At 67.4% G+C, this 55343-nt stretch carries 55 protein-coding genes and 1 pseudogene (1 of these 56 running past the window's edge); 32 read left to right on the forward strand and 24 right to left on the reverse strand.

Annotated elements, in window-relative coordinates:
• Nucleotides 1-176: 176 nt before the first annotated feature.
• From APQ99_RS09700 to APQ99_RS09720, 5 genes and pseudogenes are all read left to right on the forward strand, one after another.
• Nucleotides 177-818 (forward strand): annotated as a pseudogene (locus APQ99_RS09700) (molybdopterin dinucleotide binding domain-containing protein); the annotation flags it as partial.
• A gap of 2 nt (nucleotides 819-820) precedes the next feature.
• Entirely contained in the window at nucleotides 821-1609 is a 789-nt protein-coding gene (dsrO, locus tag APQ99_RS09705; RefSeq protein WP_136361249.1) for a sulfate reduction electron transfer complex DsrMKJOP subunit DsrO, read from the forward strand.
• The gene (gene nrfD / locus APQ99_RS09710; protein WP_136361250.1) at nucleotides 1609-2916 is read left to right on the forward strand and encodes an NrfD/PsrC family molybdoenzyme membrane anchor subunit; all 1308 of its coding nucleotides are present in this window, start codon (nucleotides 1609-1611) and stop codon (nucleotides 2914-2916) included. Before dsrO ends, nrfD begins: the two co-directional genes overlap by 1 nt.
• The gene (locus APQ99_RS09715) at nucleotides 2913-3491 is read left to right on the forward strand and encodes a TorD/DmsD family molecular chaperone (RefSeq protein ID WP_136361251.1); all 579 of its coding nucleotides are present in this window, start codon (nucleotides 2913-2915) and stop codon (nucleotides 3489-3491) included. The genes nrfD and APQ99_RS09715 overlap by 4 nt, the downstream gene beginning before the upstream one ends.
• Nucleotides 3492-3563: 72 nt before the next feature.
• Complete coding sequence (locus APQ99_RS09720; RefSeq protein ID WP_136361252.1) at nucleotides 3564-4454, forward strand: DUF106 domain-containing protein; 891 nt, start codon at nucleotides 3564-3566, stop codon at nucleotides 4452-4454.
• Nucleotides 4455-4465: 11 nt separating this feature from the next.
• On the opposite strand, the gene APQ99_RS09725 is transcribed toward APQ99_RS09720, so the two are convergent.
• A complete protein-coding gene (locus APQ99_RS09725) occupies nucleotides 4466-4828 on the reverse strand; it encodes a metal-dependent transcriptional regulator (RefSeq protein ID WP_010902585.1) in 363 nt (120 codons plus the stop codon).
• Nucleotides 4829-5173: 345 nt separating this feature from the next.
• Between APQ99_RS09725 and APQ99_RS09730 the strand changes: the two genes are divergently transcribed.
• The 3 genes from APQ99_RS09730 (at nucleotide 5174) to APQ99_RS09750 (ending at nucleotide 9131) form a co-directional block, all read left to right on the forward strand.
• Nucleotides 5174-5938, forward strand: a complete 765-nt coding sequence (locus APQ99_RS09730) for a halocin C8-like domain-containing protein (protein ID WP_136361253.1) — start codon at nucleotides 5174-5176, stop codon at nucleotides 5936-5938.
• A gap of 1749 nt (nucleotides 5939-7687) precedes the next feature.
• Entirely contained in the window at nucleotides 7688-8065 is a 378-nt protein-coding gene (locus APQ99_RS09745; RefSeq protein ID WP_012289235.1) for a DUF5805 domain-containing protein, read from the forward strand.
• Nucleotides 8058-9131 (forward strand): tyrosine-type recombinase/integrase, encoded by a 1074-nt coding sequence (locus APQ99_RS09750; protein WP_010902588.1) that lies wholly within the window; start codon nucleotides 8058-8060, stop codon nucleotides 9129-9131. Before APQ99_RS09745 ends, APQ99_RS09750 begins: the two co-directional genes overlap by 8 nt.
• 263 nt (nucleotides 9132-9394) lie before the next feature.
• On the opposite strand, the gene APQ99_RS09755 is transcribed toward APQ99_RS09750, so the two are convergent.
• The 3 genes from APQ99_RS09755 to APQ99_RS09765 all read right to left on the reverse strand — a co-directional run bounded on the left by APQ99_RS09755 (nucleotide 9395) and on the right by APQ99_RS09765 (nucleotide 11347).
• Nucleotides 9395-9715, reverse strand: a complete 321-nt coding sequence (locus APQ99_RS09755) for a hypothetical protein (protein ID WP_227970921.1) — start codon at nucleotides 9713-9715, stop codon at nucleotides 9395-9397.
• A 58-nt stretch (nucleotides 9716-9773) separates the two neighbouring features.
• Complete coding sequence (locus APQ99_RS09760; protein WP_049892495.1) at nucleotides 9774-10457, reverse strand: carbonic anhydrase; 684 nt, start codon at nucleotides 10455-10457, stop codon at nucleotides 9774-9776.
• 80 nt (nucleotides 10458-10537) lie between these two features.
• A complete protein-coding gene (locus tag APQ99_RS09765) occupies nucleotides 10538-11347 on the reverse strand; it encodes a class I SAM-dependent methyltransferase (RefSeq protein WP_010902591.1) in 810 nt (269 codons plus the stop codon).
• 135 nt (nucleotides 11348-11482) lie between these two features.
• Here APQ99_RS09765 and APQ99_RS09770 point away from each other — a divergent pair, with 135 nt between their 5' ends.
• Entirely contained in the window at nucleotides 11483-12958 is a 1476-nt protein-coding gene (locus APQ99_RS09770; protein WP_010902592.1) for an HTTM domain-containing protein, read from the forward strand.
• A 24-nt stretch (nucleotides 12959-12982) separates the two neighbouring features.
• Here the strand turns inward: APQ99_RS09770 and APQ99_RS09775 are convergent, their stop codons facing one another.
• The 3 genes from APQ99_RS09775 to APQ99_RS09785 form a co-directional block, all read right to left on the reverse strand.
• Complete coding sequence (locus tag APQ99_RS09775) at nucleotides 12983-13888, reverse strand: hypothetical protein (RefSeq protein WP_010902593.1); 906 nt, start codon at nucleotides 13886-13888, stop codon at nucleotides 12983-12985.
• Between the two features lie 48 nt (nucleotides 13889-13936).
• Complete coding sequence (locus APQ99_RS09780) at nucleotides 13937-15286, reverse strand: hypothetical protein (RefSeq protein ID WP_010902594.1); 1350 nt, start codon at nucleotides 15284-15286, stop codon at nucleotides 13937-13939.
• Nucleotides 15287-15372: 86 nt separating this feature from the next.
• Nucleotides 15373-16209: an MBL fold metallo-hydrolase gene (locus APQ99_RS09785; RefSeq protein WP_049892496.1), complete on the reverse strand. Its 837-nt coding sequence runs from the start codon at nucleotides 16207-16209 to the stop codon at nucleotides 15373-15375.
• 82 nt (nucleotides 16210-16291) lie between these two features.
• On the opposite strand from APQ99_RS09785, the gene APQ99_RS09790 reads away from it, so the two are divergent.
• Nucleotides 16292-16942: a helix-turn-helix domain-containing protein gene (locus APQ99_RS09790; protein WP_010902596.1), complete on the forward strand. Its 651-nt coding sequence runs from the start codon at nucleotides 16292-16294 to the stop codon at nucleotides 16940-16942.
• 8 nt (nucleotides 16943-16950) lie between these two features.
• Here APQ99_RS09790 and APQ99_RS09795 read toward each other — a convergent pair whose 3' ends face one another.
• On the reverse strand, nucleotides 16951-17349 hold the full coding sequence (locus APQ99_RS09795) for a YlbF family regulator (protein ID WP_010902597.1): 399 nt from the start codon (nucleotides 17347-17349) through the stop codon (nucleotides 16951-16953).
• Nucleotides 17350-17456: 107 nt separating this feature from the next.
• Here APQ99_RS09795 and dph2 point away from each other — a divergent pair, with 107 nt between their 5' ends.
• Both dph2 and APQ99_RS09805 read left to right on the forward strand, forming a co-directional pair.
• On the forward strand, nucleotides 17457-18491 hold the full coding sequence (gene dph2, locus APQ99_RS09800) for a diphthamide biosynthesis enzyme Dph2 (RefSeq protein ID WP_010902598.1): 1035 nt from the start codon (nucleotides 17457-17459) through the stop codon (nucleotides 18489-18491).
• A 48-nt stretch (nucleotides 18492-18539) separates the two neighbouring features.
• A complete protein-coding gene (locus tag APQ99_RS09805; RefSeq protein WP_010902599.1) occupies nucleotides 18540-19160 on the forward strand; it encodes an METTL5 family protein in 621 nt (206 codons plus the stop codon).
• Here APQ99_RS09805 and APQ99_RS09810 read toward each other — a convergent pair.
• On the reverse strand, nucleotides 19151-20947 hold the full coding sequence (locus APQ99_RS09810) for a rhomboid family intramembrane serine protease (RefSeq protein ID WP_010902600.1): 1797 nt from the start codon (nucleotides 20945-20947) through the stop codon (nucleotides 19151-19153). The two genes, APQ99_RS09805 and APQ99_RS09810, sit on opposite strands and share 10 nt — an antisense overlap.
• A gap of 99 nt (nucleotides 20948-21046) precedes the next feature.
• Between APQ99_RS09810 and APQ99_RS09815 the strand changes: the two genes are divergently transcribed.
• On the forward strand, nucleotides 21047-21331 hold the full coding sequence (locus APQ99_RS09815; RefSeq protein ID WP_010902601.1) for a DNA-directed RNA polymerase subunit L: 285 nt from the start codon (nucleotides 21047-21049) through the stop codon (nucleotides 21329-21331).
• Nucleotides 21332-21337: 6 nt separating this feature from the next.
• Here APQ99_RS09815 and hisF read toward each other — a convergent pair whose 3' ends face one another.
• Nucleotides 21338-22159: an imidazole glycerol phosphate synthase subunit HisF gene (gene hisF, locus APQ99_RS09820; RefSeq protein WP_010902602.1), complete on the reverse strand. Its 822-nt coding sequence runs from the start codon at nucleotides 22157-22159 to the stop codon at nucleotides 21338-21340.
• Between the two features lie 39 nt (nucleotides 22160-22198).
• Here hisF and APQ99_RS09825 point away from each other — a divergent pair, with 39 nt between their 5' ends.
• On the forward strand, nucleotides 22199-22702 hold the full coding sequence (locus APQ99_RS09825) for a universal stress protein (RefSeq protein WP_157849921.1): 504 nt from the start codon (nucleotides 22199-22201) through the stop codon (nucleotides 22700-22702).
• A gap of 52 nt (nucleotides 22703-22754) precedes the next feature.
• On the forward strand, nucleotides 22755-22892 hold the full coding sequence (locus APQ99_RS12600; protein WP_010902604.1) for a DUF7550 family protein: 138 nt from the start codon (nucleotides 22755-22757) through the stop codon (nucleotides 22890-22892).
• A gap of 7 nt (nucleotides 22893-22899) precedes the next feature.
• Here APQ99_RS12600 and purL read toward each other — a convergent pair whose 3' ends face one another.
• Nucleotides 22900-25002, reverse strand: a complete 2103-nt coding sequence (gene purL, locus APQ99_RS09830; RefSeq protein ID WP_136361255.1) for a phosphoribosylformylglycinamidine synthase subunit PurL — start codon at nucleotides 25000-25002, stop codon at nucleotides 22900-22902.
• Between the two features lie 115 nt (nucleotides 25003-25117).
• Here purL and APQ99_RS09835 point away from each other — a divergent pair, with 115 nt between their 5' ends.
• Both APQ99_RS09835 and APQ99_RS09840 read left to right on the forward strand, forming a co-directional pair.
• On the forward strand, nucleotides 25118-25801 hold the full coding sequence (locus APQ99_RS09835) for a PHP domain-containing protein (protein ID WP_012289241.1): 684 nt from the start codon (nucleotides 25118-25120) through the stop codon (nucleotides 25799-25801).
• Nucleotides 25801-26883 (forward strand): asparagine synthase C-terminal domain-containing protein, encoded by a 1083-nt coding sequence (locus APQ99_RS09840; protein WP_010902607.1) that lies wholly within the window; start codon nucleotides 25801-25803, stop codon nucleotides 26881-26883. The genes APQ99_RS09835 and APQ99_RS09840 overlap by 1 nt, the downstream gene beginning before the upstream one ends.
• 15 nt (nucleotides 26884-26898) lie before the next feature.
• Here the strand turns inward: APQ99_RS09840 and APQ99_RS09845 are convergent, their stop codons facing one another.
• Both APQ99_RS09845 and APQ99_RS09850 read right to left on the reverse strand, forming a co-directional pair.
• Nucleotides 26899-27372 (reverse strand): NUDIX hydrolase, encoded by a 474-nt coding sequence (locus tag APQ99_RS09845; protein ID WP_010902608.1) that lies wholly within the window; start codon nucleotides 27370-27372, stop codon nucleotides 26899-26901.
• A 32-nt stretch (nucleotides 27373-27404) separates the two neighbouring features.
• Nucleotides 27405-28391, reverse strand: coding sequence for a transcription initiation factor IIB (locus APQ99_RS09850; RefSeq protein ID WP_010902609.1), 987 nt, complete (start codon nucleotides 28389-28391; stop codon nucleotides 27405-27407).
• Between the two features lie 160 nt (nucleotides 28392-28551).
• On the opposite strand from APQ99_RS09850, the gene gatC reads away from it, so the two are divergent.
• A complete protein-coding gene (gene gatC, locus APQ99_RS09855) occupies nucleotides 28552-28827 on the forward strand; it encodes an Asp-tRNA(Asn)/Glu-tRNA(Gln) amidotransferase subunit GatC (protein WP_012289242.1) in 276 nt (91 codons plus the stop codon).
• On the forward strand, nucleotides 28827-30098 hold the full coding sequence (gene gatA, locus APQ99_RS09860; RefSeq protein WP_010902611.1) for an Asp-tRNA(Asn)/Glu-tRNA(Gln) amidotransferase subunit GatA: 1272 nt from the start codon (nucleotides 28827-28829) through the stop codon (nucleotides 30096-30098). Before gatC ends, gatA begins: the two co-directional genes overlap by 1 nt.
• Before the next feature lie 7 nt (nucleotides 30099-30105).
• On the opposite strand, the gene APQ99_RS09865 is transcribed toward gatA, so the two are convergent.
• On the reverse strand, nucleotides 30106-30573 hold the full coding sequence (locus APQ99_RS09865; protein ID WP_010902612.1) for an acyl-CoA thioesterase: 468 nt from the start codon (nucleotides 30571-30573) through the stop codon (nucleotides 30106-30108).
• 102 nt (nucleotides 30574-30675) lie between these two features.
• Here APQ99_RS09865 and APQ99_RS09870 point away from each other — a divergent pair, with 102 nt between their 5' ends.
• Genes APQ99_RS09870 through purM form a run of 3 tightly spaced genes read left to right on the forward strand, consistent with a single transcriptional unit; the run spans nucleotide 30676 to nucleotide 33848 of the window.
• Nucleotides 30676-32190 (forward strand): TraB/GumN family protein, encoded by a 1515-nt coding sequence (locus tag APQ99_RS09870; protein ID WP_010902613.1) that lies wholly within the window; start codon nucleotides 30676-30678, stop codon nucleotides 32188-32190.
• Nucleotides 32187-32795 carry a zinc metalloprotease gene (locus tag APQ99_RS09875; RefSeq protein ID WP_012289243.1) on the forward strand — a complete coding sequence of 203 codons (609 nt, stop codon included), beginning with the start codon at nucleotides 32187-32189 and terminating at the stop codon, nucleotides 32793-32795. The genes APQ99_RS09870 and APQ99_RS09875 overlap by 4 nt, the downstream gene beginning before the upstream one ends.
• A gap of 57 nt (nucleotides 32796-32852) precedes the next feature.
• Nucleotides 32853-33848 carry a phosphoribosylformylglycinamidine cyclo-ligase gene (gene purM / locus APQ99_RS09880; RefSeq protein WP_010902615.1) on the forward strand — a complete coding sequence of 332 codons (996 nt, stop codon included), beginning with the start codon at nucleotides 32853-32855 and terminating at the stop codon, nucleotides 33846-33848.
• 85 nt (nucleotides 33849-33933) lie between these two features.
• Here the strand turns inward: purM and APQ99_RS09885 are convergent, their stop codons facing one another.
• Both APQ99_RS09885 and APQ99_RS09890 read right to left on the reverse strand, forming a co-directional pair.
• Nucleotides 33934-34473 carry a helix-turn-helix domain-containing protein gene (locus APQ99_RS09885; protein WP_010902616.1) on the reverse strand — a complete coding sequence of 180 codons (540 nt, stop codon included), beginning with the start codon at nucleotides 34471-34473 and terminating at the stop codon, nucleotides 33934-33936.
• Nucleotides 34474-34513: 40 nt separating this feature from the next.
• Nucleotides 34514-34879 carry a DUF555 domain-containing protein gene (locus APQ99_RS09890; RefSeq protein ID WP_010902617.1) on the reverse strand — a complete coding sequence of 122 codons (366 nt, stop codon included), beginning with the start codon at nucleotides 34877-34879 and terminating at the stop codon, nucleotides 34514-34516.
• 234 nt (nucleotides 34880-35113) lie between these two features.
• On the opposite strand from APQ99_RS09890, the gene psmB reads away from it, so the two are divergent.
• From psmB to APQ99_RS09910, 4 genes are all read left to right on the forward strand, one after another.
• A complete protein-coding gene (gene psmB / locus APQ99_RS09895) occupies nucleotides 35114-35845 on the forward strand; it encodes an archaeal proteasome endopeptidase complex subunit beta (protein ID WP_012289244.1) in 732 nt (243 codons plus the stop codon).
• 141 nt (nucleotides 35846-35986) lie between these two features.
• Nucleotides 35987-37672, forward strand: coding sequence for an ATP-dependent DNA ligase LigA (gene ligA, locus APQ99_RS09900; RefSeq protein ID WP_010902619.1), 1686 nt, complete (start codon nucleotides 35987-35989; stop codon nucleotides 37670-37672).
• A 54-nt stretch (nucleotides 37673-37726) separates the two neighbouring features.
• Nucleotides 37727-38500, forward strand: coding sequence for an HAD-IIA family hydrolase (locus APQ99_RS09905; RefSeq protein ID WP_010902620.1), 774 nt, complete (start codon nucleotides 37727-37729; stop codon nucleotides 38498-38500).
• A gap of 65 nt (nucleotides 38501-38565) precedes the next feature.
• On the forward strand, nucleotides 38566-39360 hold the full coding sequence (locus tag APQ99_RS09910; RefSeq protein ID WP_136361256.1) for an MBL fold metallo-hydrolase: 795 nt from the start codon (nucleotides 38566-38568) through the stop codon (nucleotides 39358-39360).
• Here APQ99_RS09910 and APQ99_RS09915 read toward each other — a convergent pair.
• Complete coding sequence (locus APQ99_RS09915) at nucleotides 39311-40411, reverse strand: DNA topoisomerase IV subunit A (protein WP_136361257.1); 1101 nt, start codon at nucleotides 40409-40411, stop codon at nucleotides 39311-39313. The two genes, APQ99_RS09910 and APQ99_RS09915, sit on opposite strands and share 50 nt — an antisense overlap.
• Nucleotides 40408-42822: a DNA topoisomerase VI subunit B gene (locus APQ99_RS09920; protein WP_136361258.1), complete on the reverse strand. Its 2415-nt coding sequence runs from the start codon at nucleotides 42820-42822 to the stop codon at nucleotides 40408-40410. Before APQ99_RS09920 ends, APQ99_RS09915 begins: the two co-directional genes overlap by 4 nt.
• Nucleotides 42823-42962: 140 nt before the next feature.
• Here APQ99_RS09920 and gyrB point away from each other — a divergent pair, with 140 nt between their 5' ends.
• From gyrB to APQ99_RS09945, 6 genes are all read left to right on the forward strand, one after another.
• Nucleotides 42963-44876, forward strand: coding sequence for a DNA topoisomerase (ATP-hydrolyzing) subunit B (gene gyrB / locus APQ99_RS09925; protein WP_049928262.1), 1914 nt, complete (start codon nucleotides 42963-42965; stop codon nucleotides 44874-44876).
• A 1-nt stretch (nucleotide 44877) separates the two neighbouring features.
• Nucleotides 44878-47352: a DNA gyrase subunit A gene (gene gyrA / locus APQ99_RS09930; RefSeq protein WP_136361259.1), complete on the forward strand. Its 2475-nt coding sequence runs from the start codon at nucleotides 44878-44880 to the stop codon at nucleotides 47350-47352.
• Between the two features lie 133 nt (nucleotides 47353-47485).
• Nucleotides 47486-48019: an Rrf2 family transcriptional regulator gene (locus tag APQ99_RS09935; RefSeq protein ID WP_010902626.1), complete on the forward strand. Its 534-nt coding sequence runs from the start codon at nucleotides 47486-47488 to the stop codon at nucleotides 48017-48019.
• Nucleotides 48020-48064: 45 nt separating this feature from the next.
• Nucleotides 48065-49234, forward strand: a complete 1170-nt coding sequence (locus tag APQ99_RS09940; protein ID WP_136361260.1) for an NAD(P)/FAD-dependent oxidoreductase — start codon at nucleotides 48065-48067, stop codon at nucleotides 49232-49234.
• 42 nt (nucleotides 49235-49276) lie between these two features.
• Entirely contained in the window at nucleotides 49277-49432 is a 156-nt protein-coding gene (locus APQ99_RS12605) for a hypothetical protein (protein ID WP_168731185.1), read from the forward strand.
• Entirely contained in the window at nucleotides 49432-49953 is a 522-nt protein-coding gene (locus tag APQ99_RS09945; RefSeq protein ID WP_209000318.1) for a GrpB family protein, read from the forward strand. The genes APQ99_RS12605 and APQ99_RS09945 overlap by 1 nt, the downstream gene beginning before the upstream one ends.
• Here the strand turns inward: APQ99_RS09945 and APQ99_RS09950 are convergent.
• The 6 genes in view from APQ99_RS09950 to APQ99_RS09975 are tightly spaced (at most 53 nt apart) and all read right to left on the reverse strand, a layout consistent with a single transcriptional unit that may run on beyond the window.
• The gene (locus APQ99_RS09950) at nucleotides 49950-50771 is read right to left on the reverse strand and encodes a nucleoside phosphorylase (RefSeq protein ID WP_010902630.1); all 822 of its coding nucleotides are present in this window, start codon (nucleotides 50769-50771) and stop codon (nucleotides 49950-49952) included. The two genes, APQ99_RS09945 and APQ99_RS09950, sit on opposite strands and share 4 nt — an antisense overlap.
• Before the next feature lie 53 nt (nucleotides 50772-50824).
• Nucleotides 50825-51229: a cytidine deaminase gene (gene cdd / locus APQ99_RS09955; protein ID WP_010902631.1), complete on the reverse strand. Its 405-nt coding sequence runs from the start codon at nucleotides 51227-51229 to the stop codon at nucleotides 50825-50827.
• Between the two features lie 50 nt (nucleotides 51230-51279).
• Nucleotides 51280-52365 carry an ABC transporter permease gene (locus APQ99_RS09960; protein WP_136361262.1) on the reverse strand — a complete coding sequence of 362 codons (1086 nt, stop codon included), beginning with the start codon at nucleotides 52363-52365 and terminating at the stop codon, nucleotides 51280-51282.
• The gene (locus tag APQ99_RS09965) at nucleotides 52358-53581 is read right to left on the reverse strand and encodes an ABC transporter permease (RefSeq protein WP_010902633.1); all 1224 of its coding nucleotides are present in this window, start codon (nucleotides 53579-53581) and stop codon (nucleotides 52358-52360) included. Before APQ99_RS09965 ends, APQ99_RS09960 begins: the two co-directional genes overlap by 8 nt.
• Nucleotides 53578-55098: an ABC transporter ATP-binding protein gene (locus tag APQ99_RS09970; protein WP_136361263.1), complete on the reverse strand. Its 1521-nt coding sequence runs from the start codon at nucleotides 55096-55098 to the stop codon at nucleotides 53578-53580. The genes APQ99_RS09965 and APQ99_RS09970 overlap by 4 nt, the downstream gene beginning before the upstream one ends.
• 24 nt (nucleotides 55099-55122) lie before the next feature.
• Nucleotides 55123-55343 carry the 3' portion of a BMP family lipoprotein gene (locus tag APQ99_RS09975; protein ID WP_136361264.1) on the reverse strand. The gene runs 829 nt beyond the window's last position, so 221 of the gene's 1050 nt are visible here — the last part of the coding sequence; the start codon falls outside the window, past its right edge; the stop codon is at nucleotides 55123-55125.

Consider the following 55343-nt stretch of genomic DNA (forward strand, 5'->3'; position numbering starts at 1 on the left):
TCACTACTTCAATCCAGTTGTCGGGCTCACGGTTTTCGCGTCCGGATTCCTCGGAACTATTGGTGTATTCATGGATACTGAGTAGGCGAATTCGCTCAATCCGCAATCCCACTTAGCGGGTGATTCGATACATATGGCCTGAAACTAACCCTTGTGAATCGTTCTATGACACCCTATATGACAGGTTAGTCGAACAGGGGACTGTCCATATTGACGACGACCCGGTGCTGTACAAGGGGGAATTCGATACTCCTACTGGACGGCTCGAAATATACGACGAAGACGCTCCAACCGAAGACGGCGACGACATCGATGGAGAAGTCTCACTTGAAGTACCGGACCCAATTGAGAGCCGAACGGACGACGATGGGGACTACCGGGATGAATACCCACTCATGTTCATGCAAAAACACTCGAAGTGGCGGATCCACTCACAGTATGAGTACCAACCCTGGGTTCGAGAAATAAACGAGCAGCCACAACTGGACATCAATCCAAAAACGGCCAAGCGGCGGGGAATCGAGGACGGTGATTACGTTCGGGTGTTCAACGATCGTGGCCAAATGATCGTGAGGGCGAAATACAACGACGCGATCCGACCAGAGATTGTCAACACTGATCAAGGTTGGTGGGAACGAGACTACATCAAGGGCCATCACAACAACCTCACCCATATGGATATTTGCAACGCAACCGGGAATTTCGCCTTCTACGACACGGCCGTTGAAGTCGAACCGGCCCCGGAAGACCTTGACACCAGCAAATACACCGAATCTAATCCGCGTGGATCGACGCCGGACTCAGCGGGAGGTGAGTGATTATGACGAACTATGGTCTCGTGATCGATCAAGAACGGTGTATCGGCTGCCAGACCTGTGCCATGACGTGCAAACAGGAGAACAACGTCCCGATGGGGCAGTTCTGGAACCGCGTGCTGACGGTTGGTGGAGAGCACGTCGATACACCGTCGGGGACCTATCCGGAGGACGGCGAAAGTGGCGACCTGGACATGAATTACCAGCCGACGGCGTGCCAACACTGCGAGAACGCGCCCTGTGTGAAGGTCTGCCCGGTGAACGCCACGTACACCCGGGACGACGGCATCGTGGAGATCGATTACGACAAATGCATGGGGTGTCGGTACTGCATGGCGGCCTGCCCGTACAACGCCCGTGTGTTCAACTGGGACGAGCCCGAGCACCGCCCCGAAGACGGCACGGGAGACGTGGCCGAACGACCACAGGGCGTCGTCGAGAAATGCACGTTCTGCAGCCACCGCGTCGAGGACGGCCTTGACCCCGCCTGCGTCGTGAACTGTCCGGCGGACGCCCGCATCTTCGGTGATCTGGACGACGACGACAGCACCGTCTCGAAGTACATCTCGGAATACAATACCGAACAGCTGCTCAATGAGAAAGGCACCGACCCAAGTACGTATTACGTACAGGGGAAGATGACACCAGGCCGGCCATGGACAAGCGATAAGCTTGAAACCGAGCTTGGGGACGATGAAGCGGCACAGGCGACGCGGCGGCGGAACGGTGCCCCAACATCAGAGCATGGGCCAACGCCGCACGTGCCGGCGGAGACCGCGGGAGGTGACGACTGATGGCGGACGCCGACACGACCGCACGCCGCCCCGTGCTGTCGTCGTTCGGGACACTCGGGCGCGGCTGGCTCGGCGTGCTCGCGCTCCTCCTGGTGATTGGCCTCGGCGCGTGGGCGTACCAACTCCAGCACGGCCTCATCGAAACCGGGATGCGCAACGTGTTCTCGTGGGGACTGTATATCATGCTGTTCGTGCTGTTCGTGGGGCTGTCGGCCGGCGGGCTGATCCTGTCCAGTGCGCCGAAGTTCTTCCACTCCCAGCGCTACGAGGGGTTCGCTCGGCTGGGCGTGCTCGTGAGCCTGGGCTGCATCATCGTCGCGGGGCTGTTGATCCTGCCCGATATCGGGCGTCCGGACCGCATCTACCAGTTCGTCACCTCCCCGGACTTCCGGTCGCCGATGGTCTGGGACTTCGGCATCGTGATGCTGTACGGCGCACTCAACGTCTGGTACCTGTGGCTGTTGACGCGCCGCGATCTCGCCGCCCGAGGGTCGCGGCTGTCGCTGTGGGTGTCCGACTCGGCCGCCGGCCGCGACCGCGACCGCACGCTCATGTTCTGGACCGCGGTCTGTGCGCTGCCCGCGGCAGTCGCGTTGCACTCCGTGACCGGCTGGATCTTCGCCACACAGGTCGGCCGCGGCGACTGGTTCAGCCCGCTCGTCGCGCCCGTGTTCATCGCGAAAGCGCTGGTCTCGGGGCTTGGACTACTGCTCGTGGTGTCGATCCTCGCGGACCGATTCACGGCGTTCACCGCCGACCGCGGGGAGCTCACCAGCCTGGGCAAACTGCTGGGGATCTTCCTGGCGTTCCACGTGGTGTACCTGCTCGCCGCCGAGCGCCTCCCGCACGCGTGGGCGCACCACTTCGGGTTCTGGGCGATCACCAGCAACTTCCTCATCGGGGACACCGTCTACTTCTGGCTGTGGACCGGTCTCGGCGGCGCGGTGCCACTGCTGTTGTTGGCCACGCCGTCGCTTCGCAGGCGCACGTCGGTCATCTTCACTGCGAGCGTGCTGGCGGTGTTCGGCACGCTCTTCGAGGGGATCCGCCTGGTGTTCACCGGCTACCAGCGCGTGAACATCAACGCCGCCCCGGGGATCGCAACCGGCGGCGAGTACGCCGGCCTCACGACCGACGCCTGGGCGACCGCCGGCACGTACACGCCGACCGCGGTCGAGATCGCGGTCACAGTCGGCGTGATCTCGATCGGCGCGTTGATCGTGATGGCGGGTCTCCGCTATCTCCCCCTGCAGCGCGCGGCACCCGATGCAGCGTACGCTACTGACGGCGGTGATCGAACACAATGACACCAGCCACCCGGAACAACGACAGCGCAGTCGCAGTTGCCGACGCGTTCGATGACACGGGCGACGGTCCGCCGACCGCAGCCCGCTTCGCGGCGCTTGCGGCCTGCTGGCGACAGCCCGATGACGACCTGCAGGCGGCGCTTGCCGCCGAAACCGACACGACAGTCGACGCACAGTCGCTTCGGGCCGAGTACACGCGACTGTTCGTCGGGCCCGGCCCGTCCCAATCACCGCCGTACGAAAGCGTCTACCGTGACGGCGAACGCGACGCGGACCTCGGCCCGGTGTACGGGCCGTCGACGCAGGCGGTCGCCCGCTGGTACAGCGAGTACGGCCTCCAGCCCGCCGCCTCGGAGTCAGCACCCCCGGATCACATCGCAACCGAACTCGAGTTCGCGGCCTACCTGCGCGAGCACGAGGGCGCCGAAACACTCGAACAGTTCCTCACCGAGCACCCACGGAACTGGGTCGAGTCGTTCGCCCGACGCGTCCGGGACGCCGACCCGAAGCCGTTCTACCGAACTCTCCTCAACGTGACCGTGGACACGCTGGCCCGTGCTGACACGCCCCCGTGACTCCCCGCTGGGGCCCGGATCTCCGGCAAGCAGAAGGGTCATAATGACCGACCGAAATCGTGAGACATCAGTATGCCTGACACCCAGCTAGCATCACTCCTTCAAACAGCAGCGATGCGAGAGGCAGCGAGCGCCGTCCTCGAAGAAAGCGACGCCCGAACCGGGGACCTCCAGTGGGACGACGTCAGCGACGCCGTCTCCAGCAGTCAGTGGGGGCGACTGATCTCCGCGGGCGTGCTCACGAGCACCGACACGGGGTTCGTGGTTGCGGACCCCGACGAACTGGCGGCCGAGCTGGCGGCACACACTGACGCCGAGTCGACCGAACACACCGACGCGCCGGCGATCGAATCCGCGTCCTGGACGATCTACGACAAGGCGGCAGCCGTCGGCGCGATCGGGCTGTTCGCGGGATACTGGAACAGCTCCATCCAGACCACGATCGCATCGGTCGACAACCAGCTCCTGGCCCCGGTGATGAACCTGTTGCCGTTCCACATCGTCGTGTTGGTGTTGGCTGTCACCACCGGCGTCTACTCCACGTACCTCCAGTCCCGGCTCATGGACCACGAGACGCTCCAGGCGTACAAAGACCGGATGGCGGCCCTGAAAGAACGCCGGGAGGCAGCCAAAGAGCGCGGCGACGACGAAGCACTCGAACGCATCCAAAGCGAGCAGATGGACGCCGCTGGCGATCAGCTCGGGCTGTTCAAGCTGCAGTTCCGGCCGATGGTGTGGATCATGCTGTTGACGATCCCGGTGTTCCTGTGGCTCCGCTGGGAGGTCCGTGGCGGACACCTCGGCGCGAGCGAGCACGGAATGGTGGTCCCGCTCGCCGGACACGTTGCCTGGCAGCACGCACTGCTCGGACCGATGGCGACGTGGATCGTATGGTATTTCGTGTGCTCGATGGCGTCACGCCAGTTCCTCCAGAAGACGTTCAACATCCAGGCCTCGACGTAGCGAGCGCGGCTCTAGCGGTCGTCGTCGGGCAGCGTTGCGGCCAGCCGATCGGTTACCGTTGGGTCGATGATGCTCGCCAACTCCATTGCCTCGGATTCGTGGGTCTCCAAGTCGAGCACGCTTCGGAAGAACCACGACAGCGTCACGTAGGATTCGTGGAGCTCCGTGGCGCGCTCACGACCCGCATCAGTGAGGCGTGCACCCTTATACGGCGTGTAGGTGACGAGCCCGTTCTCGTCGAGTTGCTTGAGCATCTCCGTCACCGACGGTGCGGCCTTCTCTAGGCGGTCGGCCAGCTGTCCCGTCGGCACGGGGCTGTCGTCGCGATGGGATTCGATGTAGATCGCCAGTAGGTACTGGTCCGCGCCACTCATTGGTCGGTCCACCGGGAGCCGGGTGTGGATGATTGGGTCTGTGCCACTCGTATGTGAACGTTGGGCTGCAGCGGGATAAGACTGCTACCGCATCGGTGCGCGCGCGACCGTGGTTTGACTACATCACTCGCCGCTGGACGGTATGACTCGCTCGTGCAGCCGAGTGTGTACATAGCACATATCATTCTGAGAGTGGATTCCGGGGTCGTGGTGCCGGGTTCGACCGGTGCTCCGCCAGCCGCTCAGTCGGTGGTTATCAACGAGTGCGAATCTAGCAGGCAAAACACTTCCGGATTCTAGGCTAGCCTACATTTCTGGGGTGCGTACAAACCACCACCTCACAACGTGCCACGTGCGTTCACGCAGCTCCGCGAAAAGGCCGTGGACCTCGGCTACTCATTCGCCTGGAGTGATACTACCCTCACCGTGGCTGTTACTGAGACAGAAGACTTCAAACGCGAAGTTGCCTCGTATGAGCTTCAGGACGCGGCAGAAAACAGTCGTGCGGGGATCATTCTCGGACGCCACCCCGAATCCCAGGAGATCGCCATTGCACAGCTCGACGTCGAGCGTTCCCACGACGATGGCGCATTCAAAAAGCTCGAACGAGACGACCTGCTGGGCGACGATTCATCCGAGACCGACCCAGCCATTGCGACTGACCGTTCCGGCGGAATCGATGGCTCGTTCACGAAGACAACCGAGGAACCGAGCAAACAGGCTGTCGAGGCGTTGATCGATGACCTCAGCCACGTACAGGATGCAAAAGGCCCGAGCGCGCAACTCGACCTGCCATCCCTAGATGACCTCCCGGACCTTCCGGATGAGCTAGACGTCAGTGGCTGCGATGGCTGCTATTTCGCCTCAGGAATTATCTGCAAAAAGCTCTGTGGGGCCTTCGGCGGGGTAGTTTGTGGGGTTCTCGGCAGAAGCGTTGTCGGAGGTGTTGGGTATGGTACGCTCGTCACGGCTGTCTGTAAGGTCGCCGAGGCCGCAACCGATGGATGCGGCGACAGCATCGGTGCGACAATCTGTAAGTCCTCTGGGATTGGTGTGTGTGGACCGGATAAGCCAGGTGAAATAATTGAAGTACCGCTCCCGAATATATAACGTAAATAATGGGAGACGTTACTATTGGATTCGGACTAGGCAGCGTTTCCACGCGGGCAGCCGCTGCTGCCGTCGCTGTCGGCTCATCGCTGCTGATGCTAGTGGCCTACATCGCCCTTGGTCGGAACCCGATCGCCGCCCTCTCTGAGGCTACATTGAGTGGGATCGTTATTGGCGTCGCCTACTACATCGGTCTGTCAGTCCGGTCCGTGGCGAACTAAACCGTCTCGTCCCGAGGAACAATCGTTACCGTAACTTGGGGGCGCTGGCTGGTAGATCGGATCCAATCACTACGCCGCTGGCACCACCACCATCAAGTGACAGGTACAGCAGCCAGTTATCGCGGCTTAGCCATTTGATTGCACTCAATCCTGCACGCTTACCGGTGGTTGAATCCACCTAATACGCTCAAACCCTCGAATCCAGTACAGGCCGTGCTTTTCGTATATCACTCTCAGATTTACGACTGTCTTCATTCCAATACCAGGAATCGTGTGTTCCAAGCAGCTCGCTTCCGCAGACAGACGCCACACACCGGATTTGGTGATCGTCGGTTCACCACCTCGCACGGATCACAGTGGAAACTACGCGATGAGGAACTTACCATGCGCAGATTTGGACGTGAACACCGGTTGGCGGAACATAGCCACCGCTTGGCAATCGTTGTCTTGCTGTTGCAGGGGTGTACAACAGTTCTACAGGACTGCGTGATCCGCGTTTTCCCCACTCAAAGGGATAGAACCAAAGAGTGCCGTGGTGATGACTGTCCCGGAAATTCTCTGGCTAACTCCGACAGTATTCTGCGTTGACCTGAGTAACGTCGTCAAACGGAAGATCTTGATACGCTGTGTTGATTCCCCACGTGAGCGTCACGGTAAGTTCCACCCGTGTACTATGAGGAACGCCGCCAAGATAATCAACCAGCTGTGTGCGTAACGCAATCACTCCGGCCACCGACCAGTGAGACAGGGTGATGCATTGGTCCACCATGGTCGATACCAAAAGTTAACGCGATTATACATATAGTTTGGCCGATGTAACTGTGGCCACGAGCCGCGGACTCCACAGGGCATCCAGACAGTAGTACGGTACTCACTGACCCACCGCCTGCCGAGCTTGGGCAAACACATTCTGAGCCGAGCTGTGGCGGCCTTGCTGGTCGGCGCAAAGCGGCGCACCACCGGCTCTTCGATACCTGCGTTCAGATGCCATCGGATCGTCAATACTCTGTGGCGAAGCCTTCGGCACCGGGAATTGGTCCAACATTGCATCACGAGGAACTCACGATTTGAACATCGCTGATGTTACGCCGGGCTCCGTTCGGATAGAACGTGGTGTCCCCTTCAGGTTGGCTGTTTTGTGGGCTGGTCTGAGGGCGCGACACGTATACGGCTGCGCTAGACCACGCAGCTATCGACGGTCGCCTACCGAGTGTGCCGGGGTCGCCACTGTGCCGGCGTCAGTGAGTTGATCGCCGAGTGCCAGGTTTCCGGCTGTGTACGAGTTCAAGACCGCCCACTCGATACACGGTTATACACCGGCGTGCAACCTCCCCTCATCCGGTGGCATCTATTTATCTTTTTGTGTGGTACTCCACGTTCCAGCGGGAATCCTCTTCTATGGAATCAAATCGAAAGAAATCCTCTTGTCTAGACCTTCTTTGGCGACCTGAACCAGGCCCGGAGAACCGATAAAAACACTTATCTCTGTATGGGGAACATTGAAGTGAGCCGTGGCTGTTGGCCCTGTATGGGAGACACTGATCGCGCCGTCGTGAAGACGTACGTGCCAGCGGACCAGAAAGCCACGTGGCAGGATCACGCCGAGCGATTAGATATGACGCAAAGCGAGTTCCTCCGAACGATGGTGCAGGCCGGACGACGGGGGTTCCTGGACGACAGTCCAGACGGTGGTTCTAGCGACGCAACCCCTAGGGGTGATGCCCTCGAAGACCGGGTTCAATCGATGGTCGACGAAGGGGATGCGGTGTCCTGGGATGAGTTAGTCGCTCAACTGGCGGGGGACTTCGAGGACCGGATCGACACCGCGGTGCAGTCCCTCGCAGACGATGGTGTGATTCGGTTCGACCCGCGACGCGGTGGCTACGTTTCCCAGGCTGATGAGTGAGCCACGTGATTCCTTGGCGAGGGAGACCGATGCTGATGCGCGTGACGATCCTATCGGCTACTTCCTCGAGGACATGCAGTATCACGGCAAAGCAAAGCGAACCCGGGACGCGTACGCACGCGTCCTCCGGTCGTTCGAAGCGTTCCTTTCGAACGCCGGCGCGCAGCCGGTCGACGCCGGCCGCCGGGATTGCTTGACCTGGGTGCATCACCTCCGCGAGCAGTACGCCGAAAGCACGGTCGCGACGTACGCGTCGTACGTGAACCGGTTCTACAGTTACATGCAGCAGGTCGGCGTCGTTGACGGGAATCCGATGGCGTTGGTCAGCCAGGAGATGGACGAGGCCATCGACACGAACCCCACTCGGAGGGACATCTCGGTTGCGGCGATGCGGGAGTTCATCGCGGACATCACCCACCCGTTGGAGCGCGCCGTGATCGTTGGACTGCTGAAAACCGGGCTTCGAGTCGGCGAGCTCTGCAACCTCGACCTCCGGGATGTCAACCTGGACGCGCCGGCTGTCTCCTCCGCCTACGAGGTGGGGGTACGCGGCCAGCTCGGCAGCCACCCCGACACGCTGTACGTTGATCCGGCGATGAGCCGTGGCGAAACGGTCAACGGCGAGCAGCGCTCGGCGTCGAACAAGCGCAAGCGTGCCACGCTCGTCCCCCTTGACCGGGAGTTGAAAACCGAACTCGTCCGGTGGTTGGCGATTCGACCGGACACCACATCGCCTGCCGACCCGGTGTTCGTGAGCACGCAGGACGCATGGGGCAAGCGTCTGACGCCGGAGATGGTCCGAGGGATGGTGCGGCGACACGCCGAACCCCGCGGGTGGTATCACAAAGGTGGGGACGCCGCCGAGAACGTAACGCCACATTACTTCCGGCATTTCTTCACGACGCATCTCCGGAACCGGACTGGTGATCGCGGCGTCGTGAAATACCTCCGCGGCGACGTGGCCGACGACATCATCGACACGTACACGCACAACTGGGGGGATCGAGTACGGGAGGTGTACCTCAATCACATCTATTCGCTGACTACCACCCATGGAGGAGGTTGATAAACCGCATTCAACGATAGAGAGACGTTGGAGGTCGGCGTTGTGGCCACAACAGGCTTAATCGGCTATTGATGCGTCTTTTTGCCCGATCCAGTGAATGGACCCCCCTCAGACGGCTCTCCAAACGCCCACTCTCAGATCCGACGTCACGGATGTGGGAGCATTCAGTTGTCGGGTTCTATATTCATCCGTTCGTTAACTATCGGGGGCGTAGCATCGAGTTCCTGATGTCTGTCTTCGGCGCCGATATACGGTTCGGAGGGTCAGATGAAAGAATCCAGTTTCTTGCGTAGGGTCTTTCGTAGCTCCGCCGAGCCACCCAGCCCGTAGTAATCACTGTTCCCGAGGATGTCCGCAGCTTTGACCATCACCGCACCACGTCCCACCTCGAAACATCGTTCATAGATATCGAGATCATCGTCGATGGTCTCGTCGAAGCTAGTGGCGTCCGCGATGTTCGCAACGTCGTCTCCGAACTCCGAGCGAGTCTCAGCAGACGTCACGTGTGTATCTACCACAGATCGTGGAGGAACCCAGATGACGACAGACGTGTCATACTCCCTGTTGTAGAGGTCCGTTCCCACCGTACTGTGGCGGATCACCGGTTTCGGATTCTCGCCCGAAGAGCGCAGTCCGCCGCGGTTAGTAACTCCAGAGCCGAGTGATCCGTGACGCGATTTCGGGCGCTTGCTCGCGGAGCGCCGATGGGTCGGTTTCGCCGTCGACGTTGATCACGTGTGCTTCGCCACGGGAGCCCGGGTACACGTCCTGGAAGTCGTACACCGCGCCGACGACCGAGACGTCGTCGTCGACGCGGTCGCTTTCCAGAAGGAACTGGACCTGCTGGTCGACGTTGTATTCGACGAGTCGGTTGATCGCTGCGGACTCTGAGAGGTCCGCCGGGAGCAGATCCACCCCGGCCGCTAGTCGCGTGCGGATGGGAGTCAGCGAGTGCGCGATCCCCGGCGGCTCCGCCCCAGTGTCGCCGGTGAGATCCCGGTACGCTGCTGTGACCGCGCCACAGCCGGTGTGACCCACCACGACGGCTGTCTCCGTTCCAGTGTGCTCGATGGGGTAGAGCACGTCGCCGGAGACGACGTCTCCGTCGGGGGTTTGTTGGATCACTCGGTTGCCGATGTTCGCGCAGGTGAAGATACTTCCGGGGTCCGTGTTCGCCCACAGTTCGTCCTGAAGCACCCGTGAGTCGGCACAGCAGACAGTGACTGCGTCGGGGTGTTGTGCGTTCTGGACGTCGTCGAACCGGGACTGGAACTCGGCGGCATGGCGCTGGTTGCCCGCCAGCATGTCGACGATCACGTTGTCCATGCACACACCGACGGGGTGCCCCATGATATATGCGGGGGCCAAGCAGCCCGTTGCCTCCAACGGTGGCCGCCGTGGGTGGGTCAGGCGGCGCCGTCGACGACGCCGCGGGCGAGGAGGTACTCGACGCGAACCGTGTTGTCCGCGAACCACTCATCCAGCGTGGCAAGCGCGTCTTCGCGGAGGGCGCTCCGCGCGCCGGGGTCGTCGAGCGCGCGCAGCGCCGGTGAGAGCGGGCCGGCCTCCTCGGCGAAGTTCCGCCAGAAGTGCTCGGGGGAGACGTACCGGAAGCGCGCGATGCGGCGCTCGAAGGTGAGCTCGCAGGCGTCACCCAGGTGGTCGCGGACGAACTCCGGGTTCCCCCACCGGAGGTGCGCCCAGGGGTCGTGGTCGTCGTGTCCGACGTAGTCATCGAGCACGTCGGTGAGCGCTCCCACCAGGCCGTCGGGGGACCACGCGGTGAACGCGACGCGGCCGCCGGGCTGGGCGACGCGCAGCATCTCGCGGCCGGCCTCGGCTGCGGCCGGGGAGAACACGTGGCCGAAACTGGAGAGCACGACGTCGAAGGCGTCGTCGGGGAACGGGAGCGTGCTGGCGTCCCCGGCGACCCAGGAGATGTCGTTGTAATCCGTGAGCTGTGTGGTGTCACGGGCGAGTTCGAGCATCGACCGCGTGACGTCAAGCCCGGTGACGGTTGCGCCGGCGCGGCGGGCGGTGAGGGCGGCGTTCCCGGTGCCACAGCCGACGTCCAGGACCGTGTTCCCGGGGTCGACGCCGCAGGCGCTCACGAGGCGTGCGATCGCGGGCAGCAGGTTCGGGGCCAGTGAGGGGTACCGGCCCGCCGACCACGTGTACGTCGCGCGTTCGGTCCCGGTGTCGGGAGCGGTGTTCATCAGCGTGAGAAGGGCGTGCGTGCTCAAGAATACCACGGAAGGCGAGGATGTGGTGGGAGTCGTGGCGGCGCCCTGCCGTGGTCGTGGGGACACGTGCCAGGCAACGTTTATCAGCGTCGGGGGCCAGTCGGGTGTATGCGTTTCCGAGCAGCGGTCGCGTCGCGTCTCGGCGTCGACACGCGATCGTTGGCCGCGTTCCGTGTCGGACTCGCGGTGGTCGTGCTGGTTGACCTGGCGTTGCGGCTGCAGTCGTTGACGGCGTTCTACACCGACAGTGGCGTGCTCCCGCGGGCGGTCATGCGCGCACAGTATCCGGTCGTCAGCCGCGCGTCCTTGCATATGCTTTCGGGGGCGGCGTGGGCACAGGCGGCGCTGTTCGCGGTGACGGCGGTGGCCGCGGTCGCGTTGCTCGTTGGGTATCGGAGCACAGCCGCGACGTTCGCAACGGGAGTGCTCGTGGTGTCGATGCACGCCCGAAACCCGCTGGTGTTGAACGGCGGTGATCTCGTCCTGCAGATGCTGTTCGTGTGGGCGCTCGGGCTTCCCCTGGGGGAGCGCTGGAGCGTGGACGCCGTGGATCGGGGGGCGTGGCGGGACCGCGTCGTCTCGGTGGCGACCGTGGGGGTGCTGTGCCAGCTCGTGATCATCTACACGTCGAACGCCGTGTTGAAGCTTCGCGGGGACGCGTGGGTGTCCGGGACGGCCGTACGGACGGTGTTCAGTCTGGAGATGTTCGTCGTCGGGCTCGGCCACGTGCTGTCGGAAACCCCGCGGTTGTTGGTGGCGTTCGACCGAGTGTGGCTGGTGTTGCTCGCGGGGTCGGTGTGTCTGATCGTGTTGACCGGGTGGTGGCGGGCGGCGGCGGCGGCGGTGTTCGCGGGGATGCACCTGGGGATGGCGGCGACGATGCAGCTGGGCGTGTTCCCGCTCGTCGCAGTCGTCGGACTGGTGCCGTTCGTTCCCGGTTGTGTCTGGGAGGCGGCGGCTGCAGCCCGCCCACAGCGCACCGTGCATCCCGTTCGATGGATTGCCGACCAGCGTGAGAGGGCGCCGTCGGTTCCAGTGCCGTCACTGCCTCGATCCGTTCGAGCGCGCGCTCGAACCGCCGTAACGGGCGTGTTCGTGGTGTTGCTGGTCGGACAGGCGGCGTACACGGTCGTCTCAGTCGGGGGTGTGGAAACGCCGGTCAGCGTCGGGCCACTCGACGCCGGCGACGCGCCACCACCGCGGTGGTACATGTTCGCCCCGGAGCCACTCAGCGTCGATCACTGGGTGAAAGCGCCGGCCACCACGCCCGGCGGCGGGCGCATCGGGGCGTTCGCTGGCGGCGCGTTCTCCTGGGGGAAGCCCCCCGACGTGTCAGCCCAGTATCCGAGCGCGCGGTGGCGCAAGTACGTCGTGAACATCGCCGACAGCGACAGCCGCGCGGTCCGGGCGGGGTTGGTGGCCTATCTGTGTCGGCGGTCGGCGGCCGGAACGCCGCACCGGAGGGTGACGAACGTGACCGTCTATGACGTCCGGCAGCCGACGCGGCTCGGCGGGTCGGAGCCGACACACCGGCGTCGAATCGGGGCAGCGGACTGTCCCGTGAACGCTGCCGAACGGGTGTAGCAAGCGAGCAGCGGCGGGTCGGCGTTACTGTGGTGGGATCGCGGTCTCCGTCGGTGCGGTGGTGAGCGCCTGTCGCACACTGGCAACACGCTCCCCAGTGGCCTCGTGTTGGTTCTCCATGAGCACGGTCTCGCTCGGGAACAGTTGCTCGCCGACGGTGAGGCCGTGGTCGCGGGCGGTCGATCCCGTGACCGTGAGGTAGACACCGACGCCGGCGTCCGCGATCGCGGCTTCTTCCTCGTCGTGGTCGGCATCGGGGTAGGTGAACGTCAGGCCCTCGGTCACGGCGGTGCCGAGCACGGCTTCGACGAGGCGCTCGTAGCGGGGGCTGATGCAGACGGGGCCGCTGTAGGCGTCCAGAAACGCCCGGTCGACGCCCGCCGAACCGTGGGCGTCCGGCGTCGCCAACAGCGTGTGATAGACCGTGTCGCCGAGCCCAGAGGCGACGCGCACGTCCGTGTCGACGGGATCGATGCGCTCGTTCACGTCCGCGATCGAGGTCAGTGGCTCGGGACGGAGCCCCACCACCTCCTCGAGCACGAGGTCCGCGCTGTCGAACCCCAGGGCGAACTCGTGCGTGCGGAGCGCGCGAAACGGCTCCTCGCGCCCGATGAGTTCGACGCGCGTCCCCGCCACGGTCACGGTGAGCGAGTCGAACACGATCCGGCGTGGTTTCCCCACACGGGAGTCCCGCAACAGCGTGTAGTCGGGGGCCGTCGGCTCGTCGGGAGTGCTGTACGCAGCGAGCCGCTCGTAGACACCACGAGCGTCGTGGTGGTCGCCTTTCGTGAGCCCCTTCTCGTAGCGCAGCGTCGTGGCGATGTCGTCGGCGACCGACGCCGCGTCGGCGAGCTCGCCGACGCGGTCGAGAACCGCCTCCAATGGCCGTCCTTTCCGCGGGACGGCGATGCGAACCGGCGGGGGTGTCATTGTTGGGTGCAGCCAGTGCGCGCCGAAAACCGTTGTGATCCCGAGCGCTCAGGCGCTGAACACGTCCGACAGCTGGTCGCGCCAGTCGTCGATGGCGTCGACGTGCTCGGAGAGCTCGGCGACGTCGGCTTCGAGGGCGTCCACGTCGCCGGAGACGTCGGCCAGCGCCAGCACGTCGTCCTCGGTGTCCGCGAGGCGCTCGTCGAGGGCGTCCACGTCGCCGCGCAGCCGGTCCAGCGACGATTCGAGGTCGTCGACAGCCCCGACCGTGGCTTCGACGTCGTCGACGCGCTCGTGCAGCGCCGCCCGGTCGTCGGCGGCAGCGTCGACGGACTGCTCGACGCCAGCCACGTCGTCGCGCACCGTCGATAGCTCGGTTTCCAGGTCGGCCACGTCGTCTTCGAGGTCGTTGAGCACGTCCTGTGCCGTGCCGTTGTCGTCGATGAACGACTCCAGGGCGTCGGTGTACGCTTCGATCTCGGAGACCCGGGACTGCAGGTGTGTGAGCTCCACGCGCGTCGATTCGGGTACCCCACCCATCGCGTCCTGGATGGTTGCGAGGTCCTCGTCGGCGACGGCGTCGTTGCGGATCGCGTCCGCGAGCGCGGCCACGATCTCCGAGCCGTCACGGGGCGCAGCGTCCACACCCGCAGCGTCGTCGGCGGCGCTGGTGTCGGCGGCCACCGTGTCGGTTGGCGGGTCGGCGTCGGCGGTGTCGTCGCCGTCGGTGGTCGCCGTCGCTTCGAGTGCGGCGCCCGTCCCTGTGGTGTTGTCCGCGGGCTGGCCGTCGGTGTCGGGGCTCGTGTCGTCGGTGTCCTCGGGCTCGGTCCCACCGATGTCGGTGAGCCCGGCGTCGTCGCCGAGGATTTCGGCGTCGTCGGTGACCGGCGTGTCGACATCGGCGTCGCCGACGTCCGCTTCGACGGATCCGAACTCGTGGTCGGTGGTGTCCTCGTCTTCGAGCCCGGGGACCGTGTCGCGGTCGCCGCCCGCCAGCTCCCGCACCACGTCGCTGGACTCCGGCGGGATGGCGTCCTCGATGTCGGGGCCGTCGACGTCGATCTCCGGGGCCGAAAGGAACGGCGTCTCGTCTTGGTCGTCCTCCATGCGGACGCCGTAGACGGTGGTGAACGATTCGCCGGCGTCGATCTCGCGCTCGAAGCGCACGACGCCGTCGCCCGTCGCCGTCCAGTGTTCGCTGCCGTATTCGGGGTGGAACCCGATCTGGTCGATGCCGAACTCCTCGGGGATCTCGTCGGTGATCGTCAGCGTCACCCCGCCGTCACGGGTCGAAGACACGTCGAAGGCGACGGCCGGCACCGGGAAGTCCTCGGCGTTGAAGAACTTGCTGACGGTCACACCGTTCGTTTCGACGACTGTTTCGTCACTCACGGGCATCACCCTGGAGTGCGTCGTTCATACAGCAATCTACGCGGAGAGGCCCTTAAATTGCCGGGGGGTAGGTGTATGCGCGAGGTGGGGGCCTACGAGACGTCGATGCGGTCGCCGATTTCGACGACGTCGAGGCGCTGTGGTGACGCCATGCTGCGGGTGTGTGCGTGCAGCGCCGTCGGGTCCGCGGTCAGTCCTTTCCACATGTCCCAGTGCGTGGGGACCAGCCGGTCGAGTTGGAGGGCGTTCGCGCACGCGACGACCTCCGTCTCCGTGTTGTACCACGTCGTGACCGACGGTTCGCGGGTCTGTTTGTCGGGGATCTCGCCCGTCGATCCGAACGCCAGGATCCCCACGTCGATGTCGTGGGCCGCCCCGATTTCCGCGAGGGCGTCGGCGGGTTTGGTGTCGCCGCCGTGGAACACCGTGCCGGCGTCGTGCTCGAAGACGTACGACACCGGCTGGACCGCGTCGGGGTCGTGTGCGGGTGTGACGTGGACGGTGAACGAGCCGATGTCGTAGGTGTCACCGACGGCGACGCGCCGGTACTGATCGGTGGTGACGGCGTAGTCGTCCTGCCAGCGTTCGTCGTCGCGGGCGACCGCGATCGAGGCCTCGGGGGCGTACAGCGAGCAGCCCGTGTCGGCGAGCAGCGGGGCCTGGCTCGGGCCGTGGACGTGGTCGGTGTGCTCGTGGGTGGCGAGCACTGCGTCGGCGTCGGAGACGTCACGGGGATCGAACGGCACGGGGATCATGCGCACCGTTCGCGGCGGGTCGCCGGTCCCCAGGTAGGGGTCGACGAACAGCGTCGTGCCGTCGCTGGCCTTCAGGATCACGCCGTTGCAGCCGAGATACCAGACCGCGATGCCGTCGGGATCGGCGGCGGCGACGGCTGCGGGCAGCCAGTCGCCCCAGTCGGAGTGCACCATACCGGCCGTTGGTGGCCCGCGTCCTAAGCGTTCGGTGGTTCGGCCAGGGCACTTAACAGCACGTGGACACGTGTACGATGTGATGAGCGTCATCGCTGAACTGTCGATGTCGTCGCCCCGCATGATCCTCTACGAGGCGACCACCAGCGTCCCCAACGTGACGTTTGATGTCGAATCCGTCGACGTGGCTGATGGCGGGGACACGGTCAAAACGGTCGCGTGGGCGATCGGCGATGACCTGTCCGCGTTCGACGACGCGATGCGGGCTGACTCGACCACGACCTCGGTAACGCTGCTGGATCAGCTGGCCGATCGGCGACTGTACAGCTACCAGAACGCCGACGCGTCGGAGGTCCAGATGTACACCGAGTGGCTGGATCTCGGTGCCGCACAGCTGCACGTCGAGTCACAGAACGGCGTGTGGTTCGTTCGCGTTCGGTTCCCCGACCGGGACGCACTGGCGTCGTTTCGCGAGATCTGCACCAGCCAGGGGGTGGCGTTCACGCTGCACTGCATCTACAGCGGCGTCCCCGAGGCCGACGCCACCCATCAAGACCCGCTGACCGACGCCCAGCGCGAGGCCGTCCGGGTCGCCTTGGACGTGGGCTACCTCGACGTGCCGCGGTCGGCGTCGCTGTCGGCGGTCTCCGAGCAGCTCGGCGTCACCGAGCAGTCAGCGAGCGAGCGGTTGCGCCGCGCGACGCGGAACCTCGCCGCCAACGCCGTTGACTGACGGCGCCGTCAGTCCTGACAACAGGCACCGGACTCCCCGACGAAATCCACGTCCAGGGGGTCGCTGATGAGGTCGTTGAGTCCCTCAAACCGTGCTTCCAGGGCGTCCTGGGCGTCGAGGTAGTCCGCCATCACGGGGTGGTCGTGGAGGTGCTGTTGGGCCTCCTGGACGCGGTTGAGGGCGGCCTCGTCGGCGTCCCCGGACTGGCGGGCGAGCATGAACTCCTGGCGGAGTTGCTCGAACTCCTCGATCCGAGACTGCACTTCATCGGTGGTCTCGACGGCGCGCTTGGTCTCCATGAGGCGGCGGTACTCGGGGAGGTCGGCGATCGCGTCGCCGAGCTGGCGCGCGAGGTCGTCCGCAGCGTGGTCCGCGCTGGGGCCGGCGGCGTCGGTCTCAACACTCATGTTCCGGGGTTGGTGCTGGCGTCGTTTCAAACTGCCGGAACCCCCGAACGCCGCCCCCGTACCGCGAACCACGGGGGTTAAACGAGCAAGCCCCCATACCGCAGCTAATGAGCAACGAGGAGGCACGGTCGGCGGGCGATCTCCGGAACACTGGACTCTCGCTGCGCCACGACCGGACGTGGGATTACGAGCTCGACCGCATCGTCGACGAGGTCGAGCGGAAAGACGCCGAGAAAGTCGGCCTGCAGTTCCCCGAGGGGTTGAAGCGCCGCGGGCCAGCGGTCGCCGACGACCTGCGGGCGCGCCTGGACGACACCCGCATCATGCTGTCCGGCCAGCCCTGTTATGGGGCCTGCGACCTCGACACGTATCTGATGCGGCGCACCGACGTGTTCGTGCACTTCGGGCACTCCCCGATGAAGGAGTCGGATTCGATCATCTACGTGCCGCTGTTCTCGAACGTCGATGTCGAGCCCATCATGCAGGAGGCCCGCGACGAACTCCACGACGGCGACGTTGGGCTGGTGACCACCGCCCAACACATGAACCAGTTCGAGGAGATGCGCACGTGGCTGGAGGAGCGCGGGTACACGGTGCACACGCGCCGCGGCGACGACCGCCTCACCAACGAGGGCCAGGTGCTTGGCTGCAACTACGCCAGCGCGGACATCGACGCCGACCAGGTGTTGTACGTCGGCGGCGGGAAGTTCCATCCGCTCGGCCTGGCGATGGAACACCCCGAGAAAAACGTCGTCATCGCGGACCCGGTCAACAACGCGGTGTCGATCGCGGACGCCGAGCAGTTCCTCAAGGAGCGCTACGCGTCCGTTCACAAGGCGATGGACGCCGAGCAGTGGGGCGTGATCTTCTGCACGAAGATCGGCCAAGGCCGGTTCGATCAGGCCGAGGAGATCGTGGAGAACAACGACAACGCCTACCTCATCACGATGGACGAGGTGACCCCCGACCGGCTGATGAACTTCGACATGGACGCGTTCGTGAACACGGGCTGCCCGCGAATCACCACCGACGACGGCCCGCAGTTCCACAAGCCGATGTTGACCCCCGGCGAGTACGAGATCGCCGTCGGGAACAAGCCACTGGAGGACCTCTCGTTCGACACCTTCCACGGCACCTGGTAGCGCCGTGCGGGCGCAGGGTTCTTCGCCGCCGCCCACCACGGGTGGAGCGTGAAGCGCGCGCTCGCCAGGCGGCTCGGCGCAGTCGAGGGGTTCCGGGATCCGGACCCGGGGCTCGAACAGTACGCCACACCGACCGAGCTGGCCGCCCAGCTCATCGCGCTCGCCGACCTCCACGACGACCTCGCCGGTCGCACGGTCGCCGATCTCGGAGCCGGCACGGGGATGCTCGGGATCGCGGCGGCAACCCGCAACCCCCACCGCGTTCTGGCGGTCGAGCGTGACCCCGACGCGGTGGCCGTCGGCCGGGCCAACGAACCCCGCGTTGAGCCGGGTGTGGGCGTCGAGTGGACGGTGGCTGACGCCACGCGGCCGCCGCTGGCAGCCGTCGACACCGTCGTGATGAACCCGCCGTTCGGCGCGCAGGACGGTGCCGAGCACGCCGACCGGGCGTTCCTGGCGGCCGCCTCGGAGGTCGCGGCGGTGTCGTATTCCGTGCACAACGCCGGCAGCAAGGCGTTCGTGGAGTCGTTCGCCGGCGACCGGGGTGGAACCGTCACCCACGCGTTCGCCGCCGAGTTTGCGGTGCCCGCTCAGTTCTCCTTCCACACCCAGGACCGCGCCGTCCTCGACGTGGAACTGTTCCGCGTGGACTGGGGTCGTCAGTCGTAGGATTCGCTGTGCGCGACCGTGACGGTCGTGTTGCCGGTGTGCGCGAGCAGCCGGCCGGCCGTATGTTCGAACGTCAGGCCGCCCGCCGTGGCGGTGGCGTTGGCCGCCGGCACGCCGGTGGTGGCAAGCGCCGTTTCGTTTCGCAGCACCGTCAGCGAGAACTGCCCGGCGTCGGCGTTCAGCCGGACGTGGCGGCCGTCCAACACGGGGGCTGCGGTGCGGTTCGCCGACGCGAACACCGGCCGCAACGATCCGCCGTCCGGCGGTCGCAGGTAGACGTTGTAGACCGGCTGGCCGCCGGTGGCGACCCACCCCTCGCGGTGCACGCCGACGGTCTCCCGCCAGTTCAGCCCGCCGACAGTGATGGCCGCGTCACCACGGAACGCGAGCTCGTCGGTGCCAACGCGTTCGGTCCACATGCCGCGGTCCGGGTTGGCGACGATGACGCCGCTGGCGGAGACGTTCGTCGCGGCCCCCGAGTACGGGATGTCGACCGCCGCAACCCGCTTGTTGGTCGCGTTCTCGGCGTACGTAACCTCGTAGCCGTTGACCGAAACCGCCGACTGTGCGACGTTCGCGTCCTGGACGGTGGTGAGGTTCACGGGCACCGCGACGAACGCCATCGTCACCACGGGGATGATCAGCGCCGCCGCCGCGAGTTTGCGCGCCGTCGCGGTGGTCTCGCCGCCCCGTCCGGGGAGCGTAACGCCGCCGTGCGTGCCCGCGACGACCGCAAACACGACCGCAAGCACCACCACGAGCAACAGCCCGCCGGCGCGGAACAGCACGTACTCGGCGCTCCGGCCGTACCACCACACCGCCCACAGCGACAGCGACGTGGCGATCACGACCGCGCCCAGCCAGACGCGGGCCGGGTTGGGGTGGTCATCGCGGTGCACGAGCACCGCGACCGCCGCCAGCGCGCCCAGAAGGAACCCGAAGAGGTGGCCTTGGACCGCGACGCCCGCCCACCACGGCGGCCCGAACGACTGGGACGCCGACGCGAACGTCACGGGCTCCAACAGCGTCCGCCAGAACACCGAGATGGCGTCCCGGGCGGCGACGGCCACCACCGTCGCCAGGGGGTATTTGAGGAGCGCGAACCCCGCGAACGCGAACACGACCCCGGAGAACCCGACGGCCGCGCCCCAGGAGAACACGCTGGTGAGAAGCGCCACCGCGAGCACGCCGGCGGGGAACACCACGCCGGCACGGACGTAGGGGTTCGTTCGCCACGACCCGAACGCGGCGGTGCCGCGGGCAGTCGGGTAATGCGAGAACGCGTACTCGGCGACCGGCGCGAGCGCCAGCGTGCCGATGAGGTTGCCGGTGACGTGGCCGAGGTTGGCGTGGGCGATCGGCGACGTGAGCACGCCCAGCGGGTAGGCGTACGACCAGGAGATGAACGGCACCACAAGCAGTGTGCCGTCCGGGCCGCGCTGGACGAGCGTGTAGAACCCGGCCACGATCCCGGCAACCAGCAGCGTCCCCCAGGGCACGCCGAACAGGAGCCGCGACCGAACCGCCTGGACGGCGTCTTGGCCCGGTCCACGGGTGAAAACGGCGGTGCCGGTCGCAAGCAACACCACGACGGCGGCGTATCCGACGGCCCGCCACAGGTCCAGGAGGCCGCTGCTCCCCGCCACGACGAGCCCGGCGAGCACCCCGCTGACGGCAGCCCCGGCGAGCCACCGCGCGCGGCGAAAGCGCGGGACGACACTGACAGCGAGCACACCACCGACCGCCGTCAGGGCGACGACCGCGGCGGCGTCCGACGGCACGTGCATACATCACGTCTCCGTGTTGGGACGTAATAAACCAGCGGGCGCACCCCGACGGGTCGGCCGTTCGAAACGTTGAAACGCCGGACGGGCGAAACCGGAGCCATGGATCTGCGGGTTATTGAGAAGGACGACGCGGAGCTGACCATCGAAGTCGCCGGGGAGAACCACACGTTCATGAACGTGCTGAAGGGCACGCTGCTGGAGACCGACGGCGTCACCGCGGCGTCCTACGACATGAACCCCGAGCAGTCCGGCGGCCAGACGGAGCCGCTGCTCACGATCAAAACCGACGGCGACGTGGACCCAGTCGACGCCCTGCAGGCGGCGGCCGGCCACACCAGCCAGAAACTCCAGTCGTTCGCGGACACCTTCGAAGCCGCGGTCTGAGCCGGCTCACGCGTCCGGGGCGCGGATCGGATAGCCGGCGTCAGCGAGCGTCTCTTTCGTCTCCGCGATGCTGTACTCGTCGAAGTGGAAGATCGACGCCGCCAGCGCCGCGTCAGCGCCGGCGTCGTAGGCGTCGGCCATGTCGCCGGGCGCGCCACACCCCGAGGACGCGATCACGGGCGTCGAAACGGCGTCACAGACCGCCGCCGTGAGCGGAACGTCGTAGCCGTCCTGTGTGCCGTCGGCGTCGATGGAGTTCACGAACAGCTCGCCCGCGCCGCGTCGCTGTGCCTCCTGGACCCACTCGATGGCGTCCATGCCGGTGCCTTCGCGGCCGCCGTGGACCGTGCACTCGAACCAGCACGACTCGCCGTCGACCTGCGTGTAGTGTTGGCCCTGTTCGTCGAAGCGCCGCCGGGCGTCGACGCTGATGACGATGCACTGGCTGCCGAAGGCTTTCGCGCCGCGGTCCACCAGCGACGGGTCGGCGATCGCGCCCGAGTTGATCGAGACCTTGTCGGCGCCCGCGCGCAGCGTCTCCCGGATGTCGTCGGTGTCCCGGATGCCGCCGCCGACGGTCAGCGGGATGAACACCTCGTCGGCGACCGCCGAAACGGTGTCGAGCATCGTCTCCCGGCCCTCGGCGCTGGCCGTGATGTCGAGGAACACGAACTCGTCGGCGCCCGCTTCGTTGTACCGCTTCGCCATCTCGACGGGGTCGCCCGTGTACGCCAGCTCCTCGAAGTTGACGCCGGTGTACACTGCGGGCTCCCCGTCGTCGTCGAGGTCCACGTCGATGCAGGGGATGACGCGCTTGGTGAGTGTCATCGGTCGGGTACGACGGCGTACATCCGAGACCCGGATAAGGTGTCCGATCCGCGCGCTCCCCTGGCGTGGCGTGTGGATCTCGAAACGCTGACGGGGCCCGAACGCCCAGGCGAACCCATAACATACGTCGTCGCGTTCGACAGCTCGCCGCTCGCGGAGGCGGCGCTCCGGCGTGCCGTCACGTTCGCCGACGCCGCCGACGCGGCCGTGGTGGCTGTCACCGCCGTGCAACGCGATCCCGCGATGGCCCGCGACCGGGGCTGGCTGGGCGCTGACGAGTCGTTCGATGTCGGGACGGTTGCGGCCGCGATCGCGGCGGACGTCCACGAGATCGCGCCGGGCGTGCCGGTGGAGTACGAGGTATTGGACGCATACGCGCCCCGGGGGCGTGTCAGTCGCACTGTCCGCGAGCTCGCGGTTGATGCCGGCGCGACGGTCGTGTTCGTCGGCAGCGACAACGCCGGCCACGTGGTCGGCGGCCTCACCTCCGTGGGGCAAGGCGTCTCCGCGGACGACCGCTACGACGTGCACATCGTCCGGTAGGCAGTCACTGCGCTTCGATACTGCCAAGTGCGGGCGCCGAGAACCGCCGCGTATGTCCGACGATCACGGCGACGACGGGGGCCGCGTCACCGCGCCCATGCAGGAGTTCTCGATTGGACAGGTCACGAACGGGCTCATCGTGCTTTTGGTTGGGCTGGCGGTCGCGTACGCCGTCCCCGTCGTCGTGTAATCGCCGGTCAGTCCAGCTCGCGGGCGATGACGCCGCGGTGATCCCGGATCGTGGCGGCGTCCCGCGTCACAGTCTCGTCGTCGACGGTCACCGACAGCGTGCCGTCCGTGGTCGCCGACCCGAGGCGCACGACGGGCACATCAAGGGCCGCTTGGAGCGCGTCGGCGTCGCGTGTTTCGACGACCGCACGACCAGGGCATTCCGAGAACAGCGCCGCCAACCCGGGCACGGTGACGGTCGCGCCGGCGTCCGCGGTCACCATCTCGGCGAGCGTGACCGCCAGCCCACCGTCGCTGATGTCGTGGACGGCCAGCGTGTCCGCTCGCGTGGCGGCCTCGCGGACGGCGTCCACGCCGGCTGCGTCGGCGGCCGGGAACTGGTCGGTGCCACCCAGCGCCTGGAGGTAGACCGACCCGCCGAGGCCGTCGGCGTGCCCGCCGACGAGCACGAGATCGCCGTCGCCGGCGAGGCCACTGCCGGGGACGGGGTGCTGGTCGCGGTAGCCGACCACGGCGAGCGTCGGCGTCGGCGCGATGGGGCCGGTCGCGGAGTCGTTGTACAGGCTGACGTTGCCGCCGACGACCGGCGTGTCGATCGCACGACAGCCGTCCGCCAGCCCCGCAACCATCGCCTCGAAGCCGCCGTACACGTCGGGGTCCTCGGGGTTGCCGCCGTTGAGGCAGTCGACGGCCGCCAGCGGCTCGGCACCGGCCGCCGCGAGGTTCGTGGCGTTCTCGACGGCGGTGGCGTACGCGCCGGCGTACGGCTGGCAAGCCGTCCACCCCGGATTCGCGCCCGCGGACAGCGCGACCGTCGTCCCGTCGTCGGCCTCGTGCAGCGCCAGCCCGGCGGCGTCCTCCCCGGGGCGCTGGACGGTTCGCGCGCCGACCTCGTGGTCGTACTGGCGATACACCCACTCGTTGCTCGCGGTGTTGGGGGCCGAGAGCACGGCGTCGATGGCCGTCCCGAGCGCCGGATCCGGCCGGTCCGTGGCTGGCGCTTGGGGTGCCGTCGACGGCTGGTCGGTTGCCGGCGCTCCGTCCGCGAGAACCGTCGCGGGCGCGTCGACGACGGTCTCGCCGTCGAACTCGCAGACGTAGTTGCCCGTGGTGACCTCGCCGATGACCGAGCAGCCCAGGTCGTATCGCGTGGCGACCTCGCGGACGGCGTCGACGTCGGCTGGGGCGACCTCGTAGCACATGCGCTCCTGGGACTCCGCCAGCAGGATCTCCATGGCGTTCATCTCCGGTTCGCGCTGGTGGACCGCGTCGAGGGTGATGCGCGCGCCGAGTTCGCCCTGCGCGACCATCTCCGAGGACGCCCCGCCGAGCCCGGCGGCCCCGAGGTCGCGGGCGGCGACCACGAGGTCGCGGTCGAGCAGCGTCTCGTTGGCCTCGATGAGGAGTTTCTCCGTGTAGGGGTCGCCCACCTGGACGGCCGGGCGGTCGGCGGTTTCGGCGTCCTCGGCGAGGTCCTCGCTGGCGAAGCTCGCGCCCCCGAGGCCGTCCCGGCCGGTGGCGTTCCCCACGAGCACGAGCTTGTTCCCGGGCGATTTCGCCGCCGCCGTGACGAGTCGGTCCTCGGTCACCAGGCCGACGCACGCGACGTTCACCAGCGGGTTGCCGGTGTAGCCGTCGTGGAACTGCGTGGCCCCGGCGACCGTCGGGACGCCGATGGCGTTGCCGTAGTCGCTGATCCCCTCGACCACGCCGTCCAGGAGGTATCGGGCGTGCTCGTCGTCGAAGTCACCGAAGTACAGCGCGTCGGCGAGCGCGATGGGATAGGCCCCCATCGAGAGGGTGTCCCGGACGATGCCGCCGACGCCGGTGGCGGCACCATCGTAGGGGTCGACGTAGCTGGGGTGGTTGTGGCTCTCCACGCCGACGGTCACGAGTTGGTCGGTGCCGGGGACGCGCACGACGGCGGCGTCGTCACCCGGGCCGACGACCACGGCTTCGCTGTCGCTGTCGAACGCGGACAGCAGCGACCGTGAGGAGCGGTACGCGCAGTGTTCGCTCCAGAGGTTCTCGAACAGCGCGGCTTCCGCGGGTGTGGGGTCGCGGCCGAGGGCTGCCACGACGCGCTCCCGATCCGAGTCACCAAGAGACATTCACTTTCGTGGTCTGACTCGGGTGGTTTAGTCGTTTCCATATGCATAGTCGTGGTGTGTTCGGCGGCGCACCGGTACCGAGTCGTTTTTCTTCCCACCACGGCAAGCGTTGACTGTGCTGTCTGTCGAACTCCACGCGCACTCCGAGCGCTCCTACGACGGCCGTGACCCCGTCGAGATGCTGCTGGAGCAGGCCCAGGCCGTGGGGCTCGACGCGCTTGCGGTGACAGATCACGACGAAATAGACGCAAGTCTCCGGGCCGCGGAGTTGGCCGCCGACTACGATCTCGTCGGCATTCCCGGGATGGAGGTGACGAGCGCGGACGGTCACGTGCTCGCCATCGGTGTCGAGCGCGCCGTGCCCGCCGGGCTGCCGTTCGCCGAGACGCTGGCCGAGATCAGGGACCGCGGTGGCATCGCCATCGTCCCCCACCCCTTCCAGTCCTCGCGCAGCGGCGTTGCGCCCCACATCTCGCGGCGCGAACTGGCGTCCGCGGACGCCATCGAGGTGTACAACTCCCGGCTGCTGACCGGGCTCGCGAACCGGAAAGCCGAGACGTTCGCGGAGCACAACGACTGCCCCATGACCGCCGGCAGCGACGCGCACATCGCCGAGATGGTGGGGCAGGCGGTCACGCGGATCGACGCCGACGGCCACACGGTCGAGGCCATCCTGGACGCCATCCGGGCGGGCGAAACCACGGTCAACGGGAAACGAACCCCGTGGCATATCAGCTTCCGGCAGGCGGCCGGCGGCGCGAAGCGCCGGATCACGAACCGCCTCGCGGAGTTCTTCTGATGCGGGGCGCTGCCCCCGACGCAGTGCTGGACGCCGTCCAGTCGGGCGACCCGCTGCCCGGAACCGGCGGGTTCGCGGGCGAGCTGCCGGACGGCCGGCTCGCACGGGACGTGTTGGGCCGCCGGCTGTGTTACGTCGACGGCGACGAGTGGAGCCACGACCCACGGGATCTCGCTGCGCCGACGCTCCTGCCGGCCGGCCACGTTCGCGCTCCGGGCGCGACCGGCAGCGGACGGCCGGTGTGGTCGCTCCCGGAGCCGGCGCCGACCGGCGACGAGCCGGTCGAGCGCGTCCGGGACGCCGTTGCGGGCGCGCTCGGGGGCGTTCCTGCGGGCGACGACCTGGCGGTGGCGTTCTCCGGCGGCGTCGACTCCGCGCTCGCCGCGGCCGCGCTGGACGCGCCGCTGTACGTCGTCGGCTACGCGGACAGCAGCGACATCGCGGCGGCCCGCGAGTCGGCGGCCGCCATGGGGCGTGCCGACGACCTGCGCGTGCACGAAGTGACGCTGGCGGACATCGAGGCGGCCGTGCCGACGGTGGCGCGGGCGATCGGCCGCACGAACGCCATGGCCGTCCAGATCGCGTTGCCGTTGTTCCTGGTCGCCGCCCGGGCGGCCGCCGACGGCTACAGCCGCCTCGTGGTCGGGCAGGGGGCCGACGAGCTGTTCGGTGGGTACGCGAAGGTCGCGAAAGCGCCGACCGACCCGCGCACCGACGCCGACACTGTGCGCGGTGCGCGCCGGGAGACGGTGCAGTCGCTGCCGGCCCAACTGGAGCGGGATCTGCGCGCGCTGCGGGCGGCCGGCGTGGAGCCGGTGACGCCGCTGCTGCACGACGACGTGGTGCGCGCGGCGCTCGCGCTGCCGGGGGAGTGGCTCGTGTCGGGCGACACCCGGAAACGCGCGCTCCGGGAGGCGGCCCGATCGTGGCTGCCCGACGCGGTAGCCGACCGCGACAAGAAAGCCGTGCAGTACGGCAGCCTGGTCGCCCGCGAGGTCGACCGGCTCGCCCGCCAGGCGGGGTTCAAGCGCCGCATGGACGACCACGTCACACAGTACGTCGAGGCCCGCATCGAGGAGTGACCGGGCAGCCGGGGGTTACTCCCCGGCGGCCGCTTCGATGGCTTCGATACCGATCCGCGCCGTGTCCGGGTCGACGGCGGCGTCCGCGCGCAGGGCGGCCGGCGAATACCACTCCCAGGCGTCCGGCGGTGCCTCGCCGTCGTCGGGCGCGACCGTGCGGGTCGGCACCGTCCCGAAGTAGACGTGGTCGATGTGTTGGTGGCCGACCGAGCCGTCCTCGTGGACGTTGATGTCGTAACAGAGCTGGTAGCGCGGCGTCGGCAACGCGACCCCGGCGGGAGCCGGGATCTCGGGGCGATCCCCCAGCAGGGTCGGTTCCTGGCCGAGTTCCTCGCTGACTTCCCGCAGGCCGGCCTCGTGGGGGAGCTCGTCGCGGTCGACGTGGCCCCCCGGCGGGATCGTGAGGCCGAGGCGGGCGTGCTCGTGGAGCGCCGTCGCGCCGTCGTTGACGACGTAGACGGTGGCGGTGAAATGCCGCGTGGTTTCCATACCCAGCGGTGGCGCGACGCCCCGAATATGGGTTACGCTTCCACGCCGGGTTCACCGCCCGCGTCCAGGATCTCGTGGTAGCGGTTGCGGATGGTGACCTCGCTGACGTTCGCGACGGTGCTGACCTCGTTTTGCGTGACGCGCTCGTTCGTGAGCAGCGCCGCCGCGTACACGGACGCCGCGGCGAGGCCGACGGGCGACTTCCCGGACGTGATGCCGGCGTCGGCGGCGGCGGCCAGCAGGTCTCGGGCGCGCCGTTCGACGTCGCCGGACAGCTCCAGGTCAGAGCAAAACCGGGGAACGTAACTCGCGGGATCCGTCGGCGCGACTTCGAGGCTGAGCTCGCGGGCCACGTAGCGGTACGTGCGCGCGATTTCGCCGCGGTCGACGCGGCTGACGCTTGCGACCTCGTCGAGGCTGCGGGGCGTGTTTGCCTGCCTCGCGGCGGCGTACAGTGCGCTGGTGGCGACGCCCTCGATGGAGCGCCCGGGCAGCAGGTCCTCGCCGAGCGCGCGGCGGTAGATCACCGACGCGGTCTCCCGGACGCTGTCCGGCAGCCCGAACGCGGAGGCCATGCGCTCGATCTCACCCAGCGCCTGCTTGAGGTTGCGTTCCTTGCTGTTGCGGGTGCGGAAGCGCTCGTTCCACTTGCGCAGGCGCTGCATTTTCCGCCGCTGGCGCCCCGACAGGGTGTTGCCGTAGGCGTCTTTGTCCTGCCAGCCGATGTTCGTGGACAACCCCTTGTCGTGCATCATGTTCGTGGTCGGAGCGCCCACGCGGGATTTCTCGTCCTGTTCTTGGGCGTTGAACGCGCGCCACTCGGGGCCGTGGTCGATGCCGTCCTCCTCGACCACGAGGCCGCACTCGCCGCAGGTGGTCTCCCCGCGATCCTCGTCGGTCACCAGGTCGCCGTTGCACTCCGGGCACCCGTGGTCTTCGTCGGTGGACTCACGGCTGCGCTGCGTGGGTACTGATTCCGTGCCGTGGCTCCCGTCTCGTGTTGTGCGCTGGTTTGTCATTGTGGGGCTGGCTGCGGGGGGCCGGTGTGGTTGTCCGCTCGTGTGGATAATGCACATGCACGGGCAAAAGTACTTTGATAACTGTTACCACATATCATTAATTTGCGTGCTCGGTCCCGCCATCGAAACGCTTACCGCCGGCACGCGCGACCACTCGCGTATGACTGACGCCGTCGACGCCGAGGAGATCCGGCACGTCGCGGACCTCGCGCGCCTCCGACTGGACGACGAGGACGTCGACACCGTCGTCGACCACTGTGGGGACATCCTCGAACACTTCGAGCGCCTCGAAGAGGTCCCTGAAGTCGACGCCGAGCCGGAGCTGGTGAACGTGATGCGGGCCGACGAGATCGCGGACTCCCTCGACCAGGACGACGCGCTCGCAAACGCCCCCGAAACCGAAGACGGCCGGTTCAAAGGCCCCAACGTCTCGTAATGAGCCTGAACGCATTCATCACCGAGACGACCATCCAGGGAGCGGCCGACGGCCCCCTCGACGGCACGACGGTGGCCGTCAAGGACAACATCTCCACGAAAGGCGTGCCCACCACGTGTGGCTCGAAGATGCTGGCCGACTACGAGCCGCCGTACAACGCCACCGTCGTCGAGGACCTCCTCGCGGCCGGCGGGACCATCGTCGGCAAGACCAACATGGACGAGTTCGGCATGGGGACGACGACCGAGACCTCGTACTTCGGTCCCACGAAGAACCCGGTCGACGAAACCCGGGTGCCCGGCGGCTCCTCCGGCGGCTCCGCGGCCGCCGTCGCGAACGGCGACGCCGACCTCGCGCTCGGCTCCGACACCGGCGGCTCGGTTCGCGCGCCCGCCGCGTACTGTGGCGTCGTCGGCCTCAAACCGACGTACGGCCTGGTCTCCCGGTACGGACTGGTGGCGTACGCAAACAGCCTCGAACAGATCGGGCCGATCGCGCCCACCGTCGAGGGCGCGGCCGAACTCCTGGACGTGATCGCCGGCCCCGACGAACACGACGGCACCACCCGCGACGCGGGCGCAGACGCTGACTACGCCAGCGCCGCGACCGGCGACGTCGATGGGTTGACCATCGGCGTCCCGCAGGAACTCACCGACGGCGCTGACGACCGCGTCGTCGAGCGCTTCGAAGCGGCGCTTGCGGACCTCCGCGCGGAGGGCGCGACAACCGTCGACGTGGCGTTGCCGTCCTGTGAGTACGCCGTCGCCGCCTACTACGTCATCGCCATGTCCGAAGCCTCCTCGAACCTCGCGCGCTTCGACGGCGTCCGGTACGGCACCGGCGGCGGCTTCGACGGCAACTGGAACGAGACGTTCGCGGACGCGCGCGCCGACGGGTTCGGCGACGAGGTCACGCGCCGCATCCTCCTGGGTACGTACGCGCTGTCGGCGGGCTACCACGACAAATACTACAAGCAAGCCCAGGAAGCCCGGGCGTGGGTGAAACAGGACTTCGACGAGACGTTCGCCGACGTCGACGTGGTGGCGTCCCCGACGATGCCGGTGCTCCCGCCGAAGCTCGGCGAGAGCCTCGACGACCCCGTCCAGATGTATCTCGCGGACGCCAACACCACGCCGGCGAACCTCGCGAACCTCCCCGCCATCTCGGTGCCCGCCGGCGACGCCGACGGCCTCCCGGTCGGCGTTCAGCTTGTCGGCCCGAAGTTCGGCGAGGAAACGATCATCAACGCCGCCGCCGCCGTCGAACAGTAGCCGCCGCTCACAGCTCCTGGTGTGCCTGCTCTTCGTGAGCCTCCATCGCCGCCGCCCGCAGGCCGGTTTCGGCGTCTGACTCACACGCCAGATCCGGGACCGGGATCGGGGAGCCGTCGTCGTCGACCGCGACGAACGTGAAAAACGACGATGTCGTCTTTCGGGTTGCACCCTCACGGGGGTCCTCGGCGTGCACGTCGACTTTCACGTCGATGCTGGTCGAGCCGGTGTCGAAGACGTACGCCTCGACCACCGCCACCTCGCCCATCTCGATGGCGGTGATGAAATCCACGTGATCCATCGACGCGGTCACGCACTGCGAGCCGGCGAACCGCATCGACGCGATGGCGGCGCAGATGTCCATCCAGTGCAGGACTGTCCCCCCGAGCGCCCGCCCGAGGTTGTTCGTGTCGTTCGGCAGCAGCATCTCGGTCATCTCCGTGTACGACTCCATCAGCCGGACCGTGTCGGTCATGCGCCGTCGTTTTCACCGGAGCGGTTGAAAGCTTGCGGGAGCGGCCGGCCAAGCATCGGGCCATCGACAGGTGTAAGGCTGGGCCCCCGTATCCGCTAGGTAATGAGTGAGGACGCCGCGTCGGCCGACCGCGAGGGGTCGGTGCGGGTCGTCGGCACGGCGCACGTCTCCTCGGACAGCGTCGAGGAGGTCGAGCGCGTTATCGACGACGAACACCCTGACACAGTCGCCGTAGAGCTCGACGAAGGCCGGTTCCGGCAGATGCAGGGCGACGCCCCCGATGACTTGGACGCCACGGACCTCCTGAAAGGCAGCATGGCGTTCCAGTTCCTGGCGTACTGGCTGTTGTCGTACGCCCAACGGCGCCTCGGCGAGAAGTTCGGCATCGAGCCCGGGGCCGACATGCAGGCGGCCGTGGACGCCGCGAACACCGCGGGGGCCGACGTGGCGCTCGTCGACCGCGACATCCAGGTGACCATCCAGCGCTTCTGGGCGCGGATGTCGCTGCCGGAGAAGCTCCGAATGGGCGGCGAGTTGGCGCTCGGCGTCACCGACAGCCTGACACTCGGCCTGACCGTCGGCGGGCTGATCGGGGCGTTCGTGGGTGTGATCGCCGAGCTGCTCGGCGGCCTCTACGTGCTGCCCAGCGTGCCACCCGGACTCGGTGTGTTGGCAGGTGTGGTTGGCGTGATCGCCGCGATCACCGAAGTCGGACTGTTCGCCATCGCGGGCGGTGCCGTGTTCGGCATCGCGTTCACGGCGGTGTTGGCTTGGACCGCGCCGGACACGGAGACGGATGTCGCGGAGTTCTCCATGGACGAACTCACTGACGCCGACGTGGTGTCGGCGATGATGGCCGAGTTCCGACGGTTCAGTCCGGGCGGCGCGCAAGCGCTCATCGACGAGCGCGACGCGTTCATCGCGCACAACCTGCTCGCGCTTCGCGCCCAGGGCAAAGACGTCGTCGCCGTCGTCGGTGCGGGCCACCGTGACGGCATCATGAACTACCTCGAAAACCCCGATTCGCTGCCCCCGATGGAGTCGCTGACGGGGAAAGAGACCGGGGGGTCGTGGCTGCTGAAAGGCGTCGGGCTGGCGTTCACTGTGGGGTTTCTGGTGTTTTTCGCGCTGCTCGTGATGGCCGGCGTGGGCAACGACGTGCTGTTGCAGGTGTTCGGCGGCTGGTTTCTGTTCAACGGCGTGTTCTCGTTGACCACCGCGAAGCTCGCGGGTGCCCACTGGACGTCGGCCGGCGTCGGCGGCGCAGTGGCGTGGCTCACGTCCGTGAACCCGCTGCTCGCGCCGGGCTGGTTCGCCGGATACATCGAACTGCGCTATCTCTCCGTGCACGTCACCGACATCGAGACGCTGAACACGCTGTTGGACGACGAAACGCGTCCGGTCCGGGAGATCGTCTCGGAGATGCTCGACGTGCCGTTGTTCCGGCTGATCGCCGTCGTCGCGATGACCAACGTCGGCAGCATCGTGGCGTCGGTGCTGTTCCCGCTGGTGGTGTTGCCGGCCATCGGCGGGCCGTTCGACTCGCTGCACGCGGTTTCAGACGCGATGGTGCAGGGCGCTGAGAACAGCGCCCGGGCGTTGTGGGGGCTGCTGTGACACGGTCGTGGGTGTCCTGGCACGAGGCGCGGGATCTCGGCGCGGCGTGGCTGCTGCTGGGGCTGGCGTTCGCGTTCTACCGGGTGCCGGTGTCGCCGACGACGCTGACGGACGTGCTCGCCAGTCAGGTGTTCGCCCGCGCGTTCGCGTTGAGCCTGGCGACCGTGGGCGTGGCGTTCCTGCTGCACGAGCTCGCACACAAGGCGGTGGCACTGCGGTTCGGACAGGAGGCGGAGTTCCGCGCCGACTACGGAATGCTGGGGCTTGCGGTCGCCGGCGGGCTCGCGGGGTTCCTGTTCGCCGCGCCGGGCGCGGTCCACCACCGCGGCTACATCACGCCACGCGAGAACGGCCTCATCGCACTGGCCGGCCCGCTGATGAACGTCGTGCTCGGTGCGGTCTCACTGGTGGTGTTGGTGACGGTCGCCCCCAGAGTCGGCTACTGGGGGGTGTTCATCAACGTCCTGCTGGCGGGGTTCAACATGATCCCGTTTGGCCCTCTGGACGGCGCGACGGTGCTGGAGTGGAGCACGACGGCGTACGCGCTGTCGGCGGTGGTCACGATCGGGCCGGCGGTGTTGTTCTTCGCGGGCGTCCTCGTGTAGTTGGGTGGACGCGCATATACCAGTACGCTTAACGCCACGAGTTGCGCACGTGCGTGTATGACTGCTGGCGAGAACGCCGATGGCGACCCGGACGGACTGACCTACGCCGACGCAGGCGTCGACATCGCCGACAGCGAGGCCGCGACGGCGGCGCTCGTCGACGCGGCGTCGACGGGAACCGACGACACCGCGTACGCCGGCCTGGTGGACCTCGGCGACCAGTATCTCGCGCTCGCCACCGACGGTGTGGGCACGAAACTGCTGGTCGCCGAGGCTGTTGGGGACTACTCCACGGTGGGCATCGACTGCATCGCGATGAACGTCAACGACCTCCTTGCGGCGGGCGTCGAACCGGCCGCATTCGTGGATTATCTCGCTGTTGACGAACCCAACGAGCGGCGGGCGGCCGAGCTCGGCGACGGCCTGGCCGCCGGGGCGGACGCGGCCGGCGTCGCACTCGTGGGCGGCGAGACGGCGGTGATGCCCGACGTCGTGCGGGGGTTCGACATCGCGGGCACCGCGGCGGGCGTGGCCACCGACGCGGAGCTGTTCCCCGGTCGGGCCGAGGCCGGAGACGCGCTCGTTGGGTTCCCGTCCGCGGGCATCCACTCCAACGGGCTCACGCTCGCCCGCGAGGCGGCGACCCGGGACGGCGGCTACGACGAGCCGTATCCGTACGAGGGCTACGAGACAGTGGGGGACGCGCTGTTGGAGCCGACGCGCATCTACACCCATTTGCTCGATGCGTTCCGCGAGCACGGCGTCCACGCCGCCGCACACATCACCGGTGGCGGGTGGACGAACCTCGACCGCATGGGCGGGTTCCGCTACGAGGTGTCGGACCCGCTGCCCGCCCAGCCGGTGTTCGACTACGTGCAGGACGCCGGCGGCGTCAGTGACGCGGAGATGCACCGGACGTTCAACATGGGCACCGGGTTCGTGGTCGCGCTCCCAGAGGACGCGGCGGCGGCGCTCGCGAGCCAGACGGACGGCGAGGTCGTCGGCCGCGTCGCCGACGGCGATGGCGTCTCGATCCGCGGGCTGTCGCTGTAGCCGGCGGTAACGGCCAGCGCTGGCGGGGCCACACGGCGCGTTCAGCCGGCACCGCCCGGTCGAGACCCCCGGGTTGGCGGGCGGGTCAACTGATCCGGGCGGCGATGTCCGCCTGGGTGATGATGCCGACGGTTTCGCCGTCTTCGGTCACCATCACCGCCTTGTAGTGGTCGAGGAGGCTGGAGATCTCGTCGAGGGTCGCGTCCGCCGACACGGTGGGGAAGCTCTCGCTCATCACCTCGCGGACGGCATGGTCGCCGACGTCCTCGCCGGCGTGGACGATGTCGTTGTCGCTGATCGAGCCCACCGGGACCCCGCTGGAGATGACGGGCAACTGGGAGTAGCCGGCGTTCTGCATGCGCGCAACGGCGTCGCTGACGGCGTCGTCGGGGGCGACGCTCACGAGGTCGGCGTGCATGAGTGTTGCCGCCCGCACCACGTCGCCTTCGGCTTCTTCGAGGGCTTCGACGATGCGCCGAAGCGTCGAGAGCCGTGGGTCGACGTCACCGCCTTCGATGCGCGCGATCAGCGGCTGGGAGACGTCCGCGCGGTCGGCAAGCTCGCTTTGGGTCAGATCGAGGGAGGTCCGCCGCTCGCGGAGATCTTGGGGCGTCGGTAGATGCACACGCCCAGATAACTAGGAGTTATTAATAAGTCTTCGGGGGTTACGCCTCCTCGGCCGGCGCGTCGCCGTCCTCGATGACGTCGATCACTTCCAGGGGAACGTCACGCAGCGCGCCCCCGACCTCGCTTTTCGCGATGCGCTGGGCGTGCTCGTCGCTGTCCGCGTTGAACACGGTGAGTTCGAGCACCAGCCCGACGAGGGCGGTGTTGGCCGCCAGGAACGCAGCGTCGAGGCCCTCGCCACACGCAGGGCAGCCGGTCACGCCGGCCTCGACCTCGACGTAATCGAGGTCCTGGTCGTTCAGTCGTTTGCCGGCTTCGCTCACGGCGACGCCGATGGCGTCGTCGGAGTTCTCGACGTCACGGACCAGCCACGCAGCTTCCATCGCAACGACGTAGTTGCTCATACCACAGTGGACGTGACGGGGGAAGTCGTGCTTTGTGGTTCCGAACGCTCACGAGACCGCCGCCAGACTGTGTCTCCCGCCCGCCAGTCGTCATCTCACCGCTCACCGCGCTGCATCCAACTCACCCGGACGGTGTAACCCACAGGTAGACGGCGTATCAGCCGGTGTTTCGGACTCCCCGCGGAATCCCCGGAAGAGATGCTTTTATCAGTCCCGGGCTGGTATCAAGTGGTAATGTTCAACCCGAACAACGGCTCTGAGTTCGCCCGCAATCGGGCGCGACTCGACGACACGCCCAACCCCTACGAGCCGGAGGTCGGCTCGCTCCCCGAGGGCGACCGCTCGCAGGCCGGCTCGGACACCGTCAACAAGACCGGCACCACGATCGTCGGTCTGACCACCCAGGACGGCGTGCTGATGGCGTCGGACATGCGCGCGAGCCTCGGCGGCCGCGTCATCTCCAACAAGAACGTCCAGAAAGTCGAGGAGATCCAGCCCAACGCCGCCCTCTCGATCTCGGGATCGGTCGGTGGCGCCCAGAGCTTCATTCGGTCGCTGCGCGCTGAAGCCAACCTCTACGAGGCGCGGCGCGGCGAGTACATGTCCATCGACGCGCTCTCCACGATGGCGTCGAACCTCCTGCGCGGCGGGCCGTTCTTCCGCGTCGTCCCGATCCTGGGCGGCGTCGACGACGACGGCGGTCACGTCTTCAGCCTCGACCCCGCCGGCAGTTCGATGTCCGACACGTACACCGCACAGGGCTCGGGGATGCCGTACGCCCTGGGTGTGCTCGAACAGGAGTACAGCGAGGATCTGACGATGGCGGACGCCGAACAGGTCGCCGCCCACGCCGTGAAGTCCGCGAGCGAACGCGACACCGCCTCGGGCAACGGCATCCACATCACGAAGATCACCCACGACGGCCTCACGACCGTCGGCCACAAGGAATTCGACGCGCTCCTGTAACGCGCCGACCCAGAGCCGGTGTGACGGCCCCCGCGCGGGCTCGCCGCGGCAGCCCGCGTCGCGGCGGCTCACCGCCGTCTGTTTCTCCACTGCCGCTGCGGTTCGCGCCGCTTATCCGCGACTAGTCGCTACGTTATCGCAATGAAGTTCGGCTCGTTCGCCACGTTCGCTGCCGACATCGAAGCCACCGACGCCGACCTCGACGTGGTGGCGCTGGTCGCGGAGCTCTTCGACGCGGCCGACAGCGACCTCGATGTCGTCGCGCGGTTCGTCCAGGGACGCGTGTTCCCCGCCCACTCCGAGACGAAACTCGACATCGGGCCACAGCTCTGTTACACGGCGCTCTCGCGGGCTGCGGGCCGGAACGTCGACGCGGACGACATCGAGGCACGACTGGCCGAAACCGGCGACATCGGGGCCGTCGCCGGCAGCCTGGACCTCGGCGGACAGACCGGACTCGCGGCGTTCGGGGGCGGCGACGACCACGCCGACGGACTCACTGTCAGCGGTGTTGCGGACGAACTCGCGGCCCTGGCGGCCGCCGCCGGCGACGGCAGTCAGTCCGAGAAAGTCACGCTCCTGTTCGGGCTGTTCAACCAGTGCACCAGCCGGGAAGCCCGATACCTCGCGCGGCTGGTGTTGGGTGAGATGCGCATCGGCGTCGGCGAGGGGGCCGTCCGGGATGCCATCGCTGAGGCGTTCGACGTGCCGACTGCGGCCGTGCAGCGCGCCCTCCAGGTGTCGAACGACTACGGCCTCGTGGCCGAAACCGCACGCGACAGCGGCACCGACGCGCTGGACGCGATGGGGCTGGAGGTGGGCCGCCCCGTGCAGGCGATGCTCGCGCAGGCCGGCACGGTCACGGACGCCCTCGACGAGTGGCACGAGGCCGCCGTCGAAACGAAATTCGACGGCGCACGCGTGCAGGTGCACTACGACGGGGACGACGTGGTGCTGTACTCGCGGAACATGGAGAACGTGACGGGGGCGCTCCCGGAGCTCGTGGAGTTCGTCGAGAACAACGTCACGGCCCCCGTGATCATAGACGGTGAGGCCGTCGCGGCCGACGAGGACGGCGACCCACTGCCGTTCCAGGAGATCCTCAAGCGGTTCCGCCGCAAGCACGACGTCGCCGCGATGCGCGAGGAGATCAGCGTGGAGCTGCACGCGTTCGACTGCCTGCACGCGCCGAGCGCCGACGGCGGCGAGGACCTACTGGACGCGCCGTTTTCCGACCGCCACCGGCGACTGCGCTCGGTGGTCGACGACGCGTCGGCGGTCTCGGAGGTGCTCGTGACCGACGACGCCGACGAGATCGCGGCCTTCGAGGCGACCGCGCTGGAGGGCGGCCACGAGGGCATCATGCTGAAGAACCCGGCCGCCCCGTACACGCCCGGCGACCGCGGGAAAGACTGGCTGAAGCGCAAGCCCGACGTGGAGACGCTGGATCTGGTCGTGACCGGCGCGGAGTGGGGGGAAGGCCGCCGCGCGTCAGTGCTGGGGACGTTCCTGTTGTCCGCGCGGGACGCCGCCGGCGACGGCTTCGAGACCATCGGGAAGGTCGCCACCGGGCTGACAGACGAGGAGCTTGCGGCCCTCAGCGACCGCCTGGAGCCACACGTCCGCAGCGAGGACGGCCAGACGGTCGACATCGAGCCGGCGGTGGTTCTCGAAGTCGGCTACGAGGAGATCCAGGCGTCGCCGACGTACTCCTCGGGGTACGCGTTGCGGTTCCCGCGGTTCGTCTCCGTCCGCGAGGACAAAACCCCGACGACGGCCGACACCATCGAGCGCGTCGAGCGGCTCGCCGCCCAGCAACAGCAGTGACAGCCGCCCCGCACTGACCAAAGACCTTCACGCCCACGCGCCCACACTACCCACGTGACCTACCGTGGCGTCGTTCTGGACCTGGATGGCACAGTCCTCCGTGGAGACACGCTGCTGCCCGGTGCCAAGGCGGGCGTCGCCGCGCTCCGCGAGCACGCCGACGCGGTGTTGTTCCTGACGAACAACCCCATGCGACCGGCCAGCGAGCACGCCGCCCGCCTGGAGGGCCTCGGCGTCGACGCCACCCCCGGTGAGGTACTGACCGCGACCGACGCGACGATCACGTACCTCCAGCGATCCCACGACGGCGCGGCAGTGTACCCCATCGCCGCGGACGCGATCACGACCCAACTGCGCGCCGCCGGCGTCGCCATCACCGCCGATCCGGTGGCCGCCGACGTGGTCGTCGCCGGGTTCGACCCGGCGTTCGGCTTTCAGGACCTCCAGGCAGCGGTCGACGCGTTCGCGGACGGCACCACAGCGCTCGTCGGCACGGACCCGGACATCACGATCCCGGCCGCGGACGGAGCCAAACCGGGGTCGGGGGCGATCGTGCAGGCCGTCGCGGGTGTTGCCGAGCGCGACCCGGACGCGGTGCTCGGCAAACCCTCCGAGACGACTGCGCGGCTCGCGGTCGACCGCCTCGGCGTCCCGCCGGCGGAGTGTCTGGTCGTCGGGGACCGACCGGACACGGACGTGGCGTTAGGTGCGGCCGCCGGGATGACGACGGCGCTGGTTCGCACGGGCGTCGACGCCGCCACGCCCGCTCACGCCCAGCCCGACCACGTCCTCGATTCGCTCGGCGAGATCGGGCGGCTGATCGCGTAACCCCGGTGGCCAACGCGCTGGGAATCACGGCCGGCCATTTATCCACACCGAGCATACACGACGCCATGACAGTCACTGCCGCCGGCGTGACCGTTGATTGGCTCGGGTACGCGACCACGCGCATCGAGTGGGCGGACGGCACCGTCGCCTACACCGATCCCGGCCGGTACGGCGTGCTCACCGGCGAGTGGACGCCCGGCGGCTTCGAGGGGGCGCACGAGCACCCGCCGGGGGCGGAGTACCGCGCCCAGGACGGCGATCTCGTCGTGATCACGCACGCCCACCACTACGACCCCCACGGCATCGCGCGCGTCGCCAGCGCGGACGCGACGGTCGTCGTCTACGACGCGATCGACGCCGCCACCACCAGCCGGGATGTCACACCGGTCGACGCCCTGGACTACGACGTCAGGCGCGTCGAGTACGGGGCCCGCCAGCGAATCGCCGGCGTCGCGCTCACCGTGACCGAGGCCCAGACGGCACCCGACGAGCCCGGCGGCACGTCCCTACACCCACCCGGCGTCGGCTGCGGGTACACGCTCACCCGCGGGGACACGACGGTCTTCTGGCCGGGTGCCTCCGACGCCCTCGCCAGCCACGACGCCATTGACTGCGACGTGTTGCTGGCACCGATCAGCCGCCGCATCACGATGGGAGAAACGGAGGCCGCGGACCTCGCCGATCGGCTCGACCCGGCGCTGGCTGTGCCGATCCATTACAACACCGTCGAGCGCCTGGCCGGCGACGGCCGCAGGTTCGCCTGTGCCGTGGCGAGCAGCGGGGTGCCGGTGGCGCTTGACGAACAGGCGTCTACAGCACGCCCATCTCAGCGAGGCGCTCGGGGAGGTAGGTGTCCGTGACGAAGTCCAGGCCACGGGACGCCAGCGCCTGCTGTTCGGCCTTCTTGTCGATGTCCAACTGGAGGCCGATCTGCTCGGTCCAGAAGTCACTCTGGAACCGGGGGTCCTCGAGCTCCGATTCGAGGGCGTTGACGTCGGAGTCGCTCAGCGGGTCCGTCGGCAGGTCGTAGTCGACGATGTCCTGGGGGCGGATGCCGATGAACTGCGCCTGCGGGGTGGCGAGATACTCCGAGAGGTGTGCGGACTTGATCGAGCCGTAGGCGACGGAGCCGTAGATGCGATACGACCACGGGTCGCCGTCGGTGAACACGGTCACCGGAAGCTCGAGTTCGTCGTGGAGGCGCTTGGTGAGCCGCCTGGTGGCGCGGGCGGGCTGGCCGCCGAGGTGAACGACGATGGCGTTGTAGTCGTCGTCGAAGCCGTTCTCCACGAGCCGGTCGCGCATCCCACCGGTCTCCACGCAGAGCACGAAGTCGGCGTCGGTGTCGAGAAAGTCGATCGTGTCCGGGTTGTTCGGGATCTGGTAGCCGCCCTGCCCGACGTCCTCCTGGCAGTGGATCTCGCGGTCGCCCCGCCGGGTCTGCTCGCGCAGCCGCAGCGGCCCCATGACCTTCGCGCCGGACTCCTCGGGGCGCATGTGGAAGTCCTCCCGTTTCACCCCGGAGACGATTTCGAGGTCTTCGACGAGCTTGTCGCTCTCGCTTTGGTCGTTGAACTGGGCTTCGGCCTCGTCCCAGGACTCCGAGAGGTAGTAGAGTTCACGCAGCGTCGACGACCGCCCCTCGTCGAGTTGCTGGGCGAGGAAATCGACCGTGTAGACGGATTTCAACAGCTTCCGAGCGCCACGGACCGAGTTCGCCGAGCGCGTCGACTGGCTGTCACCGTACACCCAGACGTCGGCGTCCTCGTCGTACTCGATGTTGGATTTCGAGCGCGTCGGCAGCGACATCCGGGGGATGTCGCCGTCGGCGAACTGGTCGTAGAACTGCTCGGCGATCGCCAGCAACTGGTCGCGGGCCTCGGTCTCGTCGGAGGTGTGTGTCTCGCTCATGTGTCAGCCTCGGATACGGTGAGTCGTGCGTCCGCAACGCCCGATACGGAGAGCTCGCAGTCCGCGTCGGCGTCGACGCTGTACGTCAGCTCCGCGGCGTCGTCGCCGGCCACAGCGGGCGTCCACTGCACGAAGTATTCGTCGTCCATCGCCACGACGCTGGCGTCGTCGCCGACGCCGTCGGGTTCCGCGGAGACGATGTCGGTGACATCGACGTCCACGCTCCCGGTGCCGTGGTTCTCCACGCGCAGCGTCACCGTTTGCCCGTCGTCGCTGCGCGCACGCTCGACGAGCACGTTGTTCATGATGCGGGCAAGCGAGTCCGACACGTCGACGCCGCCGCGGCCGGTCAGCTCGCCGACTTTTTCGGCCATCGTCGGCAGGATGTCCATGATGACGTCCTGTTTCTGCTGGCGTTTCCGCATCGACTGGCGCTTCTGCAGGAAGGATTTCAGCTCGCGGGCGGCCTCCCGGACCGCCAGCTCGATCTCGGCCTCGATCTCGGGCACGTTGGCGATGGCGTCCTTGGATTCGCTCGTGAACGGCACGTTCGTCGAGGCGACGTGCACCATGATGACCGCGGGCCCCTGTGGCAGCCCCGAGCCGCCGGGCTGGCTGAGGTTGTAGTTGCGCCACCCGATGTCCCCGAGCACGTCGGTGGTGGCGCACGCGCCCCGTTGGTAGACGAGGGGCACGCGGTTCGCGAACCGCATCAGCTGGACGCCGCCCTCGCTGTCGATGTCGCCGCCGTACGCGATGCCGGCTTCGACGATGAACGGATCGCCGCCGTGCACGTCGGCGTCCCGCGTGGCCGCCGCGTAGAAGTCGGCGTCGAACTCCGTGCGCAGCCCGGCCTCCAGTTGGTCGGCTTCGATCGGCGACAGACACGACGTCGGCGGGGCCATCACGCTGACCGACGCCATCGCCGCCAGCAGGTCGCTGGCCGCGTCGCGGTCGTCGGCGAGCGCGCTCGTGTTCGGGGGGTCGTCGGGCACCGTTGCCATGCGCGCCCAGAGCGCGTCGGCGACGTTTTCGCGGGCCGTCTCACCGATCGTGGCGTCGGCGTACTCGGCGGTGTTCTCGGCGGCCCGGAAGACGTATTCGTCGAGGGTGTCCCGCGTGACGCGGTCGGTGTCACCATCGGACTCGAACTTCGCGGCGATCCGCTCGGCGAGCCCGCGTACGGTGGCGTCGTCTTTCTGGACGGTCGTCGCCTCATCGACCGGGCCGAGCACGTCGGCGACGCGGTCACTGGTGAGCGCGTCCCGGACGGCGGCCACGACGTTCGCCTGCACGGTCTCGCCGAACGACGTGCCGGTGTCGTCCTGTGCGTCGGCGGCTGCGTCCGCGACGAGCGCCCCCAACTCGGCGGGCGCGATGCTGTCGGCGTCCCGGACGGCGTCGGCGACCGTCCGCGCGAACACGGCCGTGTGTGTGGCGTCCTTGTTCGCAACGGCGTCGGCCACCGTCGCTTCGAGGTCGGCGTCGGCGGGCGGCCGCCACCGCATCTCGCGGCCGAAATGCTCGTCGCGGAACGCGTCGATGATGCCGGTGGCGGTCTTGGAGCCGACGCGCGTGAACTCCGACTGCAGGAACCCCGAGACGGAGTGTGAGTCCGTCTCCGCCAGCATCTTGATGAGCGTGCCGAGCTCGACGCCGTGCGGGTGGGGGAGGATTTCGTCGGTTTCGGCGGGCAGGCTGGCCTCCTCGGCGCGCTCTGATTTGAGCTCGCCGCCGGGCTCCTGTAACTCGATGCGGGCGTGTGGGTTCACGACCGCCGTGTGTTTGATGTAGTCGTGGAGCTGCCCGCGAGCCCGCATGTTCGCGTCGAGGGCCATCTCGATGCGCGTGCCATGCGTTCCCCGAAGGTCGCTTTTCGCGGCCGAAACCTCCGTTTCAGCGCTGATCTCCGGCTCGTTGGTGTCGGTGTCGATGATGAGCTCGTAGACGTTGGCGGTCTCGGAGTCCTGGGTCCGGCTCTCGATGCGCACCGGCTTCCCCGACGTCAGCTGCGAATACAGGACCGCCGCGGAGATCCCGATGCCCTGTTGGCCGCGGCTCTGCTCGCGGGCGTGGAACCGCGACCCGTACAGCAGCTTCCCGAAGATCTTCGGGATCTGTGCGTTGGTGATGCCCGGCCCGTTGTCCTCCACGATGAGGGTGTAGTAGTCTCGTCCCTCCGAGATTTCGACGTAGATGTCGGGGAGGATGCCCGCCTCCTCGGTGGCGTCGAGGGCGTTGTCCACGGCTTCTTTGACGGCCGTGACGAGCCCCCGGGCTCCGGAGTCGAAGCCCAGCATGTGCTTGTTCTTCTCGAAGAACTCGGCGACGGAGATCTCGCGCTGGCTCGCGGCAAGCTCCTCCGCGATGCCGTCCTCGTCGTCGTCGAGTGTCGACTGGAACGACGTCATTCAGTGTCCCGTGGTTCACGACCAGCGGCTAAAACACCAGCGGTGCCGGGGTGAAAGTGAAACCGGGCCCACAGTCGGCACACGCGCACACGCGTGCGAGCCTTTTTTACCACCCGACCGTCTACTGTGGTCTAACGTTCATGTCTGATCAAAGCGAGTACAGCGCTGGCCAAATTCAGGTTCTGGAGGGGCTCGAAGCCGTCCAGAAGCGGCCAGCGATGTACATTGGTTCCACTGACGCTCGTGGTCTGCATCATCTCGTCTACGAGGTCGTGGACAACTCCATCGACGAGGCGCTTGCAGGGTACTGTGATCGAATCGACGTAACGCTGCACGACGACGGCTCGGTGAGCGTCACCGACGACGGTCGTGGGATCCCGGTGGCCACCCACGAGGAGTACGACCGACCGGCGGTGGAAGTCATTCTCACTGTGTTGCACGCCGGCGGGAAGTTCGACGCGAAGTCCTACCAGGTGTCCGGCGGCCTCCACGGTGTCGGCGTCTCCGTGGTGAACGCCCTCTCCGAGCGCCTCGCGGTGGAAGTCTCCCGGGACGGCGCGCGGTACCGCGAGCAGTTCGAGCGCGGCGAACCGGTCACCGACCTCCAACACGTCGGGGACAGCGACGACTCCGGGACGCTCATCCGGTTCCGTCCGGACAGCGAGATCTTCGAGACGACAGCGTACGACTTCTCCACGCTCGAAAACCGGCTGCGTGAGCTGGCGTTCCTGAACTCCGGCGTCGAGATCACGCTCACCGACGAGCGCGGCGACGAGCCCACGCAGTCCACCTTCGAGTACGAGGGCGGCATCCGGGAGTTCGTCGAATACCTCAACGAGACCCGCAATGCGCTGCACGACGACGTCATCTACTTCCAGGGCGAGGACGACGGTATCTCCGTCGAGATCGCCATGCAGGCCTCCGAGGACGTCCAGTCGTCGACGCACGCGTTCGCGAACAACATCAACACGCGGGAGGGTGGCACGCATCTCACTGGGTTCAAGACGGCGCTCACGCGCACCGTCAACGACTACGCCAACGACAACAACCTGCTGTCGGAACTCGACGGCGAGAACCTCACCGGCGACGACATCCGGGAGGGGTTGACTGCGGTCATCTCCGTCAAACACCCCGACCCCCAGTTCGAGGGCCAGACCAAGACCAAACTCGGGAACAGCGAAGTCCGCGGCATCGTCGAGCGCGCCGTCAACGACGGCCTGGGGACGTATTTCGAGGAGAACCCCGCCACCGCCAAGGCGGTCGTGCGGACGGCCGTCGAAGCCGCGAAAGCCCGAAAAGCAGCCAAGAAAGCCGAGGAGCTCACGCGCCGGAAGTCCGCGCTGGGCTCCACGAGCCTCCCGGGGAAGCTGGCGGACTGCCAGAGCAAAGCCCCCGAAGACGCCGAGCTGTTCGTGGTCGAGGGCGACTCCGCCGGCGGCTCCGCGAAACAGGGCCGCAACCCCGGGTTTCAGGCGATCCTCCCGCTCGGGGGGAAGATCCTGAACGTCGAGAAACACCGCCTCGACCGGATCCTCGAACACGACGAACTCCGCCACATCATCACGGCGCTTGGCACCGGCATCGGCGACGAGTTCGACATCGACGAGCTGCGCTACGAGAACATCATCATGATGACCGACGCCGACGTCGACGGCGCGCACATCCGCACGCTGCTGTTGACGTTCTTCTATCGGCACATGAAGCCGCTGCTGGAGGCGGGATACGTCTACGCCGCCCAGCCGCCGCTGTACCGGATCCGATACCGGGGGAACACCTACGACGCGATGACGGAGGCCGACCGCGAGCGCATCGTCGAGGAGCAGTGCAACGGCAACCCCACGCAGGTCCAGCGGTTCAAGGGCCTCGGAGAGATGAACCCCCAGCAGCTCTGGGACACCACGATGGACCCCGAGAACCGCATCCTCAAGCGCATCACCGTCGAGGACGCGGCGGCCGCGGACAAGATGTTCTCCGTGTTGATGGGGGACGCCGTCGAACCACGCAAACAGTTCATTCAGGAGCGCGCCGGCGACGCCGAATGGGTCGACATCTAAGATGAGTTCCGAATCACCAGACGTACCCGACGACGTGGCGGATCGAGTGAAGAACGTGCGCGTGGACGAGGAGATGGAGCAGTCGTACATCGACTACGCGATGAGCGTCATCGCGGGGCGCGCGCTCCCGGACGTCCGGGACGGCCTCAAGCCCGTGCATCGTCGCATCCTCTACGCGATGCACGAGTCCGGCGTGACGAGCGGGTCGGGCCACCGGAAGTCATCGAACATCGTCGGGGACACCATGGGGGATTACCACCCACACGGCGACTCGCCGATCTACGACGCGCTGGTGCGGATGGCCCAGGACTTCTCGATGCGGTATCCGCTGGTCGACGGCCAGGGGAACTTCGGCAGCGTCGACGGCGACCCGGCCGCAGCGATGCGGTACACGGAGGCCCGGATGGCCCCCATCGCCGAGGAGCTGCTGACCGACATCGAGAAAGACACCGTCGCGTTCCAGGCCAACTACGACGACCGCCTGACCGAGCCGGCGGTGTTGCCGTCGTCGTTCCCCAACCTGCTGGTGAACGGCTCGTCGGGCATCGCCGTCGGCATGTCGACGAACGTCCCGCCGCACAACCTCGGGGAGGTCATCGACGCCACCATCCACCTCATCGACACCCCCGACTGCACGGTTCTGGATCTGATGGAGTACGTGAAGGGCCCGGACTTCCCGACGGCCGCAAACATCGTCGGGCGGGCGGACGTCAAACAGGCCTACCAGACGGGCCGGGGTCGCGTGCGGATGCGCGCCGAATACCACGTCGAGAGCAACGGCCGCAGGGACAGCATCGTCATCACGGAGCTGCCCTACCAGCAGAACAAGTCAACGCTGGTCGAGCGCATCGCCGACGACGTCAGGGACGGCAAACTGGAGGGGATCACGGACCTGCGGGACGAGTCCGACCGCAACGGCGTCCGCATCGTCATCGACCTCAAGCAGAAGGCCAACACCGACGTCGTGGAGAACCGGCTGCTCGAGAGCCACCTCGAGAAGACGTTCAGCGTCATCAACCTCGCGCTCGTCGACGGCGAGCCGAAGGTGTTGACGCTGAAAGAGCTGCTCGCGGAGTACGTCAGCCACCGCAAGGAGGTCGTGCGCCGCCGCAGCGAACACGACCTGGGGGAGGCCGAGGACCGCGCACACATCCTCGACGGCCGGCTGACGGCCTTGGAGAACGCGGACGAGGTCGTCGAGCTGATCCAGGACGCCGAGGACCGCGACGCCGCCAAGGAGACGCTGAAGTCGGCGTTCGACTTCTCGCAGGACCAGGCCGACCACATCGTGCGGATGCAACTGGGCAGCCTGACGTCCATGGAGGCGGCGGACATCGAATCCGAGTACGAGGACGTGACCGCGCGCATCGAGCGCCTCGAAGAGATCCTCGGCAGCGAGCAGGAGCTCCTCGATGTGATCAAAGACGAGCTCCGGGAGATCAAAACCCAGTACGCCGACGAGCGCCGCACGTCGTTCATCGAGGACACGGGCACGGTGGCCGACGAGGACCTCATCCCGGAGGAGGACACGGTGGTGGTGCTCAGCGAGGGCGACTACATCAAGCGCGTGCCCGCGGAGACGTTCGACGCCCAGCACCGCGGTGGGAAGGGGATCATCGGCTCCGATCTGAAGGACGGCGACCGCGTCTCGACGGTGTTCACGGCGAGCACCCACGACTACCTGCTGTGTTTCACCGACCAGGGCCAGGTCTACCGACTGAAAGTCTATCAGGTGCCGGAGATGTCTCGGACGGCGCGCGGAACGTCGGCGGTGAACATCCTCGATCTCGACGACGGGGAGGAGATCTCGGCGGTCGTCACCGCCGACGACCTCGACTTCGAGGCCGACGACGAGTATCTCACGATGGCGACCCGGAACGGTTACGTCAAGCGCACCAGCGTCGGCGAGTTCGGGAACATCCTCTCGACGGGGATCATCGCCATCGACCTGGAGGACGGCGACGCGCTCGCGGACGTCGAGGTGACCGACGGCAGCCACGACGTGATCCTCGGCAGCGAGGCGGGGATGGCGATCCGCTTCGACGAGGGCGACGTGCGCGCGATGGGGCGCAACGCGCGCGGCGTTCGCGGCATGGATCTGGACGCGGCCGACCGGATCGCCGGCGTCGCCGCGGTCGAATCCGAGGACGACCGCAGCCTCCTGACGGTCACCGAGTTCGGCTACGGCAAGCGCACCCGCATCGGCGAGTATCGCTCCCAGTCCCGGAACGGCAAGGGGCTGGTGGACATCAAGACGGGCGACCGGAACGGCGACGTCGTCTCCGTCGACGCGGTCGGCGACGACGACAGTCTCGTCGTGATGAGCGCGAACGGCCAGATCATCCAGATGCCCGTCGACGAGATCTCGACGGTGGGCCGGAACACGAAGGGCGTCAACATCATGGCCGTCGGGTCGGGCGACGAGGTTGCGGGGGTCTCTGTGCGCGCCGCCGACCAGGCCGACGGCGAAGAGTAGCGCCACGGCGACCGCGCTCGCGAACGCCGCCGCCCGGGAGACTGTTTCAGGAGCGTGTGGATGGCTGCCCCGCGAATAAACTGGAATCAACACCATCGCGGGTTTGAAGTACGTCTGCGGCGAACGCCACGGCATGTCATCAATCGAGCTGACCGCTAGCCAGAAGACCGTCCTTCGCGCGCTCGTCGACCGCTACACCCAACAGGAGACCGCGGTGAAAGGCGAGGCGATCGCCGATGAGGTCGACCGCAACCCGGGGACGATCCGGAACCAGATGCAGAGCCTGAAAGCACTCCAGCTCGTCGAGGGTGTCCCGGGGCCGAAAGGTGGATACAAGCCAACCGTCGACGCCTACGAGGCGCTCGACATCCAGCAACTCGACTCGGCGGCCGAGGTGCCCGTGACCCACGAGGGCGAGGACATCACCGACGTGAACGTCAAGAAAGTGAACCTGACGAGCGTCCACCACCCCGAGCTGTGTCGGGCAGAAGTCCACTTCCGTGGCTCCATCCGGGACATCCACGACGGCGACAGCGTGATCGTTGGACCGACCCCGCTGTCGAAACTCCAGGTGTCAGGCACTGTCGACGGGAAAGACGACGCGAAAGGCGTCGTCATCCTGAAGATCGACGCGATGGAAGCCCCGGCAGACGAACCGGCGCACTGAGTCACTATCGCAGGCTTTGTATCACCGGCCCACCGAATCCTGGCTATGACCACGCGAGTTGTTGTTCTCGGTGCGGGGTACGCTGGTGCGGGGGCAATCGCAGGGCTCGAGTCCGAACTCGGCCCGGACGCGGAACTCGTCTGGGTGGCCGACACGGACTACCACCTCGTGTTACACGAGGCCCACCGGGTGATCCGTGATCCGGGCGTCCAGGAGAAGATCACGATCCCCGTCGAGGACATCAAATCCCGAACCACGGAGTTCATCGAGGATTCGGTCACGGACATCGACATCGACGAGCGCAGCGTCTCGCTTGCGGACGGCGACGACGTCGCGTACGATTATCTCGTCGTCGGCATCGGCTCGGAGACCGCAACCTACGGCATCGAGGGGATGGCCGAACACCCACTGACGCTGAAGAGCCTCGACGATGCCATGGAGATCCACGAGCAGGTCCGGGAGGCCGCCCAGGACGCGACCCGTGACGACCCGGCGAACGTCGTCATCGGCGGCGCGGGGCTGTCCGGCATCCAGAGCGCGGGCGAGGTCGCTGAGTTCCGCGACCGCCACAACGCGCCGATCGATGTCACGCTCGTGGAGGCGCTGCCGGAGATCTTCCCGCCGGGCGACAGCGAGATCCAGGGCGCGCTCCGCCACCGGTTGGAGGACGCTGGCGTGACCATCCTCACCGACGACCCGATCACGGCGGCGTCCGAGGACGCCATCGAGTTCGACGAGCGGGACAGCCTCGACTACGACGTGTTCGTGTGGACCGGCGGCGTCACCGGGCCGAGCGAGCTCAGCGACGTGGAGATGGACGCCGAGCACAACCGCCTGCAGGCGTCCTCAACGCTGCAAGCCGACGACGAACGCGTGTTCGCCGTGGGTGACTGTTCGATGATCTCCCAAGGCAACGACGACGTCGCGCCGCCGACGGCGCAGGCCGCCTGGCAGGCCGCCGACGTGGTCGCGCGCAACGTCGCGCGCGCCATGGAGGGGCGACCGTTGGAGACGTGGACCTACGAGGACCAGGGCACCCTGGTGTCGGTGGGTGAGACGGCGATCGCACACGACGTGGAGATGAGCGGGATCGCAGCGCCGATCCGGACGTTCGGGAACATGCCGGCGAAAGTGCTGAAGAAGGGCGCGGCGGCGCGCTGGATCGCGAAGATCACGTCGTGGTCGCGCGCGATGAAGGCGTGGGACGCACTGTAATCGAACAGTAACTTTCGAGTACCGGCACGACGAAGCGCCGGTATGCCCTCCGGTTTAGTTGCGCTCGTGCTCGGTGCGCTCGTCTCGGTAACAGTCCTTTCGTTCGGTGCCTACGTCGGCGCGCTCCGAGCGCTCGACGTGTACTTCTCCGATCAGGACAGTGTGTTCCTTTCGGACGACGCCGGGCCGCGTGAGTGATGGTCGGGCTAGCGCGCGACACGGTCGAACTGGAACCCCACGACTCGGCGTGGCACGACGCCTACGAGCGCGAGGCCCAGCGCCTCCGCGAACTCGTCGGCGACCGGGTGCTGGACTTCCAGCACGTGGGTAGCACCGCCGTCGACGGCCTGCCAGCGAAACCCGTCATCGACGTGCTCGCCGTCGTTGACGACGACTCGACTGCCGACGACCTCGCCGTGGTGCTGGCGGCTCACGGCTACGAGCACCGGCCGAACGACGACGTGCCCGATCGCGTGTTCCTCGCGAAGGGGCCGCGCTCGGAGCGCACGCATTACCTCTCGCTGGTCACTCGGGACAGCGACTGTTATCGCGAGCAGATCGCGTTCCGGGACGCCCTTCGCAGCAGCCCCGACCGCCGCGAGGAGTACGCCGACCTGAAACGCGAACTGGCGGCCGAACACGCCGACGACCGGCGCGCGTACACGGCGGCGAAGAGTGCGTACGTCGAGCGCATGCTAGCGCTCGTGGACTCGGATTAGTCGAGGCTCATGCCAGCGTGCCACTGGTCGACGCCCGCCGCCGCCTTCCGCTGGTCCATTTTCGCGAGCAGGTGGACCGCCAGGCTCGCCGTTTCCGAAGCGGTTGATTCGCCCTCGGTGAGGAACTCGCCGGTCTCGCGGTTCGCGAACACCGAGCAGACGGCACCGGCGCGCAGGCCGTAGACGTTCGCGAGCGTGCAGATGGCGGCGGCCTCCATCTCGATGTTCTTCACGTTCGCGTCGCGGAGTTCGTCGAGCATCGCGTCGGCGCCGGGCGCGCGGAACCCCTCGAAGCCGTCGCGGCCCTGGCCGGCGTAGAAGGAGTCCGCAGACATCGTGAGCCCGACGTGGTAGTCGTGGCCGAGGCGTTCGGCGGCGGCGATCAGCGCGGCGACGACTTCGTGATCGGCGACTGCCGGGTAGTCCTCGCGCACGTACTCGTCGGTCGTGCCCTCTTGACGGACCGCGCCGCGCGTGATGACCAGGTCGCCGGGTTCCATGTCGGCCTGGAGCGCGCCACACGATCCGACGCGGATGAACGTGTCAGCGCCCGCACGCGCGAGCTCTTCGACGGCGATGGCGGCCGACGGCGAGCCGATGCCCGTCGACGTGACGGAGATCGGCGTGCCGTCGTACGCGCCGGTCGCGGTGCGGTATTCGCGGTGGTGGGCCATCTCCTCGTGGTCGTCCCACAGCGGCGTGATGGTGTCGACTCGCTCCGGGTTCCCCGGCAACAACACGGCGTCAGCGATGTCCTCGGCGGCGACTTCCAGGTGGTATTGGACCTCGTCGTTGGGGTCCTCGCTCGTTCCGGGCATACACCCGCTTCGATGTGCGCCCGCAAAGTGTCTTGGTGTTCGCGCCCGCTGCGCTACGCGTCCAGGTTCGACGCCGTGATGGTGTCCGGCAGCAGCTCGCCGAGCGTGTACGTGACCACGCCGGCGGTGTCGTCGCCGCTGTCACAGAGGATCGTGAGGTCGTCGGCGGCGAACTCCGCGAGCGTCTGGCGGCACATGCCACACGGCGTCACCGCGTCCCGCTGGCTCGACGTGACCGCGAGGCGCTGGAAGTCGGTGTCGCCGGCGCTGACCGCCTTCCCGACGGCGACCTCCTCGGCGTGCAGGCTGTTCGAGTAGTTCGCGTTCTCGATGTTGCAGCCCGTGTAGACCGCGCCGCTTGCGGTGTCCAGTGCGGCCCCGACCTTGTACTCGGAGTACGGAACGTGGGCGGCCGCGGTTGCGTCACGGGCCGCCGCAAGGAGGTCATCGGTGTCCATACCACATGACAGTTCGAGCACGGACAAGAGTCCGGTGTTCCCGGCGCGGGTCAGCGGTCGTCGCCGGACTCGTAGTACTCGCCGGCCGCCTCCGGGATCCGGGTGCGACCCACGAGCACGAGCACCACGACGACCGTGACGTAGGGAATGACTTGAATCAGCTGGGAGGGCACCTCGTAGGGCGTGAACTGCTGGATGCCGATCTGGAGTGATTCCAGTCCGGAGAACAGCATCGCGGCCCCGAACGTCCCCAGGGGGTTGTAGTTCCCGAAGAGGTAGGTGGCGATCGCGATGAAGCCCTTGCCGTCGATCATCGTGGTGCCGTTGCCGACGAACGACCCGACGTGTCCGACCGAGAGCGCCGCGCCGCCCATGCCGGACAGCAGCCCCGAGACGAGCACGCTCGCGTACCGGACGCGATGCACGTTCACGCCCGCGGTGTCGAGGGCGTTGGGGTTCTCCCCGGAGGCCTCCACCCACCGCCCGAAGGCGGTGTGGTTGAGCACGTACCACGACACCGCGACCGCGCCGAACATCAGGTAGACGATGGGGTTGGCGCGCAACAGCACGTGGCCGACGTACGACAGGATGCCGACGCCGGAGTTCACGAACGCGTCGTGGAGGACCGGCACCGTCCACTCGCTGAAGCGGTTGATCGAGGTCGTGTTCTTGCCGCCGAACACGACCGAGGACGCGAACGGGGCGAGCCCGAGCGCCACCAGCCACACCGCGAGCCCGGCGATGATCTGGTCGGCCTCGTACTTGATGCAGACCACCGCGAACAGCCCCGCGAGCAACACGCTTGCGAGGACGCCGCCCGCGAACCCGGTCCACAGCGCGGCGCTGGTGGTTCCGCCCAGCGCCCACGCGACGAGCACCGCGGTGAACGAGGAGATGATGAGCAGTCCCTCCAGGCCGATATTGATGACGCCCGACTTCTCTGCGAAGATGCCGCCCAGCGCCGCCAGCGTGATGGGGACCGCGAGCCGGAGCGCGATCTCCGCCATGATTGGGCGGGACGCGATGCCGAGGAGTTCCCCGGCGACGCTGCCCGGGAACACCACGCCGAGCGCGACGACGACGGCGGCGAGCCCGCCGAGCGCGGCCATGAGGGTGCCGCGGTCCGGCTTACGCATCGACGTCACCCCCGACGCCGAGGCGGCCGCCAAGCAGCCTGAAGAACTCTGGCATCGCGACGAACAGGATGATGAGTCCGCGGAGCACGTCCACCAGCGCCGGCGGAACGTTCGTCCCGAACCCGATGGCAGCGGACCCGCTTTTGAGCACGCCGAACAGGAGCGCGGCGAACCCGACGCCGAGCGGGTTGTTGCCGGCGAGGATGGAGACGGTGATGCCGTCGAACCCGAGCTGTGGGAGGTTCGAGAGCCACCGCCCCTGCACCATCAGCACGAGCATCGCGCCCGAAATACCCCCGAGCGCGCCCGAAATGCCCATGCTCGTGACCATCGTGCGTTTCTCCTTGACGCCGCCGTAGGCGGCCGCCTCGGGCTGCGAGCCGCTGGTGCGGAGGTCGTACCCGAACGAGGTGCGCGCGAGCAGGTACGCGACGCCGACGACGAGCGCCACCGCGAACAGCAGGCCGAGGAGGCTGAAGTTGTCCCGTGGTTGGAACCCGAAGGGGACGTTGGGGATCCGGGCGGCGGCCGGAATGGTGGCGGTCTGCACCAGCGAGCTGTCGGCGGGCGTGAACCACGTCGACACCGCGACGTACGCGAGGTTGGCGGCCACGAAGTTCAGCATGATCGTGGTGATCACCTCGTTGGCGTCGGCGTACGCTTTCAGCGCGCCGGGGATCGCTCCCCAGACGCCGCCCGCGAGTGCGCCCGCGACGATGCCGACGGGGACGAGCACGAGCGTCCCGACAACGCCACCCGGAACGAGCGGGGCGGCGTAAACGGTGGCGAGTGCGGCGGCGAGCGCGCCCAGGAGCAACTGCCCCTGCACCCCGATGTTGAACATGCCCGCGCGGAACGACACTGCGACCGCGAGCCCGGTGAACACCAGCAGCGTCGTGGACCGGAGCAGCGACGCCACCCGGAAATCCAGGGGCGTCCAGGTGCCGGTCCCGAACAACACCTGCTCGGGGTGGCCGATCGCGCCGAGGAACAGCTCGCTGTAGACCGCAAACGGATCGTAACACGACGGCGTCCGCACGCCGAAGATGGTGGGGTGCGTGGTGCACGAGGCCGCCAACCCGGCGAGCGTGACGATCACGAAGCCGACGGCGACCGCGAGCACGAGCGCGGCGACGCTGATGACGAGGCGTTCTTTCACCGATGCGTCGACAAGCCGTGCGATCGCGCGCCGCCATCGTGGTGTGTCCTGGCTCATTGTTCCTCCGGGTGTTGGCCGGCCATCAGGAGGCCGAGTGCTTCTTCGGTCACGGTGTCGGGGTCGACTTCGTCCATGACGCGGCCCTCGTACAGCACCGCGAGGCGGTCCGAGAGGCTCGTCACTTCGTCGAGTTTCGAGGACACCAACAGCACCGCAGTCCCCTCGTCGCGGAGCTCAAGCAGGCGCTCGCGGATGAACTCCGTCGACCCGATGTCGACGCCCCGCGTCGGATGCATGACGACGACGAGATCGGGGTCGCGTTCGAACTCGCGGCCCACGATGAACTTCTGTTGGTTGCCCCCGGACAGCGAGGCGGCGGTGGCGTCGGCGTCGCGCGGCCGCACGTCGTAGGTGTCGATGACGTCGGTGGCGTGCGTGCGCGCCGACTGCCAGTCGATGCGGCTCCCGGTGGTGAACGCGGGGGCGCGCTGGCTCCCGAGGATGCCGTTGGCGACGAGGTCCGAATCCATCACGAGGCCGCGCTCGTGGCGGTCCTCGGGCACGTACGCCATCCCGGCCTCGATGTGGTGGCGGCGGGAACGCTGGGTCACGTCCTCGCCGTCGAAGGTCACGGCCCCGGCGTCGGGGACGCGCAGCCCGGTGATCGCTTCGACGAGTTCGGCCTGCCCGTTGCCGTCGACGCCCGCGATGCCGTACACTTCACCGGCGCGAACGCGCATGGACACGTCGGCGACGCGGTCGATGCCGTCCCCGTCGGTCACCGTGAGCGAGTCCACGTCGAGCACCGTGTCGCCGGGCGCGCCGGCGTCGGCGTCGATGTCGAGTAAGACCTCGCGTCCGACCATCAGCTCGGCGAGCTCTTCGCGGGTGGTGTCCGCGGTCGGCAGTGCGCCGACGGTCTTGCCGTCACGCAGAACGGTCACGTCGTCGGCGGCGTGCAGCGCCTCCCCGAGCTTGTGCGTGATGAAGATGATCGTCTTCCCCTCGGCGGTGAGTTCCCCGAGCACCTCGAAGAGGTCATCCACCTCCTGGGGTGTGAGCACAGCGGTCGGTTCGTCGAGGATGAGCACGTCAGCCCCCCGGTAGAGGGCTTTCAGGATTTCGACGCGCTGCTGGACGCCGACGCTGACGTCCGCGACGCGTGCGGTGGGGTCCACGTCGAAGCCGTACCGGTCACAGAGGTCGTCGACGGCGGCCCGAGCGGCCTCGCGGTCCACGCGCAGCCCCCGCCACTTTCGGGGTTCGTTGCCCAGGACGACGTTCTCGGCGACGGTCATCGAGTCCACGAGCATGAAATGCTGGTGGATCATCCCGATGCCCGCGTCGATGGCGTCCCGGGGCGAGTCGAACGCCCGTTCGGTGCCGTCTACGGACACCGTCCCTTCGTCGGGCTCGTACAGCCCGTAGAGGACGTTCATCAGTGTGGTTTTGCCAGCGCCGTTCTCGCCGAGCAGCGCGTGGACGGTTCCCTCTTCGACGGTCAGCGTGACGTCGTCGTTGGCCACGACGCCGGGAAATCGCTTCGTGATTCCCGACAGGGAAATCGAAGTCATCAGTGTGGTCGGGTGTCGGTGCGGCTACGGCTCCGTCGGAACGTCGATGTCCCCGGCGATGAGTTCAGTGCGACTCTTCGAGACGGCGTCTTTGACCGACTGCGGGATCTCGGCGCCGAGCTGGTCGCCGTAGACCGCCGCGACGCCGTCGTCTTCGAGCCCGAGGCGGGTCGTCTCCCCGCCCGCGAAGTTCCCGTTGGCGACCGCGTTGATGGCGTTGTAGACGGCGGTGTCGACGCGCTTGA

The sequence above is a fragment of the Halobacterium salinarum DSM 3754 genome, from assembly GCF_008124605.1.
Taxonomy (GTDB): Archaea; Halobacteriota; Halobacteria; order Halobacteriales; family Halobacteriaceae; genus Halobacterium; species Halobacterium salinarum.

What these genes read in the sequence shown, in the direction of transcription:
- APQ99_RS09765 (WP_010902591.1), bottom strand. Translation starts at nt 11,347, where the DNA reads ATGAACACCGCTCCCGACACCGGGACCGAACGCGCGACGTACACGTGG.
- APQ99_RS09810 (WP_010902600.1), bottom strand. Translation starts at nt 20,947, where the DNA reads ATGCACGTGCCGTCGGACGCCGCCGCGGTCGTCGCCCTGACGGCGGTC.
- APQ99_RS09720 (WP_136361252.1), top strand. Translation starts at nt 3,564, where the DNA reads ATGCCTGACACCCAGCTAGCATCACTCCTTCAAACAGCAGCGATGCGA.
- gyrA (WP_136361259.1), top strand. Translation starts at nt 44,878, where the DNA reads ATGAGTTCCGAATCACCAGACGTACCCGACGACGTGGCGGATCGAGTG.
- cdd (WP_010902631.1), bottom strand. Translation starts at nt 51,229, where the DNA reads ATGGACACCGATGACCTCCTTGCGGCGGCCCGTGACGCAACCGCGGCC.
- APQ99_RS09965 (WP_010902633.1), bottom strand. Translation starts at nt 53,581, where the DNA reads ATGAGCCAGGACACACCACGATGGCGGCGCGCGATCGCACGGCTTGTC.
- APQ99_RS09945 (WP_209000318.1), top strand. Translation starts at nt 49,432, where the DNA reads ATGGTCGGGCTAGCGCGCGACACGGTCGAACTGGAACCCCACGACTCG.
- APQ99_RS09795 (WP_010902597.1), bottom strand. Translation starts at nt 17,349, where the DNA reads ATGAGTGTTGAGACCGACGCCGCCGGCCCCAGCGCGGACCACGCTGCG.
- APQ99_RS09750 (WP_010902588.1), top strand. Translation starts at nt 8,058, where the DNA reads ATGAGTGAGCCACGTGATTCCTTGGCGAGGGAGACCGATGCTGATGCG.
- gatA (WP_010902611.1), top strand. Translation starts at nt 28,827, where the DNA reads ATGAGCCTGAACGCATTCATCACCGAGACGACCATCCAGGGAGCGGCC.
- APQ99_RS09770 (WP_010902592.1), top strand. Translation starts at nt 11,483, where the DNA reads ATGCGTTTCCGAGCAGCGGTCGCGTCGCGTCTCGGCGTCGACACGCGA.
- APQ99_RS09870 (WP_010902613.1), top strand. Translation starts at nt 30,676, where the DNA reads ATGAGTGAGGACGCCGCGTCGGCCGACCGCGAGGGGTCGGTGCGGGTC.
- APQ99_RS12605 (WP_168731185.1), top strand. Translation starts at nt 49,277, where the DNA reads ATGCCCTCCGGTTTAGTTGCGCTCGTGCTCGGTGCGCTCGTCTCGGTA.
- APQ99_RS09745 (WP_012289235.1), top strand. Translation starts at nt 7,688, where the DNA reads ATGGGAGACACTGATCGCGCCGTCGTGAAGACGTACGTGCCAGCGGAC.
- APQ99_RS09715 (WP_136361251.1), top strand. Translation starts at nt 2,913, where the DNA reads ATGACACCAGCCACCCGGAACAACGACAGCGCAGTCGCAGTTGCCGAC.
- gyrB (WP_049928262.1), top strand. Translation starts at nt 42,963, where the DNA reads ATGTCTGATCAAAGCGAGTACAGCGCTGGCCAAATTCAGGTTCTGGAG.
- purL (WP_136361255.1), bottom strand. Translation starts at nt 25,002, where the DNA reads ATGTCTCTTGGTGACTCGGATCGGGAGCGCGTCGTGGCAGCCCTCGGC.
- APQ99_RS09815 (WP_010902601.1), top strand. Translation starts at nt 21,047, where the DNA reads ATGGATCTGCGGGTTATTGAGAAGGACGACGCGGAGCTGACCATCGAA.
- hisF (WP_010902602.1), bottom strand. Translation starts at nt 22,159, where the DNA reads ATGACACTCACCAAGCGCGTCATCCCCTGCATCGACGTGGACCTCGAC.
- APQ99_RS09910 (WP_136361256.1), top strand. Translation starts at nt 38,566, where the DNA reads ATGACAGTCACTGCCGCCGGCGTGACCGTTGATTGGCTCGGGTACGCG.
- APQ99_RS09935 (WP_010902626.1), top strand. Translation starts at nt 47,486, where the DNA reads ATGTCATCAATCGAGCTGACCGCTAGCCAGAAGACCGTCCTTCGCGCG.
- APQ99_RS09845 (WP_010902608.1), bottom strand. Translation starts at nt 27,372, where the DNA reads ATGGAAACCACGCGGCATTTCACCGCCACCGTCTACGTCGTCAACGAC.
- purM (WP_010902615.1), top strand. Translation starts at nt 32,853, where the DNA reads ATGACTGCTGGCGAGAACGCCGATGGCGACCCGGACGGACTGACCTAC.
- gatC (WP_012289242.1), top strand. Translation starts at nt 28,552, where the DNA reads ATGACTGACGCCGTCGACGCCGAGGAGATCCGGCACGTCGCGGACCTC.
- APQ99_RS09865 (WP_010902612.1), bottom strand. Translation starts at nt 30,573, where the DNA reads ATGACCGACACGGTCCGGCTGATGGAGTCGTACACGGAGATGACCGAG.
- nrfD (WP_136361250.1), top strand. Translation starts at nt 1,609, where the DNA reads ATGGCGGACGCCGACACGACCGCACGCCGCCCCGTGCTGTCGTCGTTC.
- APQ99_RS09915 (WP_136361257.1), bottom strand. Translation starts at nt 40,411, where the DNA reads ATGAGCGAGACACACACCTCCGACGAGACCGAGGCCCGCGACCAGTTG.
- APQ99_RS09790 (WP_010902596.1), top strand. Translation starts at nt 16,292, where the DNA reads ATGAGCGTCATCGCTGAACTGTCGATGTCGTCGCCCCGCATGATCCTC.
- APQ99_RS09760 (WP_049892495.1), bottom strand. Translation starts at nt 10,457, where the DNA reads ATGGACAACGTGATCGTCGACATGCTGGCGGGCAACCAGCGCCATGCC.
- ligA (WP_010902619.1), top strand. Translation starts at nt 35,987, where the DNA reads ATGAAGTTCGGCTCGTTCGCCACGTTCGCTGCCGACATCGAAGCCACC.
- APQ99_RS09840 (WP_010902607.1), top strand. Translation starts at nt 25,801, where the DNA reads ATGCGGGGCGCTGCCCCCGACGCAGTGCTGGACGCCGTCCAGTCGGGC.
- psmB (WP_012289244.1), top strand. Translation starts at nt 35,114, where the DNA reads ATGTTCAACCCGAACAACGGCTCTGAGTTCGCCCGCAATCGGGCGCGA.
- APQ99_RS09890 (WP_010902617.1), bottom strand. Translation starts at nt 34,879, where the DNA reads ATGAGCAACTACGTCGTTGCGATGGAAGCTGCGTGGCTGGTCCGTGAC.
- APQ99_RS09775 (WP_010902593.1), bottom strand. Translation starts at nt 13,888, where the DNA reads ATGACACCCCCGCCGGTTCGCATCGCCGTCCCGCGGAAAGGACGGCCA.
- APQ99_RS09780 (WP_010902594.1), bottom strand. Translation starts at nt 15,286, where the DNA reads ATGCCCGTGAGTGACGAAACAGTCGTCGAAACGAACGGTGTGACCGTC.
- APQ99_RS12600 (WP_010902604.1), top strand. Translation starts at nt 22,755, where the DNA reads ATGTCCGACGATCACGGCGACGACGGGGGCCGCGTCACCGCGCCCATG.
- APQ99_RS09940 (WP_136361260.1), top strand. Translation starts at nt 48,065, where the DNA reads ATGACCACGCGAGTTGTTGTTCTCGGTGCGGGGTACGCTGGTGCGGGG.
- APQ99_RS09970 (WP_136361263.1), bottom strand. Translation starts at nt 55,098, where the DNA reads ATGACTTCGATTTCCCTGTCGGGAATCACGAAGCGATTTCCCGGCGTC.
- dph2 (WP_010902598.1), top strand. Translation starts at nt 17,457, where the DNA reads ATGAGCAACGAGGAGGCACGGTCGGCGGGCGATCTCCGGAACACTGGA.
- APQ99_RS09920 (WP_136361258.1), bottom strand. Translation starts at nt 42,822, where the DNA reads ATGACGTCGTTCCAGTCGACACTCGACGACGACGAGGACGGCATCGCG.
- APQ99_RS09950 (WP_010902630.1), bottom strand. Translation starts at nt 50,771, where the DNA reads ATGCCCGGAACGAGCGAGGACCCCAACGACGAGGTCCAATACCACCTG.
- dsrO (WP_136361249.1), top strand. Translation starts at nt 821, where the DNA reads ATGACGAACTATGGTCTCGTGATCGATCAAGAACGGTGTATCGGCTGC.
- APQ99_RS09785 (WP_049892496.1), bottom strand. Translation starts at nt 16,209, where the DNA reads ATGGTGCACTCCGACTGGGGCGACTGGCTGCCCGCAGCCGTCGCCGCC.
- APQ99_RS09850 (WP_010902609.1), bottom strand. Translation starts at nt 28,391, where the DNA reads ATGACAAACCAGCGCACAACACGAGACGGGAGCCACGGCACGGAATCA.
- APQ99_RS09725 (WP_010902585.1), bottom strand. Translation starts at nt 4,828, where the DNA reads ATGAGTGGCGCGGACCAGTACCTACTGGCGATCTACATCGAATCCCAT.
- APQ99_RS09960 (WP_136361262.1), bottom strand. Translation starts at nt 52,365, where the DNA reads ATGCGTAAGCCGGACCGCGGCACCCTCATGGCCGCGCTCGGCGGGCTC.